At 67.5% G+C, this 46,269-nt stretch carries 53 protein-coding genes (1 of these 53 cut by a window edge); 24 read left to right on the plus strand and 29 right to left on the minus strand.

Annotation, left to right across the window (positions count from 1 at the left end; translation table 11 throughout):
- Positions 1 to 710 carry the 5' portion of a GGDEF domain-containing protein gene (locus tag ASG64_RS15020; protein ID WP_056074245.1) on the minus strand. Its footprint begins 355 nt before the window's first position, so only the first 710 of its 1,065 coding nucleotides appear in the window; its start codon is at positions 708 to 710; its stop codon lies beyond the left edge, outside the window.
- Positions 711 to 1,065: 355 nt separating this feature from the next.
- Between ASG64_RS15020 and ASG64_RS15025 the strand changes: the two genes are divergently transcribed.
- Both ASG64_RS15025 and ASG64_RS15030 read left to right on the plus strand, forming a co-directional pair.
- Positions 1,066 to 2,106: an NAD(P)H-dependent flavin oxidoreductase gene (locus tag ASG64_RS15025; RefSeq protein ID WP_235579596.1), complete on the plus strand. Its 1,041-nt coding sequence runs from the start codon at positions 1,066 to 1,068 to the stop codon at positions 2,104 to 2,106.
- A gap of 48 nt (positions 2,107 to 2,154) precedes the next feature.
- Positions 2,155 to 2,964 carry an IclR family transcriptional regulator gene (locus ASG64_RS15030; protein ID WP_156388386.1) on the plus strand — a complete coding sequence of 270 codons (810 nt, stop codon included), beginning with the start codon at positions 2,155 to 2,157 and terminating at the stop codon, positions 2,962 to 2,964.
- A gap of 9 nt (positions 2,965 to 2,973) precedes the next feature.
- Here ASG64_RS15030 and ASG64_RS15035 read toward each other — a convergent pair whose 3' ends face one another.
- The 3 genes from ASG64_RS15035 to lat all read right to left on the minus strand — a co-directional run bounded on the left by ASG64_RS15035 (position 2,974) and on the right by lat (position 6,048).
- The gene (locus ASG64_RS15035) at positions 2,974 to 3,759 is read right to left on the minus strand and encodes an SDR family oxidoreductase (RefSeq protein WP_056074435.1); all 786 of its coding nucleotides are present in this window, start codon (positions 3,757 to 3,759) and stop codon (positions 2,974 to 2,976) included.
- A gap of 120 nt (positions 3,760 to 3,879) precedes the next feature.
- Positions 3,880 to 4,692 carry an alpha/beta fold hydrolase gene (locus tag ASG64_RS15040; protein WP_056074246.1) on the minus strand — a complete coding sequence of 271 codons (813 nt, stop codon included), beginning with the start codon at positions 4,690 to 4,692 and terminating at the stop codon, positions 3,880 to 3,882.
- A 45-nt stretch (positions 4,693 to 4,737) separates the two neighbouring features.
- Positions 4,738 to 6,048, minus strand: a complete 1,311-nt coding sequence (lat, locus tag ASG64_RS15045) for an L-lysine 6-transaminase (protein ID WP_156388387.1) — start codon at positions 6,046 to 6,048, stop codon at positions 4,738 to 4,740.
- Positions 6,049 to 6,133: 85 nt separating this feature from the next.
- Between lat and amaB the strand changes: the two genes are divergently transcribed.
- Together amaB and ASG64_RS15055 are read left to right on the plus strand one after the other, a co-directional pair.
- Positions 6,134 to 7,636 carry an L-piperidine-6-carboxylate dehydrogenase gene (gene amaB, locus ASG64_RS15050; protein WP_056074440.1) on the plus strand — a complete coding sequence of 501 codons (1,503 nt, stop codon included), beginning with the start codon at positions 6,134 to 6,136 and terminating at the stop codon, positions 7,634 to 7,636.
- On the plus strand, positions 7,633 to 7,860 hold the full coding sequence (locus tag ASG64_RS15055) for an RNA-binding S4 domain-containing protein (RefSeq protein ID WP_056074247.1): 228 nt from the start codon (positions 7,633 to 7,635) through the stop codon (positions 7,858 to 7,860). The genes amaB and ASG64_RS15055 overlap by 4 nt, the downstream gene beginning before the upstream one ends.
- On the opposite strand, the gene rraA is transcribed toward ASG64_RS15055, so the two are convergent.
- Both rraA and ASG64_RS15065 read right to left on the minus strand, forming a co-directional pair.
- Positions 7,851 to 8,345, minus strand: a complete 495-nt coding sequence (gene rraA, locus ASG64_RS15060; RefSeq protein WP_042573517.1) for a ribonuclease E activity regulator RraA — start codon at positions 8,343 to 8,345, stop codon at positions 7,851 to 7,853. The genes ASG64_RS15055 and rraA overlap by 10 nt on opposite strands.
- A gap of 29 nt (positions 8,346 to 8,374) precedes the next feature.
- Entirely contained in the window at positions 8,375 to 8,761 is a 387-nt protein-coding gene (locus ASG64_RS15065) for a DUF5313 family protein (RefSeq protein WP_042573518.1), read from the minus strand.
- A 5-nt stretch (positions 8,762 to 8,766) separates the two neighbouring features.
- Here ASG64_RS15065 and ASG64_RS15070 point away from each other — a divergent pair, with 5 nt between their 5' ends.
- Positions 8,767 to 9,096, plus strand: a complete 330-nt coding sequence (locus tag ASG64_RS15070) for a DUF6480 family protein (protein WP_042573519.1) — start codon at positions 8,767 to 8,769, stop codon at positions 9,094 to 9,096.
- Here ASG64_RS15070 and ASG64_RS15075 read toward each other — a convergent pair.
- Positions 9,053 to 9,844 (minus strand): MerR family transcriptional regulator, encoded by a 792-nt coding sequence (locus tag ASG64_RS15075; RefSeq protein ID WP_042573572.1) that lies wholly within the window; start codon positions 9,842 to 9,844, stop codon positions 9,053 to 9,055. The genes ASG64_RS15070 and ASG64_RS15075 overlap by 44 nt on opposite strands.
- A 152-nt stretch (positions 9,845 to 9,996) precedes the next feature.
- On the opposite strand from ASG64_RS15075, the gene ASG64_RS15080 reads away from it, so the two are divergent.
- From ASG64_RS15080 to ASG64_RS15090, 3 genes are all read left to right on the plus strand, one after another.
- Positions 9,997 to 11,541: a succinic semialdehyde dehydrogenase gene (locus tag ASG64_RS15080; protein WP_042573520.1), complete on the plus strand. Its 1,545-nt coding sequence runs from the start codon at positions 9,997 to 9,999 to the stop codon at positions 11,539 to 11,541.
- Between the two features lie 137 nt (positions 11,542 to 11,678).
- Positions 11,679 to 13,073, plus strand: coding sequence for a hemolysin family protein (locus ASG64_RS15085; protein WP_056074248.1), 1,395 nt, complete (start codon positions 11,679 to 11,681; stop codon positions 13,071 to 13,073).
- Positions 13,070 to 14,098 (plus strand): hemolysin family protein, encoded by a 1,029-nt coding sequence (locus ASG64_RS15090; RefSeq protein WP_197074694.1) that lies wholly within the window; start codon positions 13,070 to 13,072, stop codon positions 14,096 to 14,098. Before ASG64_RS15085 ends, ASG64_RS15090 begins: the two co-directional genes overlap by 4 nt.
- Here the strand turns inward: ASG64_RS15090 and ASG64_RS15095 are convergent, their stop codons facing one another.
- From ASG64_RS15095 to ASG64_RS15115, 5 genes are read right to left on the minus strand one after another with little or no spacing between them, the layout of a single operon-like run.
- Positions 14,099 to 15,034: a copper resistance D family protein gene (locus ASG64_RS15095; protein WP_082518453.1), complete on the minus strand. Its 936-nt coding sequence runs from the start codon at positions 15,032 to 15,034 to the stop codon at positions 14,099 to 14,101. It lies immediately after the preceding gene.
- 3 nt (positions 15,035 to 15,037) lie between these two features.
- A complete protein-coding gene (locus ASG64_RS15100; protein ID WP_056074250.1) occupies positions 15,038 to 15,541 on the minus strand; it encodes a copper resistance CopC family protein in 504 nt (167 codons plus the stop codon).
- Positions 15,538 to 16,206: a YcnI family copper-binding membrane protein gene (locus tag ASG64_RS15105; protein WP_056074251.1), complete on the minus strand. Its 669-nt coding sequence runs from the start codon at positions 16,204 to 16,206 to the stop codon at positions 15,538 to 15,540. Before ASG64_RS15105 ends, ASG64_RS15100 begins: the two co-directional genes overlap by 4 nt.
- A gap of 57 nt (positions 16,207 to 16,263) precedes the next feature.
- Positions 16,264 to 16,773 carry a hypothetical protein gene (locus tag ASG64_RS15110; RefSeq protein ID WP_056074252.1) on the minus strand — a complete coding sequence of 170 codons (510 nt, stop codon included), beginning with the start codon at positions 16,771 to 16,773 and terminating at the stop codon, positions 16,264 to 16,266.
- Between the two features lie 19 nt (positions 16,774 to 16,792).
- Positions 16,793 to 17,431 (minus strand): DUF6474 family protein, encoded by a 639-nt coding sequence (locus ASG64_RS15115; protein ID WP_042573526.1) that lies wholly within the window; start codon positions 17,429 to 17,431, stop codon positions 16,793 to 16,795.
- 254 nt (positions 17,432 to 17,685) lie between these two features.
- Between ASG64_RS15115 and ASG64_RS15120 the strand changes: the two genes are divergently transcribed.
- Entirely contained in the window at positions 17,686 to 19,278 is a 1,593-nt protein-coding gene (locus tag ASG64_RS15120) for a TM0106 family RecB-like putative nuclease (protein ID WP_056074253.1), read from the plus strand.
- Positions 19,279 to 19,432: 154 nt separating this feature from the next.
- On the opposite strand, the gene ASG64_RS15125 is transcribed toward ASG64_RS15120, so the two are convergent.
- The gene (locus ASG64_RS15125) at positions 19,433 to 20,200 is read right to left on the minus strand and encodes an SDR family NAD(P)-dependent oxidoreductase (RefSeq protein ID WP_042573574.1); all 768 of its coding nucleotides are present in this window, start codon (positions 20,198 to 20,200) and stop codon (positions 19,433 to 19,435) included.
- Between the two features lie 84 nt (positions 20,201 to 20,284).
- On the opposite strand from ASG64_RS15125, the gene ASG64_RS15130 reads away from it, so the two are divergent.
- Positions 20,285 to 20,782, plus strand: a complete 498-nt coding sequence (locus ASG64_RS15130) for a nucleoside deaminase (RefSeq protein ID WP_042573528.1) — start codon at positions 20,285 to 20,287, stop codon at positions 20,780 to 20,782.
- Here ASG64_RS15130 and ASG64_RS15135 read toward each other — a convergent pair.
- The 3 genes from ASG64_RS15135 to ASG64_RS15145 form a co-directional block, all read right to left on the minus strand.
- A complete protein-coding gene (locus ASG64_RS15135; RefSeq protein WP_042573575.1) occupies positions 20,721 to 21,422 on the minus strand; it encodes a TMEM165/GDT1 family protein in 702 nt (233 codons plus the stop codon). The two genes, ASG64_RS15130 and ASG64_RS15135, sit on opposite strands and share 62 nt — an antisense overlap.
- A 312-nt stretch (positions 21,423 to 21,734) precedes the next feature.
- Positions 21,735 to 22,271: a hypothetical protein gene (locus ASG64_RS15140; RefSeq protein ID WP_056074442.1), complete on the minus strand. Its 537-nt coding sequence runs from the start codon at positions 22,269 to 22,271 to the stop codon at positions 21,735 to 21,737.
- A 294-nt stretch (positions 22,272 to 22,565) separates the two neighbouring features.
- The gene (locus ASG64_RS15145; protein WP_042573529.1) at positions 22,566 to 23,189 is read right to left on the minus strand and encodes a superoxide dismutase; all 624 of its coding nucleotides are present in this window, start codon (positions 23,187 to 23,189) and stop codon (positions 22,566 to 22,568) included.
- Between the two features lie 214 nt (positions 23,190 to 23,403).
- On the opposite strand from ASG64_RS15145, the gene ASG64_RS15150 reads away from it, so the two are divergent.
- Positions 23,404 to 24,555 (plus strand): acyltransferase family protein, encoded by a 1,152-nt coding sequence (locus tag ASG64_RS15150; RefSeq protein ID WP_056074254.1) that lies wholly within the window; start codon positions 23,404 to 23,406, stop codon positions 24,553 to 24,555.
- On the opposite strand, the gene ASG64_RS15155 is transcribed toward ASG64_RS15150, so the two are convergent.
- Positions 24,533 to 25,462 (minus strand): LLM class F420-dependent oxidoreductase, encoded by a 930-nt coding sequence (locus ASG64_RS15155; RefSeq protein WP_056074255.1) that lies wholly within the window; start codon positions 25,460 to 25,462, stop codon positions 24,533 to 24,535. The two genes, ASG64_RS15150 and ASG64_RS15155, sit on opposite strands and share 23 nt — an antisense overlap.
- Positions 25,463 to 25,610: 148 nt before the next feature.
- Here ASG64_RS15155 and ASG64_RS15160 point away from each other — a divergent pair, with 148 nt between their 5' ends.
- The 5 genes from ASG64_RS15160 to ASG64_RS15180 are packed head-to-tail and all read left to right on the plus strand — an operon-like array spanning position 25,611 to position 29,092.
- Positions 25,611 to 26,105, plus strand: a complete 495-nt coding sequence (locus ASG64_RS15160) for a hypothetical protein (protein ID WP_156388388.1) — start codon at positions 25,611 to 25,613, stop codon at positions 26,103 to 26,105.
- A gap of 12 nt (positions 26,106 to 26,117) precedes the next feature.
- Positions 26,118 to 26,459, plus strand: a complete 342-nt coding sequence (locus ASG64_RS15165; protein WP_200933477.1) for a rhodanese-like domain-containing protein — start codon at positions 26,118 to 26,120, stop codon at positions 26,457 to 26,459.
- Between the two features lie 13 nt (positions 26,460 to 26,472).
- Positions 26,473 to 27,405: a DUF4328 domain-containing protein gene (locus ASG64_RS15170; RefSeq protein ID WP_056074257.1), complete on the plus strand. Its 933-nt coding sequence runs from the start codon at positions 26,473 to 26,475 to the stop codon at positions 27,403 to 27,405.
- Positions 27,402 to 28,169 carry a glycerophosphodiester phosphodiesterase family protein gene (locus ASG64_RS15175; protein ID WP_042573578.1) on the plus strand — a complete coding sequence of 256 codons (768 nt, stop codon included), beginning with the start codon at positions 27,402 to 27,404 and terminating at the stop codon, positions 28,167 to 28,169. Before ASG64_RS15170 ends, ASG64_RS15175 begins: the two co-directional genes overlap by 4 nt.
- A gap of 11 nt (positions 28,170 to 28,180) precedes the next feature.
- Complete coding sequence (locus ASG64_RS15180) at positions 28,181 to 29,092, plus strand: DUF5926 family protein (RefSeq protein ID WP_042573534.1); 912 nt, start codon at positions 28,181 to 28,183, stop codon at positions 29,090 to 29,092.
- 3 nt (positions 29,093 to 29,095) lie between these two features.
- Here ASG64_RS15180 and ASG64_RS15185 read toward each other — a convergent pair whose 3' ends face one another.
- Complete coding sequence (locus tag ASG64_RS15185) at positions 29,096 to 29,641, minus strand: ferritin (protein ID WP_056074258.1); 546 nt, start codon at positions 29,639 to 29,641, stop codon at positions 29,096 to 29,098.
- A gap of 192 nt (positions 29,642 to 29,833) precedes the next feature.
- Here ASG64_RS15185 and ASG64_RS15190 point away from each other — a divergent pair, with 192 nt between their 5' ends.
- Positions 29,834 to 31,462 carry a GMC oxidoreductase gene (locus tag ASG64_RS15190; protein ID WP_200933478.1) on the plus strand — a complete coding sequence of 543 codons (1,629 nt, stop codon included), beginning with the start codon at positions 29,834 to 29,836 and terminating at the stop codon, positions 31,460 to 31,462.
- 25 nt (positions 31,463 to 31,487) lie between these two features.
- Here the strand turns inward: ASG64_RS15190 and ASG64_RS15195 are convergent, their stop codons facing one another.
- From ASG64_RS15195 to ASG64_RS15205, 3 genes are read right to left on the minus strand one after another with little or no spacing between them, the layout of a single operon-like run.
- Positions 31,488 to 32,747, minus strand: coding sequence for an LCP family protein (locus ASG64_RS15195; RefSeq protein ID WP_082518455.1), 1,260 nt, complete (start codon positions 32,745 to 32,747; stop codon positions 31,488 to 31,490).
- Positions 32,748 to 32,772: 25 nt separating this feature from the next.
- Positions 32,773 to 33,582, minus strand: coding sequence for a CPBP family intramembrane glutamic endopeptidase (locus ASG64_RS15200; RefSeq protein WP_442971156.1), 810 nt, complete (start codon positions 33,580 to 33,582; stop codon positions 32,773 to 32,775).
- A complete protein-coding gene (locus ASG64_RS15205) occupies positions 33,572 to 34,345 on the minus strand; it encodes a DUF2470 domain-containing protein (RefSeq protein ID WP_042573537.1) in 774 nt (257 codons plus the stop codon). Before ASG64_RS15205 ends, ASG64_RS15200 begins: the two co-directional genes overlap by 11 nt.
- 104 nt (positions 34,346 to 34,449) lie before the next feature.
- On the opposite strand from ASG64_RS15205, the gene ASG64_RS15210 reads away from it, so the two are divergent.
- Genes ASG64_RS15210 through ASG64_RS15220 form a run of 3 tightly spaced genes read left to right on the plus strand, consistent with a single transcriptional unit; the run spans position 34,450 to position 36,751 of the window.
- Entirely contained in the window at positions 34,450 to 35,121 is a 672-nt protein-coding gene (locus ASG64_RS15210) for a hypothetical protein (protein ID WP_056074260.1), read from the plus strand.
- A 59-nt stretch (positions 35,122 to 35,180) separates the two neighbouring features.
- A complete protein-coding gene (gene pheA / locus ASG64_RS15215) occupies positions 35,181 to 36,092 on the plus strand; it encodes a prephenate dehydratase (RefSeq protein WP_268793333.1) in 912 nt (303 codons plus the stop codon).
- On the plus strand, positions 36,089 to 36,751 hold the full coding sequence (locus ASG64_RS15220) for a histidine phosphatase family protein (RefSeq protein ID WP_056074261.1): 663 nt from the start codon (positions 36,089 to 36,091) through the stop codon (positions 36,749 to 36,751). Before pheA ends, ASG64_RS15220 begins: the two co-directional genes overlap by 4 nt.
- Here the strand turns inward: ASG64_RS15220 and ASG64_RS15225 are convergent.
- From ASG64_RS15225 to ASG64_RS15245, 5 genes are all read right to left on the minus strand, one after another.
- Positions 36,694 to 37,491: an ESX secretion-associated protein EspG gene (locus tag ASG64_RS15225; RefSeq protein ID WP_056074262.1), complete on the minus strand. Its 798-nt coding sequence runs from the start codon at positions 37,489 to 37,491 to the stop codon at positions 36,694 to 36,696. The two genes, ASG64_RS15220 and ASG64_RS15225, sit on opposite strands and share 58 nt — an antisense overlap.
- Entirely contained in the window at positions 37,488 to 38,645 is a 1,158-nt protein-coding gene (locus ASG64_RS15230; RefSeq protein ID WP_056074263.1) for a PPE domain-containing protein, read from the minus strand. Before ASG64_RS15230 ends, ASG64_RS15225 begins: the two co-directional genes overlap by 4 nt.
- Positions 38,642 to 38,956: a PE domain-containing protein gene (locus ASG64_RS15235; protein ID WP_056074264.1), complete on the minus strand. Its 315-nt coding sequence runs from the start codon at positions 38,954 to 38,956 to the stop codon at positions 38,642 to 38,644. The genes ASG64_RS15230 and ASG64_RS15235 overlap by 4 nt, the downstream gene beginning before the upstream one ends.
- Positions 38,957 to 39,037: 81 nt before the next feature.
- On the minus strand, positions 39,038 to 39,382 hold the full coding sequence (locus tag ASG64_RS15240; RefSeq protein WP_442970457.1) for a metallopeptidase family protein: 345 nt from the start codon (positions 39,380 to 39,382) through the stop codon (positions 39,038 to 39,040).
- Between the two features lies 1 nt (position 39,383).
- Complete coding sequence (locus ASG64_RS15245; RefSeq protein WP_442971143.1) at positions 39,384 to 40,532, minus strand: septum formation family protein; 1,149 nt, start codon at positions 40,530 to 40,532, stop codon at positions 39,384 to 39,386.
- Positions 40,533 to 40,594: 62 nt separating this feature from the next.
- Between ASG64_RS15245 and ASG64_RS15250 the strand changes: the two genes are divergently transcribed.
- Both ASG64_RS15250 and serS read left to right on the plus strand, forming a co-directional pair.
- The gene (locus ASG64_RS15250) at positions 40,595 to 41,005 is read left to right on the plus strand and encodes an ankyrin repeat domain-containing protein (RefSeq protein ID WP_056074265.1); all 411 of its coding nucleotides are present in this window, start codon (positions 40,595 to 40,597) and stop codon (positions 41,003 to 41,005) included.
- Positions 41,006 to 41,033: 28 nt separating this feature from the next.
- Entirely contained in the window at positions 41,034 to 42,296 is a 1,263-nt protein-coding gene (gene serS / locus ASG64_RS15255) for a serine--tRNA ligase (RefSeq protein ID WP_056074266.1), read from the plus strand.
- A gap of 114 nt (positions 42,297 to 42,410) precedes the next feature.
- On the opposite strand, the gene ASG64_RS15260 is transcribed toward serS, so the two are convergent.
- Both ASG64_RS15260 and ASG64_RS15265 read right to left on the minus strand, forming a co-directional pair.
- Complete coding sequence (locus tag ASG64_RS15260) at positions 42,411 to 42,806, minus strand: hypothetical protein (RefSeq protein WP_235579598.1); 396 nt, start codon at positions 42,804 to 42,806, stop codon at positions 42,411 to 42,413.
- 63 nt (positions 42,807 to 42,869) lie between these two features.
- Positions 42,870 to 43,433, minus strand: a complete 564-nt coding sequence (locus ASG64_RS15265) for a TetR/AcrR family transcriptional regulator (protein WP_056074268.1) — start codon at positions 43,431 to 43,433, stop codon at positions 42,870 to 42,872.
- A 62-nt stretch (positions 43,434 to 43,495) separates the two neighbouring features.
- On the opposite strand from ASG64_RS15265, the gene ASG64_RS15270 reads away from it, so the two are divergent.
- The gene (locus ASG64_RS15270; protein WP_156148808.1) at positions 43,496 to 44,515 is read left to right on the plus strand and encodes an NADP-dependent oxidoreductase; all 1,020 of its coding nucleotides are present in this window, start codon (positions 43,496 to 43,498) and stop codon (positions 44,513 to 44,515) included.
- A 22-nt stretch (positions 44,516 to 44,537) separates the two neighbouring features.
- Positions 44,538 to 45,296 carry a lysophospholipid acyltransferase family protein gene (locus tag ASG64_RS15275; RefSeq protein WP_056074269.1) on the plus strand — a complete coding sequence of 253 codons (759 nt, stop codon included), beginning with the start codon at positions 44,538 to 44,540 and terminating at the stop codon, positions 45,294 to 45,296.
- Here ASG64_RS15275 and ASG64_RS15280 read toward each other — a convergent pair whose 3' ends face one another.
- Complete coding sequence (locus tag ASG64_RS15280) at positions 45,297 to 45,725, minus strand: VOC family protein (protein WP_042573586.1); 429 nt, start codon at positions 45,723 to 45,725, stop codon at positions 45,297 to 45,299.
- Between the last annotated feature and the right edge of the window lie 544 nt (positions 45,726 to 46,269).

Below are 46,269 nucleotides of genomic sequence, written 5' to 3' on the forward strand. Positions count from 1 at the left end.
TCGTTGACGCTCTTGAAACGGTCGATGTCGACCATGACGACGACGAGAGGAACGGATCGGTCGATCGCGGAGAGCCACAGGTCCTCCACGGAGTTCTGCAGCCCTCGACGGTTCGCCACACCGGTCAGCGAATCGATGTCCGACGCCTTCGCATCGGTGGAGACCAACGACCACGCGACGGACGCGAAGATCGAGACGCCGCTCGACGCGCCGGCCGCCACCAGGACGGCGGCGATGGCGTCGTACGGCCCCCATAGATCCTGGTAGTACGCCATCGCGCCGATCAGGATGATCACCGAGTTGGTGAAGGCGATGTGCACGACCAGGACTCGCGGACTGAGGAAGAACGTGCACAGTGCACCGTTGATCGCGAACAGGAACGTGCCGATCAGGGCCGACGTCGGGGTGTCGAGAAGGATGACCGACGTGATGCCCACGTCCCCGAAGATCAGGAAGCCGAGGAACTGCGCTTTCGTGTCCGGAACGGGTCCCGTCAGAGCCCAGACGATCACGGCGATCTGCAGCACCAGCACGACGAGGACCCATGCGATCTGCCAGGTTCCGGACGGACCGTTCGGGGAGAACAGCATCAGAATCGACACGGCGGCGTTCAGTAGGACTCCCGCGGCGAACACGGCACGGATCATTCCGTGGATCGGGCGGGTCGAGTGGTGCGTGAAGATCCAGTCGAAGTCGTGCGGGGTGGTCAACCAGCGGTGGACGACCCGGAGGGCACTGTCCCTCGGACGGTGCGTGAGAGTCGATCGCGTCGATGTCCGTCGCCCGCGGGAGCCACTGTGACGACCCTGCACTCGCTGCTCCCGGTACGCCCGAGGAAGGGGCGTCCGAGGACGGTGGGTCGGATGAGGCATGAAGCTGGACTCCTTCGAGTCTCTCGTGCGGCCCCCGACGCGGTGAGTGCACACTTTCGACGCCGTGATGACGGTACGGGCAGTGTTATGTGCGACTCCAGTGTACGTGCAGTTTGTTTGTGTGGGCGTTAACCGGTACATGCTCGGATTCCCACCCTGGAATCCCGCGTGGTCCGGCCACTACGATCGGCGGGTGACCGCGTCGTTTCCCGCACGCCTGCCCGTCGTCCTCGCGCCCATGGCGGGAGGTCCGTCGACTCCGGCTCTCGCCGCTGCCGTCAGCAACGCCGGTGGACTGGGGTTCCTCGCCGGAGCTCTACTGACCCCCGAGCAGCTCGACGAGCGGCTCACCGAACTCGAGAGCCTGACGTCCGCGCCGTACGGCATCAACCTGTTCCTTCCCTCCGCGCACATCGCCGTGACGGACGAGATGGAGGCGTACCGCCAGTCCTTGACCGCGCTTGCCGCCGAACTGGGCGTCGAGCCAGGCCCGGCCACGCCCGGCGCCGACGACATCGACGATGTCGTGGACGTCGTCTGCGCGCACCGGCCGGCGGCCGTGTCCGTCACCTTCGGTCGTCCCGGGACCGAGCTGACCCGACGAGTTCACGACATCGGCGCCCTGATGGTCGGCACTGTCACCTCGGTAGCTGAAGCGCAGATGGCCGTCGAGGACGGCGCCGACATGCTCGTCGTGCAGGGCAGCGAGGCGGGAGGTCATCGCGGAGTATTCACCGACGACACCGCGTCGATGCGCGGCGGACCCGCCATGTCGCTGGCGTCGTTGCTCGTCGCCGTCGGGCTGTCCGTGGAGGTCCCGCTGATCGCTGCCGGCGGCATCATGGACGGGTCTGCCGTGGTCTCCGCCCTCGGACTGGGGGCGGTCGCGGCACAGATGGGCACCGCGTTCCTGTGCTCGGACGAAGCCGGTACCACCGACGTCCACCGTGCCGCGCTGCTCGACCGGCGCTATCGGCGCACCGTCGTCACGCGGGCATTCTCGGGTCGACCTGCCCGAGGGCTGGAGAACGAGTTCGCGCAGACGCACACAGGGACCGCACCCGCCGGATATCCCGACGTCAACGCCATCACCGGTCCCATCAGGACGGCCGCGACGGCCGCCGGCCGCGCGGACGTTCCGAACCTGTGGGCTGGGACCGGCTGGCGCGCCGTTACCGCCGCGCCCGCCGCCGAGATCGTGGCGCGCGTCGTCGCGGAGATGGAGTCGGCCTAGTTCCGCCGTCTCACTATCGCAGCGGCGGAAATACGCGAGAATGTAGTGGTGCTCGACGACATCACGACCGGCGCGACCGCCTCTCGACCCGGGCGTGCCGGTAACGCCGGGGTTGCCACGGTGCAGAAGACGCTCGCAGTGCTCGAAGTGGTCGCAGACCGCGGCGGCGCCAGCGCCAAGGAAGTATCCGAAGCTCTCGGGTTCCCCATCCCGACGACGTACCGACTGCTCCAGGTTCTCGTCGGGTGCGAGTACCTCGTACATCTCAAGGCAGCAAAGCGGTTCGAGCTGGGGTACAAGCTCGATCGACTGGGTGTGAGTCTGCACCGACAGGTCGGCGTACCGGCGTCGGTTCGCCGGCGCATAGCGAAGTTGCACGAGATGGTCGGCGCTGCGAGCTATTACGCCGTGTATCGCGGTGTCGACGTCGTCGTGGCACATGTGGTGGACTGCCCCACGCACCCGCGGATCACCCCGATGAACTTCGGTTTCCACGAGGCGGGTCATGCCACGGCATTCGGGAAGATCCTGCTGGCGGCCATGAGCCTCGAGGACGCTACCGAATACCTCGACAGCCACGGAACAGAGCGGCTCACCCCCACCACGATCACCGATCGCACCGAACTCGCACGCCATCTCGCCGAGGTGTCGCGTCGCGGAGTTGCCTGGGAGCGGCAGGAATTCGTGCCGTCGACGGCGTGTGCGGCGGTGGCCGTGCACGACGCGTCCGGGGCGGTCACCGGCGCAGTGGCGATCAGTACACCCGACCGGGAAGTGGACCGTAGGCGTGCGGCGGAGGTCGAGCGCGCACTACGGTCCACCGCGAACGAGATCAGCCGGTGGCTGCGCACCGGCTGATCCTGCGCATCAGGAGAACTGGATACCGCCGTCGACGAGCATCGTCTGACCCGTCACGTAGTCGGAATCCGGGGAGGCCATGAAACTGACGAGCTTGGCCACGTCGTCGGGTACGGACACCCGGCCCAGCAGGATCGACTGGGCATTCTCTGCCAATGCTTCGCCCTTCTGCTGCCCGTGCTTCGCTGCGAGCTTCTCGTCGATCAAGTCCCACATCGCGGTTCCGACGATGCCGGGTCCGTATGCGTTGACGGTGATCCCGTGCTCGGCCCATTCCATGGCCGCGGCCTGAGTCAGACCGCGAACGGCCCATTTCGTCGCCGAATAAGGACCGAGGAGCGCGAAGGGGCGGAACGCGACGATCGACGCGGCGCCGATGATCTTGCCCCCTCCGCCCTGTGCGATGAACTGGTTGGCGGCGGCGCGGTACGAGTTGAAGACGCCCTTGACGTTGACGTCGAAGATCTTGTCGAAGTCCGCGCTGTCGTACTTCAGGAGTTCTTCGACCTGTGCGATGCCGGCGTTGGCGACGAAGACGTCCAGCCTTCCACCCGCCTCGACCGCGGTGCGCACCAGAGCGTCGACCGACGACTCGTCCACGACGTCGACCTCTGCGCCTGTCGCGATACCTCCGGCCGCGGTGATCGTCTCGACTGTGTCGTCGATACCGGCCTTCGACCCGGACAGGTCCGCCACGACGACGTGAAGGCCGTCTCGGCCGAGGCGTTCGGCGATGCTCTTGCCGATTCCGCGGGCAGCTCCGGTGACGACGGCAACGCGTGGGTTCTCGCTCATGGAGTCCTCCTTGACTCGGTGAATGATTCCCACCCAGATCACACCTGCTCCGTGACCGTCGTCCAGGGTCGTTCTCGCAGTCTGAGAATGGCCCGGACTGCGAGAAGAGATGGAGTCGGCCTAGATCGCTCCGGCGTTCGACTCGGCAGCGTTCTCGCTCCCGGCGAGCAGGATCGAGGCGATCAGTTCGGGATTGTCCGTCATCGGCACATGGCCGACGCCGGGCACCGAGATCATGCGCGCGTGCGGGAAGACGCGTCGGACGTTGCGGCTCTGGTAGCGCGGGAGGATCAGATCGCGCGTACCCCAGGCGACCGTGACCGGCACCAAAGGCTCTGTCAGAGCAGGGAATTCGAAAGGTGCGTCGATTCCGGCGTCGATCATGGCGTTGGTGGTCAGGGAGTCGACGTCGGCGACGGCGGCCTCGTACGGGACCCGGCTGGGGCGTGCGAAGAACGGCAGCAACGACGGGTAGCGCACCGCGCGGGACTTCAGCGCGGTGGGCGCAGAAGCACCGAGAGTGCGGGCGATGGCGCGCATTCCGCGGAAGGTCGCCATCGTCCGCGCCTGATCGGCGGTGTTCAGGAAGAAGCCGGCGGGGGACAGCGCCGTCGCGGACGCCACCTCTCCCTGCGCCGCGAGGCACAGTGCCACGAAACCGCCGAGGGAGTTACCGGCGATGTGCACCTGCTGATCCGGTTCCTCGACCTCCCGGACGAATTCGGTGAGTTCGATCTGCAGTCTCACCAGAACGTTCTCACCGGACTCACGCAGTGGTGCCGACTCGCCGTGGCCCGGCAGGTCCACGGTGACGACGCGTCGATACGGAGTCAGCAGAGGCAGAACGGCGTCCCACGCTTGGCGGCGATGTACGACGCCGTGGACCAGGACAAGGGTGGGGCCGGTGCCCGCGACGTCGTACTTCAGAGTCATGCGGCGGATACTACGTCAGTGCCTGTCACCGGCGTGCACACACAGTTAGGTCCCGAGCACCGCGTCCAGCGCATCCACGGCCGCCGCGAGCGCCTCCTCGGTGACGGTCAGCGCGGGTCGGAACCGCACACTGCGGGATCCGCACCCGAGCATGACGACGTGCTCGTCGACGAGCAGCCGTTCGATCACGCGGTCGCGGGTGGCGCCGTCGGGTAGCGAGAACGCGCAGAACAGCCCACGGCCGCGGACATCGGACACCGCGGGATGCCGAGCGGCGAGATCGTCGAGTCGAGTTCGCAGGACCTCGCCCATCTGCGCCGCGCGAGCGATCAACCCGTCACGTTCGACGACCTCGAGGATGCGGCGAGCCCGCACCATGTCCGTCAAGCTGCCGCCCCAGGTCGAGTTGATGCGCGATCCGACCCGGAACACGTTGTCCTGCACGTCATCCACGCGGCGCCCGGCCATGATGCCGCACACCTGAGTCTTCTTGCCGAAGGCCAGGACGTCCGGCTCGATGCCCAGTTGCTGGTGAGCCCAGGGTGTTCCGGTGATACCCGCTCCGGTCTGTACCTCGTCGACGACGAAGAGCGCGTCGAACTCGTGGCACAGATCCTGCAGTGCGCGGAGGTAGCGGGGCCGGAAGTGGTGGTCGCCGCCTTCTCCCTGGATCGGTTCGACGACGATCGCCGCGATGTCGTGCGGGTAGGCCTCGAAGGCGGTGCGAGCGGCGGCGACGGACAGCGACTCGAGGGCGTCCATGTCGGCACCGTCGCGCACATACGGAGACGGAATGCGCGGCCAGTCGAACTTGGGGAACCGCGCCACCTTGACGGGGTCGGTGTTGGTCAGCGACATGGTGTAGCCGGAGCGGCCGTGGAACGCGTGCTCCAGGTGCATGATCCGGCTGCCGAGAGCGGGGTCCAGTCCGCGTGACTCGTTGAGTCGGCTCTTCCAGTCGAACGCGACCTTGAGAGCGTTCTCCACCGCGAGAGCCCCGCCCTCGACGAAGAACAGGTGCGGCATCTCCGCGATGCCCAGGACACGCGCGAACGTATCGACGAATCGGGCCATCGGCTCGGTGTAGATGTCGGAGTTGCTGGGCTTGTGCAGCGCAGCCGTCAGGAGATCGGCCCGGAACTCGGCGTCGTCGACGAGGGCGGGATGGTTCATGCCGAGGGCATTGCTGGCGAAGAACGTGAACATGTCCAGGTAGTGCTCGCCGGTGCGTTCGTCGACGAGAGTCGATCCTTGCGAGCGAGCCAGATCCAGCACCATGTCGAACCCGTCCGCGAGGATGTGACGGGACAGAACGTCGTGGACGGAGTCGGGGCGAGTTGGCAGTACCTGCGTCATGAATGGCAAACTACGCGATAAATTATCGTCCAACAACCGTAACGCCGGAAAATATCCGGTGACGACCATCGGAGACAATGGAGCCATGACATCGACCGCCGATCTGTCCACGCGCACGTCCGAGCTGCTCGCCGCGATGGGTGCCGCGCCGCTCGCACAGGACGGCGGCCTGCCGGCGACCAGTCCGATCACCGGTGACGTCCTCGGCCACGTCCCTGTCACCGAGGACATCGGAGCGGTCGTCGACGCAGCGTCCGACGCGTACTCGCAGTGGTCGTCTGTTCCTGCGCCGGTACGAGGTGGGCTCGTACGGGAGATCGGCGAACTGCTCCGCGAACACAAGGCCGCGCTGGGCGAGCTGGTCTCCATCGAGGCGGGCAAGATCGTCAGCGAGGGACTCGGCGAAGTGCAGGAGATGATCGACATCTGCGACTTCGGCGTCGGACTCTCCCGCCAGCTGTACGGCAACACCATCGCCACCGAACGGCCCGGCCATCGCATGATGGAACAGTGGCATCCGCTGGGAGTGGTCGCCGTCGTCACGGCCTTCAACTTCCCGGTGGCCGTGTGGTCCTGGAACACCGTCCTCGCGCTGGTCACCGGCAACACCGTGGTGTGGAAGCCGTCGGAGAAGACGCCCGTCACGGCCCTCGCCGTGCAGGCGATCTTCGAGGAGGCCGCCCGCCGAGCAGGTGTGTCGCCCCTGCTCGCACAACTCGTGATCGGTGAGCGCGCCGCCGGCGAAGCGCTCGTCGACGACGCCAGGGTCGCCCTGGTCTCCGCCACCGGGTCGACGCGGATGGGCCGCGAGGTGGCGCCCCGCGTCGCGGCCCGGTTCGGACGCGTCCTGCTGGAACTGGGCGGCAACAACGCCGCCATCGTCTGCCCGAGCGCAGATCTCGATCTGACGGTGCGCGGTCTGGTGTTCTCCGCAGCCGGAACCGCCGGTCAGCGGTGCACCTCGTTGCGACGCGTCATCGTGCACGAGTCGATCGCGGACGTTCTGGTCGAGCGGTTGTCCGCCGCCTATGCCTCGCTGCCCATCGGGTCACCCCTGGAGGCGTCGACGTTGGTGGGTCCGCTCATCGACGAGGCTGCCTACGACGGGTACGCGGCGGCGCTGAAGCAGGCGGTCGCCGAGGGCGGGACCGTCGTGGTCGGAGGCGAGCGCGTGAGCGGGCTGACCGGTGTCTACGTGCAGCCGACGATCGTCCGGATGCCGTCGCAGACCGAGGTGGTGCGTCGAGAGACGTTCGCCCCCATCATGTACGTCATGACGTACTCCGATCTGGACGACGCGATAGCCGTCCACAACGATGTTCCGCAGGGGTTGTCGTCGTCGATCTTCACGACGGATCTCCGGGAGGCCGAGCGCTTCCTGTCCGCGTCGGGATCCGATTGCGGTATCGCGAACGTGAACATCGGCCCGTCCGGTGCGGAGATCGGTGGCGCGTTCGGTGGGGAGAAGGAGACGGGCGGCGGCCGGGAGAGCGGCAGCGATTCCTGGAAGTCGTACATGCGGCGCGCCACGAACACCGTCAACTACAGCTCGGAGCTGCCGCTGGCACAGGGGGTGACGTTCCTGTGACCGAGAACATCGCCGTCGTTCCTATCCGCGACGAGGTGATCAGGTTGGGTCAGTTCCTGAAACTGGCCAACCTGATCGACTCGGGAGCCGAAGCCAAGGCCGTCATCGCCGACGGCCTGGTCGAGGTGAACGGCGAGACCGAACTACGGCGAGGCCGCCAACTCCGCGCCGACGATGTGGTCACCGTCGGCGGAGTGTCCGCGCGAGTGGGCGCTCAGGACTGATCGGGAAGCGGTTCGGAGACGACGACCACTCCGTCGTCGTCGCTGTAGACGAACTCGCCGGGCACGAAGGTGATGCCGCCGAACTCGACGGTGACGTTCTTCTCCCCGGACCCGGTCTGCGTGCTCTTGCGGGGGTTGGTGCCCAGCGCCTTGATGCCGATCGCGAGAGTCCGGAGGATCGCCGAATCGCGGACCGCGCCGTTGACGATGACGCCGGCCCAGCCGTTGTCGACGCCGCGACCGGCGATGATGTCGCCCACCAGAGCCGTATGGACGCCGGCGTCACCGTCGACGACGAGGACGCCGCCGTTGCCCGGCTCGGACAATGTCTGCTTGACCAGCAAGTTGTCCTGGAAGCACCGGATGGTGGTGATGGGTCCGCAGAACTCGGACACCGCGCCCAGCTGACGGAACTGCGTATCGCAGCTGCGAATGTCGGGTCCGATGGAGTCGGCGAGGTCCGCTGTCGCGATGAAGGTGCTCATGGCTGGACAGGCTAGCGGGGGTTCCGCCGTCAGGCGCGGCCGTGCCGACGTTCGTAGTCGTCCCGCACGTCGTCGACACGTTGCTGCGCCTTCGCGCCGATCAGTGCCGGGTCCAGACCGTGGCTGAGCAGACGATGCCGTCGGTAGACGTTCATCAGCGCGAACGCGAAGTAGACGAACGGGAGCAGAAGCAACGCGATCATCGCGAGCCGGATCCACAGTGGACCGGGTATCAGCAGGAACAGGGCGAGCAGCGGCACGGCCGGCACGAGGAACCGCACCATGTAGCGCGTCGTGGATCCCGGCCCGACCAGATCGCGCCTCACCCAGTCCTGCATGGACGGGGGAAGTGTGCGTCCGAACTGATAACCGACGTACTCGAGGCCGGTTGGACGTGTCGTGTCGGGGGAACCCATGAGCTATGAGTACCAGTCAGGGCGGCACCGCAGGTCGCAGAAGTGACGAATCCCCGAGCGAGACCACCCCGAAGAACGATGCTTCCGACAACAACTCTCCCGTTCCCGGCTACGACGACGGGCAGAACCCCGACCCGGCGGAGACCGCGGGCCTCGAGCCCGGCGGCGGAGTGCAGCCGGGCGACACGCCTCCCATGTCGACGTCCGCAGCCGGTCCCAACCACGAGCCGCCGCAGCGCACCAGGGCGCCCGCCATCGTGTTCCTGGTCGCTATCGGCGTGATCGTCGTCCTCATCGCTCTCGGGCTGGTGGCGCGGATCGCGGGACTTTTCTAGCGTTCGCCTCCACCACATCCACGAGCCACCGGGCCAGCCCGGTGGCTCGTTTCTCGTAGTGGCTACGGAACCGGTCGTCCGAGACGTACATGGATGCGACGCAGACGTGCATGTCGTGGTCGCAGTCGTAGAAGCGCTGGATGGACGCGCGGTGCCGTTCGGCGAGCGCGTCGGCCTCGGGGCTGCCCGGCAGCACTCCGCGGCTCATGGCCGCGGCGAGGTCGGCTTCGAGGGCGTCGGTGTCGCTCTTGATCGACCGCCAGTCGGTCTCGGTCATGGCTGACGTGCGTTCCTTGCTCTGCGCCCAGGCGTCGGTGTCGCCCCAGCGTTCCTGCGCCTCGTCCTCGTACTTCTCTCCAACCCAGTCGTCGCCCCAGATGGCGCGCTGCTGTTCCGGCGTCAAGTCTCGTCCCATCGTCTTCTCCTCGATCACGGTGTCCACGGCGCGAGCCATGGCTGTCAGGTGAGCGATGCGGTGGCCCAGGACGGCGCGCTGGCGCCGCAAGTGATGGACGGCGTCGGCGTCGGGTGCGTCGAGAAGCGTCCGGATCTCGTCGAGCGGGAAGCCGAGTTCGCGGTAGGCGAGCACGGCGTAGAGCCGTTCGACGTCGGCGGACGAGTAGACGCGGTACTGCGCCTCGGTCCGGCCGCCGGGAACCACCAGGCCCAGGGCGTCGTAGTGGTGCAGAGTGCGCACGCTGACGTTCGCCAACCGTGCGACCTGTCCGACCGTGAGTGCATCGTTCACACCGGACACTGTGATGCCTCCCGTTGCGTGAGGGTCAAGTCTCCATTCTCCGCGACGGGGTGTGAGCTCGCGCACGACTGGCGTACCGTGTCGATATCGACGGCACTACCCGTCAATCATCGTCACACTCATTTCGCGCCAGGGGGCCCAGAATGTCAGCGCCGACTGCAGACACCTTCACTCGTTTAGCAGCACTCGCGTCGGTGGCCCCTGGCCGCGACACCAAGCCGGTCATCGAAGTCTTCACCGGACGCGAAATGGCCACCATTCCCGTGGGCACCCGCGACGACGTCCTGGCCGCCAACGAGAAGGTCCGCGCCGCGCAGAAGAAGTGGGCCGCCACGTCGGCCGGCGAGCGCGCCCGGATCTTCCACAAGTACCGCGACCTGATCCTGAAGCACCGCGCCTCCTTGATCGACCTCGCCCAGGCCGAGACGGGCAAGTCCCGTTCCGCGGCTCAGGAGGAAGTGCTCGACATCGCCATGACGGCACGGCACTACGCCCGGGTCGCCGAGGGTCTGCTGAAGAGCAAGCGCGTCAAGGGCATGCTGCCGGTGCTCACCAAGACGCAGGTCAACTACCAGCCCAAGGGCATCATCGGCATCATCTCGCCGTGGAACTACCCGATGACCCTGGCCGTGTCCGACGCCATTCCCGCACTGCTCGCCGGCAACGGCGTCGTCCTCAAGCCGGACAGCCAGACCCCCTACTGCGCTCTGGCGTGCGTCGAACTGCTCTACCGCGCCGGTCTTCCCCGCGACCTGTTCGCCGTCGTGCCGGGCCCGGGCTCCGTCGTCGGCACCGCGATCGTCGACACCGCGGACTACCTGATGTTCACCGGATCCACGGCCACGGGGCAGCTGCTCGCGGAGCAGTCCGGACGCCGTCTCATCGGGTTCTCGGCCGAGCTCGGCGGCAAGAACGCCATGATCGTCGCCGCCGGCGCCAAGATCCCCGAGGTGGTCGACGCCGCGGTGCGTGCCTGCTTCTCCAACTCCGGCCAGCTCTGCATCTCGATCGAGCGCATCTACGTCGAGAAGTCGATCGCCGACAAGTTCACGGCCGCGTTCGGTGAGCGCGTCCGCCGCATGAGCCTTGCCGCCACCTACGAGTTCGGTGTCGAGATGGGCAGCCTCATCTCCGAGGACCAGGTCAAGGCCATCTCCAACCACGTCGACGACGCCAAGGTGAAGGGCGCCACCGTCGTGGCGGGTGGCAAGGCTCGACCCGACATCGGCCCGCTCTTCTACGAGCCGACCGTCCTGACGGGGGTCACCGACGACATGGAGTGCTACGGCACCGAGACCTTCGGTCCGCTGGTGTCCATCTACCCCGTCGCGAACGTCGACGAGGCCGTGTCCCGCGCGAACGCGACGGACTACGGCCTGAACGCCAGCGTGTGGGCCAAGACCAAGTCGCAGGGCGAGGCCATCGCCGCGCGTCTGCATGCGGGAACCGTCAACGTCGACGAGGGATACGCCCCGACCTGGGGAAGCACCGGCGCACCGATGGGCGGAATGGGTGTCTCCGGCGTCGGCCGTCGTCACGGACCGGACGGCATCCTGAAGTACACCGAGTCCCAGACCGTCTCGACCACGCGGCTCATCAACCTCGGTGGTCGACGTCTGCCGCCGAAGCTCTGGGCCAAGACGCTCCCGATCTTCATCCGCGCGCTGAAGTACGTCCCCGGACGCTAGTGACGTTCCTGTCGCTGCGGGTGCCGTAGAATCGGGCGAAACACCCGCAGCGACAGAGGACGAATGGACAGCGACAGACCCGGGCCGGTCATGGCTCCCCACGTAGTGTTCGACACGACACGGGCGGTGACCGGCAAGTGAGCGCAGTGCTGACACTTCTGCTCGGCCTCGTCGTGGTTATCGGCATCACTGCTGCGACAGGCTATTTCGTCGCTCAAGAGTTCGCCTACATGACGGTGGACCGCTCCCGCCTGGAAGCTCGGGCCAAGGACGGTGACACTGTCGCCGAGCGCACTCTCGCGGTGACCCGGCGGACGTCGTTCATGCTGTCCGGTGCCCAGCTCGGCATCACCGTCACCGGGCTGCTCGTCGGTAACTTCGCCGAGCCGCTGATCGGGCAGTCACTCGGCACGATTCTGGGCGGCGTCGGTATCCCCAGCGGAATCGGCCTCGCCGTCGGAGCGATCACGGCGCTGGTCGTGTCGACGTTCGTGCAGATGCTCTTCGGTGAGCTGTTCCCCAAGAACTTCGCCATCGCTCGGCCGGAACCCGTCGCACGATGGCTCTCCTTGTCGACGACGATCTACCTCAAGCTGTTCGGATGGCTCATCCGTATCTTCGATGCGTCGTCGAATCTGCTGTTGAAGGCACTGAAGATCGAACCGGTGCACGACGTGGAGCATTCGGCCACCCCGCGCGACCTCGAGCACATCGTCGCCGAGAGCCGCGGCAGCGGTGACCTCCCCGAGGAACTGTCGACGCTCCTCGACCGCATCCTCGACTTCCCCACCCGCACAGCGGGACACGCCATGATTCCGCGGTCGAAGGTGGCCGTCGTACGCGTCGACTCCACCATCGCCGAAGTTCGTGCGCTGATGAGCGTCGAGCACTCGCGGTACCCGGTGCTGACCGTCGACGACGACATCGAGGGCGTGGTCCACCTTCGCGACATCCTCGCCACGGACCTGCCGGGTCACACCGCGGTATCGGTGCTGTCCCGCGACGCGCTGATCGTGCCGGAGAGTCAGATGCTCCCCGATGCGATGGACGAGCTGCGCGCCTCGAAGAACCAATTGGCCTGTGTGATCGACGAATACGGCTCGTTCGCCGGAGTCGTCACCCTCGAGGATCTCGCGGAGGAACTGATCGGCGAGATCACCGACGAGCACGACGACATGGACGGCTCCGAGCCCGTGCAGGGCGACGACGGTGTCTGGACCGTGGCCGGCGACGTCCATCTCGACGAGATCGAGCGTGCGCTGGGGCGCGACCTGCCCGAGGGAGATTTCGAGACCATCGCCGGTCTCGCGATCAGCACGCACGGTTCACTGCCCGAGGTCGGCGACATCATCGAGCTCGACCTGCCGCTCGACCACGGCGATCTCGCCGCGGACGCCGAACCGCCGCGCCGGTTCCTGACCATCGAGGTACGCGAGATCGACAATCACGTTCCGTCCGAACTCACCCTCGAGGTGGGCGAGCGCGACAGTGACGACGCTGCGACGACGTCCGAGACGGAGGCCGCACGATGAGCAACATCTGGGTGTTCCTGGTGGTCACCGTCGGACTGATCGCCGCCAGCGCGTTCTTCGTCGCCGTGGAGTTCGCGCTCCTGGCTGCGAAGCGTCACCGGCTCGAAGATGCTGCGGCGACGTCTCGTTCGGCTCGTGCGGCGTTGCGAAGCTCGACCGAGCTCACCGTGCTCCTCGCCGGGTCCCAACTCGGAATCACGCTGTGCACATTGGCTCTCGGTGCCTTCACCAAGCCGGCGGTCCACTACTGGCTGCGGCCGCTGTTCGAATCGATCGGACTGCCCTACTGGGCGTCCGACGTCCTGGGCTTCGTGCTGGCCCTCATCGTCGTGACGTTCCTGCACCTCGTCGTCGGCGAGATGGCTCCGAAGTCGTGGGCCATCGCCCATCCCGAGAAGTCGGCGACGCTGCTGGCACTGCCGATGCGCGCGTTCATGTGGTTCACGCGGCCGATCCTGATCTCCCTCAACGGGATGGCCAACTGGTGCCTGCGCAAGGCGGGCGTCGAGCCGGCCGACCAGGTGGTGTCGGGTCAGGATCCGGACGGGCTCGAGCAACTCGTCGCGCACTCGGTCAGCGTCGGATCGCTGGACAAGGGGTACTCCGACCAGATCGTCGGGGCACTCGAACTGCAGAAGTTGACCGTCGCCGACCTCGTCGACGACACCTCCGTACCCACGGTGGTGAACGACACGGCATCGGTGTCCGACGTGCGCGACGCGTCGTTGAGGACGGGGCACCTTCGCATTCTCGTCGGCCGACAGGGCGACTCCGGTCGCGACGTGGCCGGCGTGGTGCACGTTCGGGACACGCTGCAAGCGGACCCGGCACGGTCGATCGCCGAGTTCGTACGACCCGCGTTCGAGCTCGCGGCAGCGACTCCGGTGTACGTGGCGTTGGCCGAGATGCGTGAGACCCGTAACCATCTGGCCGTGGTGCGTGACGGATCGCGCGTCCTCGGTGTGATCACGATGTCGGACGTCCTGGTCAGACTGCTTCCGAGCGCGGACCCGCAACCCGCGTGATCACGCGGTCGTCGCGAGTGCGGCGGCTACTCCGAAAGCGACTGCCATGGCGGCGGTCTCGGTCACGGCGCGCCTGATCGAGACCGCCGCATCGGTTCGGTGCGAACCGATCTCGCGTACCCATGTCCGTCGTTGCCACCCACCGGCAGCGACGAGCAGGACCACCAGCGCAGTCTTCGCGAGAACCAGTCGGCCGTAATCGGTTCCGGTCAGTGCGTCGAGGGATCCCAGGCGCACCGCCGCGTCGACGGCACCCGTGATCGTCACCACGACGACGCACCACAGCGCGATCGTCGAATAGCGCGGCAGGAGTTCGGCCCACGCCGTTCGCGTGCGGAGGGCGACGGCCATCGCCAGCAGAAGACCCAGCCAGATCGACGCGGCGAGAACGTGGAGAGCCACGAGTAGCGCTCCGGCGGGCTGTTGGGACATGTGTCCCGTCATCGGTCGGACGATGAGGGCTATCGAGGTCGGGACGACGACGACGATGCCGGAGACGTCGAGATCGAGTCGGACGGTCGTGGTGGCCAGGATCGTCATCGCCACGGACACCACCACGACAGCGGTGCCGATCCGTCCCCCGGCGATGTTCTGCAGATAGTCGGCGAACATCGCGAGCGACATGTCGGTGGCAGGAACCGCTCCCGAGCGTGCGGCGCCGAAGACCAGCAACGCTGCCTCGCACACCGCCCAGCATCCCGCTGTGACAGCGGCGACACGCCAGACTCTCGAGGTGTCGACGTGGCGTGAATGCTGCGCGAGCAGAGTCAGCAGCCCGATGCCCAGCAGCACCGCACCCGCGACATCGGCGACACTCCGGATGCCGGTGTCGACCAGGACCGGGTCGACGGCGAGCACCCATGCCAGAAGGACGCCACCGAGAGCGGCCGGAACGACCACGGCCGGCCACCAGGGCCGCGCAGTCGTCCCGGCCATCCGTCAGTCCTTCTTCCGCAGTGCGAACGCCAGTCCGCCGAGGAACACCACCGCTGCCGCGACGAGGAACGGCCACAGTGGAACGCCTCCTCCCGATGCACCGGACGCATCGGAATCGGCTGCTGCGCCCGGTGTTCCGTTGCCGGCCGTCGTCAGCTCGAAGGTGCGGGTACCGCTGACCGGGTGCCCGTCCGCCGAGGTGACGCGGTACGCGATCGTGTACGTCCCGGTCGGCCCGAGCTCGCGGACATCGATGGCGACCGTGGAACCGGACACCCGAGGGTCACCTTCCGACCACAGGTTGCCGTCCGGCCCGACCACTGTCAGCGAGGCGAAGTCCGACTGCACGGCTTCGTTGAACGTGACGGTCGCTTCCGCGGGGCCCGCATCCACCGACGAATCGTTCTCCGGTGAACTGCCGACTACGACCGAGTGCGCGGACGCCGATGACGTTCCGAGGATCAACGCGACGAACACCGTGAGCAGCACTGCGACACAACGTCTCACGAGCGTCGACTCCGAACGGTCGCCCCGATTCCCAGAGCCGCACCGAGGGCGCCGAGGACCAGGCCGACGCCGCCCAACCACCGCGCGGTGGTGTCCGACGATGCCGCCGTCGCCGTCGAGGTCTCGGAGGACGCGGCGGTCACCGACGGGGCTCCGTGGTGATCGTCGGATCCCTCGGCGAGAGTCAGTGTGGGCGCGGGCAGCTCGGGCTCGGTGCCGTCCTCGGGAGTGGGCTGGTCCCAGCGGACCACCTCACCGTCGCTGTAGGTCTGGGCCGCCGGGAAGGACACGCTCTCCTCCTCGGGCAGGGGCCCTGCCGAGAGCAGGAACTGCTGGAACTGTCCCGGCCCGACTCCCGGATTCCCGGGATCGGCGGTCCAGGTGACCGAGGTGGCCTTCTCGTCGGCGCCCTTCTGGACGACGGACGTCCAGCCGGGCATGGGCTGCGTCCGGGCGGACGTCAGGGCGGGAAGCTCGACCGTGACCGCGGTGGTCGACGCCGTGTCGGACTCGGTGGGAACGCGGAAGGACAGGACGGTGTACCCGCCCTGCGCTGCGTCGGGAGCGGAGACGACGACGTGCGCCGACGCGATGCCGGCCGTTGCCATCAGGGTTGCCGCGGAGAGGGCGCCCGTTCCGAGGGCGCGCGTGGAGAAACTACTCATGTGGTTGTGTCCTAGAGAAGAGAGGTGAACCGGCGCCGAGCACCGGCTGAATCGACGTCAGGGTGTGGACACCGACGGCGGGCCTCGTCTCGATACGGCAGTCAGGGCGGGGACGGGTGTGGGCATCCCCAGCGGCGCGGTGGCGGAGATCGTCGCCCGACGCGGTAGGGGAGTGAACGATCGGGTGGGTGTGCGGAGGACCGATGTGATGGCTCGCAGCAGCCGTTCGGCCGCGCCCAGCAGCAGAGCGCACACACCGACCGCGACGGCGTGGGCAGTCAGCATCGACGGGCCCACCGGGTGCGAGTGGTCGGCAGCCAGTGCAAGTGCCTGGTGCGCGACGACCTGTCCTCCGGCGAGCCAGGGCAGCAACGCGAGACGGCCGGAGCGTCCCGTGCCGACACTGCCGGCGAGAACGCCGACCCCGAGGGACGCGACGACGAGGAAGGTCAGCGAGTCGGATCCCGGAATCTCACCGCCGCCGGCCCCGTGAGCTGCGACAGCGAGGGCCGCGGTGAGTGCGCCCACAGCTCCGCCGCGGAAACCACTCCCGCGGCCGGTGCTCATTCCTTCGACGCCGGTCGGGTCAGCGGACGCCGAGGCGCGCGAGGATGTCGGCCTCGATGCCGTCCAGCTCGTCCGCGATCGCACCGTGAGCGAGCTTGCGACGCGACGGCGGCATCTGCTCGGCGGCATGAACCGCCGTGGTGAGCTGCGTCAGACGTCCGCGGATCGCGTCGGCGAACGCCGCGGTCTCGCTGTCCTTGTTCGCCGCCGACACCTCGGCCACGGACTTCTCCGCGCCGACGATCCGGGCGCTGAGCTTCGCACCGTGCCCGGTGTACTGGCCCAGTTCCTGGACCGGCACGCCGATACGACCGGCGCGGTACTGATCCAGCTGCCCACGCAGGAGCGTGGCCGCGCGGTAGGCGATCGGAACCAGAACCGGCGCCAGAACGCGGCCGATACCGATGTACTTGCGCACCTTCGCCGCGTTGACCTTGCCCTCGCGCGCCGCCTTCTCGCGAGCCGCCAGAGTCTTGATGTGGGCCTGATCGACCTTCTGCTGGCTGGCGAGCGCCTTCGCATCGTTCTTCGCCAGCTTCTTCAGGTGCTTACGGTCGTTGCGAGCGCCGTACTTCGCCTCGAGACCCGCCTTGTGGCGGAGTGCCTTGGCCTCGGCCTTCCGGGTCGCACGGCGAGAACGCTTCTTGCGCAGAGCCATGGTGAACGTGCCCCTTCGTGTCCGAGAAGGACGCCCCGTTCGATCGAACAACAGGCGTCGCGATACTTGCTGCCAGCCTATCGGTCCCACTCGGGATGTCTGCATCCGCGTGAGGTGTCACCCCCTGGATCTACGCTGCAAATATGTCCACGCCTGGCTCACCCGGTCCCACTCGACCGGCCTCCGGCCTTCCCGGTGAATCCCGACCGGCCTCCGGCCTTCCCGGTGAATCCCGACCGGCCCTCGGCCGCTCGATGGTCGACGCGTCGTCGCTCACGCGGTGCCGCCATCGGGTGTACCTGGACACGGCCTACCGGTCGCTGCTCACGGGCACCGCGGAGAACGCGGGCGTCCAGATGCGTCGGGAAGCGGCCACTGTCTACCGAGCCGCAGTTCGCGAGTCCCTGGTCTCCGCCGACCCCGACGCCTGGGTTGTGGTGTCGCCGTCCATGCCGCGCCACCTGCAGGTCCGTGCGACTCGGCGCGCGTGCGACGAGGGAGCCGAGCGCATCTGGAACGCAGTGTTCGCGGACGACGAGGACGCAGGACGGCGTGGTCGCTGCGACATGCTCGTCAAAGACCCGGCCGGTGGGTACATCCCTGTCCTCGTCGTCAACCACAAGGTGACGGATCCGGGTAGCGGGGCCGTGACCACGCCGTTCGACACGTGGGCTCCCGCCGTCGACGCCACTCGGAAGGTCCGTGCCCAGCTGCGTGACCAGCTCGGCGGTGTGCACATCCACCGGCTGCTCGCACGTATCGGGCACGCGGGCGCGTCCGCCACGGCAGGGGTCATCGGCTTCGGCGCCGAGGTCGTGCTGGTGCACGATCTGGCGGCCGTGTCGCGCGAGTACGACACTCGTTTCGCCGATCGCGCCGCCATCGCCGCGGGCGAGGCGGTCACGGTGCCGTCCAAGGTGTCCGAGTGCCGCTCCTGTCCCTGGTGGGACGAGTGCGGGGAAGCACTCCGCCAGAGCCACGACGTCAGTCTGGTGGCGACCGGGTCTCGAGCCGACGCCCTGCGCTCGGCCGGGATCCGAACCATCGACGACCTCGCGACCTGGACCGCCGGACCGCCCGAGGAGTGGCCGCACGGGGACTTCGCCGACACCGTCGTCATCGCGGAGGCGTGGCTGTCCGATCTCCCGCTGGTCCGGCGCCACGACGAGGTCACCGTCCATCGCGCCGACGTCGAGGTCGATGTCGACATGGAGAGTTACCAGGAACACGGTGCCTACATGTGGGGCACGCTCCTGGACAGGCGGGACGGCACCGACCCGGAGTACCGGGCCTTCGTCACCTGGGAGCCCGTGCCGACCATGGACGAGGGTCGCTCGTTCGCCGAGTTCTGGACATGGCTGCAGGCCGTGCGTGACGACGCCCATGCCCGGGGCCTGACTTTTGCCGCGTACTGCTACTCGCGTGCGGCCGAGGACAAGTGGCTGCTGAACTCGGCACGCAGGTTCGTCGGCATGCCGGGTGTACCCACGGAAGCGGAGGTCCGGGCGTTCATCGACGGCCCGGACTGGGTGGACATGTACATCGCGGTGTCCGACAACTTCGTGTGTCCGTCGGGCAAGGGGCTCAAGAAGGTTGCTCCCGTAGCCGGGTTCACGTGGCGCGACGACGAGGCCGGCGGCGAAGCGTCGATGGTCTGGTACCGGCAGGCGGTCGGGTACGAAGGACCTGTGGACGACACGCAGCGCACCCGATTGCTCGAGTACAACGAGGACGATGTCCAGGCGACGCGCGCCTTGCGGGTGTGGATGAACGACGGCGCGGCGGATGAGATTCCGACGGTCGATGCCCTGCGTCGGTCCCGTGAGGCCATGACCTCCACGAAGTGAAACGCTCGCCCACCGTGTAACGAAGTGAAACGCTCGCCGTCGCTACCAGTCGGGGGTTGGCAGCGACGACGAGCGTCTCGAGATGTGATTCGTCCCAGTACCGGTGACGGATGGGTCGAGTCGGAGAAGATTTTCTCCGCGGTTGTCGCGGAGGTCAGCGCGGCGCCATCCGGAGCGCGCCGTCCATGCGGATGGTCTCGCCGTTGAGGTAGTCGTGCTCGACGATCATCTGTGCGAGCTGCGCGTATTCGGTGGGCTGAGCCAGGCGCGACGGGAACGGGACGCCCGCCTCGAGGCCGGCGCGGTATTCCGGGGTGACGCCGGCGAGCATCGGGGTGTCGACGATTCCGGGGGCGATGGTGTTGACGCGGATGCCGAACTGCGCGAGGTCGCGCGCCGCGGGAACGGTCATGCCGTGCACGCCACCCTTGGATGCCGAGTACGCGATCTGACCGATCTGTCCTTCGAAGGCCGCGACGGAGGCGGTGTTGATGATGACGCCGCGCTGGCCGGCCTCGTCGACGGTGGGCAGCGACTGCATGTGGTCCGCTGCCAGACGCATGACGTTGAAGGTGCCGAGCAGGTTGATGGTGATGACGGTGCGGAAGAGCTCGAGGTCGTGGACGCCCTTCTTCGACAGGATGCGACCCGCCCAACCGACACCGGCGCAGTTGACCACGATGCGCAGGGGAACGCCTGCCTCACCGATCTGGCTCAGCGCTGCGCGGACTTCCTCGTCGCTGGTGACGTCGGCGGCGATCAGGGTGACGCCGTCGGGAACGGAGTCGCCGGCCTTGTCGATGGATTGCTGCAGGTCGAGGCCGAATACGGTGACGCCGTTGTCGGCGAGGCGCTTCGCTGTAGCTGCGCCGAGGCCCGAGGCGCCTCCGGTGACCAATGCTGCTGTTCCTGCGATCTCCACTGCCGTGTCCTCTCGTTCGACGACCATGTCGGTTACCGGCCGCTCACTGAAAAGGAACCCTAGTCGGTGGTCCACACTGGACACATGTCGTCTCTCGGTTCGATCGATCTGCACCATGTCCGCCGCTGCGTCGAACTCGCGCGCGAAGCCCTCGAGGCCGGTGACGAGCCGTTCGGGTCGGTGCTGGTCGACTCGGACGGTCGTGTGTTGTTCGAGGACCGCAACCGAACGGGTGGCGGCGACGCGACTCGGCATCCGGAGTTCACCATCGTGGAGTGGGCCGTCCGCAACCTCGATGCGCAGGCTCGATCGTCGGCGACGGTCTACACGTCGGGGGAGCACTGCCCGATGTGCTCGGCGGCGCACGCGTGGGTGGGGCTCGGCGACATCGTCGTCGCGGTGACGGGCGCGCAGTTGACGGCGTGGCGGGAGGAATGGTCGTTGGACGCGGGCCCGGTGGCGGCGCTACCGATCCAGCAGGTCGCGCCGTCGATCCGAGTCCACGGCCCGGTAAACGAGGTCAGCGCGGAGATGCGATCGCTTCATCGTCGGAACGCCGGTCTTCCTGCGGAGAGCGCCTGAGCCGCCAGGTCGTCAATGCGATGCCGGCGACGAGCACGACGGCCGCAGCGATCAGGCCGACCGGTGAGCCGGGAAAGACGCCTTCGAGGATCAGCCAGACGCCGAACACGAAGAACAGAGTCGCCGCGCCCAGGGTGATGAGGCGCTCGGGGAGGTGCTTGCCCAGCGTCGCGCCGACGATGATGGCCAGGGCGTCTGCGGCGACCATGCCCAACGTCGATCCGATCCAGACGCCCACCCAGTCGTTGTCCGACGCCAGCGTCACGGTCGCGAGCATCGTCTTGTCGCCCAGTTCGGCGAGGAAGAACGCGGAGGCGACGGCGATGAAGGCGGACTTGGTGACGCGGTCGGCCTTGGAGGCCTCGTCGTCGTCGAGGCTGTCGCCGCGCAGCGTCCACAGTCCGAAGACGAGGAACGCGATGCCGCCGACGATGCCGATCAGATGGGTGGGCAGGGCGACACCCAGGTAGTGACCGACGGCGACGGACACCAGGTGCACCAGCGTCGTGGCGACGGTGATGCCACCGATGACGACCCACCAGCGATATTTCAAGGCGAACGTCATGGCCATCAGCTGTGACTTGTCACCGAGCTCGGCGACGAAGATGACACCGAAGCTGAGCAGCAGCGCGGCGAACACGGGAAACCTCCAGGGCAGGGCGCGCAGACCGTTGCGAGGGGAGTTCACGGCCGGCGCTCGGCGCACTCGGAAGTACGCCGTGCGGTCATCGGACCGAAGGTCTCGCCCACCGATTCGCGGTCTCACTCGAGACGGCTGTCGGTTCACCGGGCCGGGAACGGATCCATGTGCGATCCGCGCCAGTATGTCGACTCGGCGATTGGGGGCTACTCCCCTTCGCTGTTCTCCACGCTAAACCGCAGGTCAGGCTTCTGCAACCTCGACTTTCCTGTTAGGTCGACCGAACTTTGGACTTCCGCGTGCCGTCCATTGTCATGCGGCGAGCAGCATTGCCAGCACCGCGGTGTCGGGGTCGCTGATGGGGTCGAGACCCACGCGACTGACCATCGACGTCACGGTCCCGTCTGCCTCGGCTTCGACCCATGCCGCGCGGTGATCGAGTCCGAGATGGGGCAGGCCGGGCAGCAGGACGCAACCGGACGCGGCGCCCGCGCACTCCGGCAAGGTCGGCATGGTTTCCGACGGCGGGTGCAGCATCATCAGCGCAGCGGGCTGATGGAGGGCGAACCGTTCCGGGGTCACCGCGTGGTCACCGATCACGGGACCCTCGGACAACACGATCCCGACGGTGCCTTCGTGTGGATCGTCCGGAAGTTCCTCTCGCACACCGAAGACGGTGGAGGTGACAAGCAGGCCGGGTGTCGACGCGACGTGGACGGTGAAGGCCAGGAGTTGCGCCCACTCCTTCGTCGTATCGGGCCAACGGCCGGAGATGACGAAGCCGCGCAGCGTGCCTCCGGAGTGGAACGGTGCGACTCCGATGACACGACGATCGGGATGAAAGCTCACGGCGTTCTCCTCGCACTGGCCGGCAGATGCATTCCCCTGGAGGGGAGACGGCCGCGCGGAACGTGCGCGGACCATCGGCACACATCGTCGGGTGAATGAAGGAAACACCAGCGCCCACCTGGCACACAAGTGGCTGCGAGTGCCAGATGTTGCCTGCCGTGACAGTCGAGGTGCCGCACGGCGCACCCGTCGCAGGCCAGGCCAGCGCGCACCGACCCACCCGCCGCACACGAAAGCGGGCGCACCCGCTGGGGTGCGCCCGCTGTCCGGCGGCGCTCGACGTGTTGGCGAGAACTACGGGAAGATCAGACCCGAGGTCTGCGACGTGGCGGCGGCGAAGCGCTGCTGCACGTCGGCCCAGTTGACGACGTTCCAGAATGCCTTGACGTAGTCGGCCTTGACGTTCTTGTACTGCAGGTAGAAGGCGTGCTCCCACATGTCGACCTGTAGCAGCGGGATGATGCCGAGGGGCACGTTCGCCTGCTGGTCGTACAGCTGGAAGGTAAGCAGCTTCTTGCCCAGCGTGTCGTAGCCGAGGACGGCCCAGCCGGATCCCTGCAGGCCGTTGGCCGCGGCGGTGAACTGCGCGCGGAACTTGTCGAACGATCCGAACTGATCGTCCAGAGCTGCGGCAAGCTCGCCTTCGGGCTTGTCGCCACCGTTGGGGGAGAGGTTCTTCCACCAGATGGAGTGGTTCACGTGACCACCGAGGTGGAACGCGAGGTTCTTCTCCTGCAGGAAGATCGAGCCGTGATCGTCCTTGTCACGGGCGTCGGCCAGCTTCTCCAGCGCGGTGTTCACGCCGGCCACGTAGGTGGCGTGGTGCTTGGAGTGGTGCAACTCGTTGATCTCACCGGAGATGTGGGGCTCGAGAGCTGCGTAATCGTAGTCGAGGTCGGGCAGTGTGTACTCGGACACGTGTTTCCCTTCTCTTGCGTCAGTGTTGTCTGACGTGTCATAGCTGACGGCTGGCTCTACCCAGCCAATATCATTCGTACACCTCGCGCAACAGTTCGGCGCACGCGGAGTGCAGCGGTGGAGGCGCTTCCGGACTGCGGTCCTCTTGGCGACGATTGTTGTTTACACCGGCGAACTCGACCTCCGGGTGAACGGAACCTTAAGATCTGGGGTGATGACACACCCGACGCCGAACCCGGACAACGGGGTGGTCTCGGTCGCGGCGCCGTCCGAACCGCCGCGAATCAGGTTCGGTGGCGTCGACATTCTCCGCGCGCTGGCCGTGCTCACCGTCGTGTACTCGCACATCTCGTACTTCCTCGTCGACGACCTCGGCACCTCGTGGTGGTTGATCGACGTGGTCACGGTGGTCCTGGTCGAGCACGGTGGACTCAACCACCACCTGTCCTTCGTGGGCGTCGCCTTCTTCATGATGCTGACCGGGTTGGTCGCGACGGCGTCGGCCGTCCGGCATTCACCCCGGAAGTTCCTGGTGGGGCGGGCCGCGCGACTCCTCCCTGTCTTCTGGCTGTCCGTGCTCGCAGCGATCGTCCTGGTGCGCCTGGGCGTGAACGGGATGTTCTCGCAGACGGTCGGCATCAGCAACGCCGAGGCTGCCATGAGCTTCGTGCTGGGCGGATTTTTCGTCCGTCCCGAAGTGGTCGTGCTCGGTGTCACCTGGACCCTCATCGTCCAGGGCGTCTTCTACGTCTATGCCGTGTCCATGCGCCGTGTCCTCGCAACCCGGCCGGTACTGGTCCCGGTCATCGGTGCTGCGCTCTGCTGGGCGGTACTTCTCTACACCGACCTGGTCCCGTACTCCTGGACCGTGCCGATGGTGGACAAGGTCGCGGCGACCCTCCCGACGGTATTCCTGGGGCAGCTGGCCTACATGGGCTTCGCGCGGCTGGCGTCGTGGCGTGCACTCACCGCTGCCGCCCTGGCGCAGTTCGCGGTGATCCAGTACGCGATCACCGTCGACGCCTTCCACGTCGGCCAGCAGGGGCATCTGTGGACGGTGCTGGTGTTGATCGTGGCGGTGGTCCTGGTTGCACCGACGGACACAGCCTTCGGTCGTTCACGCGTCGTCCACTGGTTGGCGACTCGGAGTTACACCATCTACCTGGTGCACACGTTGGTGCTGTACCGCATCTACTCGCTCGTCGAACCTCATCTCGGGCCGACGATGGCCGTGCTGGTGTTCGCACTCGCCACCGGAGCGCTGTCCGACGTCGTCTATCGCTACGTGGAGACACCGGCGGCACGGTGGATCGCGCGCCACTGGTCGGGGCGCGCGACACCCGCTACCGACTCAGCTGCCGCATGACCTCGCTCGCGACCAACTCGAGGTGGTCGATATCCGTCAGGTCGAGGGTCTGCAGGTAGAACCGGGTCGCGCCCAACTCGGCAAACGTTCCCAGCTTGTCGACGATCTCGGCGGGTGTACCCGCGGCTCCGTTCGCGCGGAGTTCGTCCACCTCGCGTCCGATGACGCCGGCACGGCGGGCCAGTTCCGCGTCGTCACGCCCGCAGCAGAGCACCAGCGCGTTGGAGAAGATCATCGAGTCGGCGTCGCGCCCGGCGTCCGCGCACGCACTGCGAACTCGCTCGAATTGTGTTGCGGTGGAATCGGTGTCGGCAAAGGGGAGGTTGAATTCCTGCGCGTATCGCGCCGCCAGTTCGGGGGTCCGCTTCTTGCCCATTCCGCCGATGATGATCGGAGGCGGGCTCTGCACCGGCTTCGGCAGAGCCGGTGAGTCGGTCACGCTGAAGTGCCGACCCTCGTACGAGAAGGACTCGCCTTCCGGCGTGCCCCACATGCCGGTCACGATGGCGAGGGTGTCCTCGAACCGGTCGAATCGTTCGCCCACCGGCGGGAACGGAATGGCATTGGCGGCATGCTCCTCCGCGTACCACCCCGCACCCAGACCCAGTTCGACTCTGCCGGAACTCATCGCGTCGACCTGCGCGACGGAGATGGCGAGCGGCCCGGGGTACCGGAAGGTGGCGGAGGTGACCAGCGTGCCGAGCCGGATGGTCGACGTCTCCCGCGCCAGTCCGGCGAGGGTGATCCACGCATCCGTCGGTCCGGGTGACCCGTCGACGTTCATCGCCAGGTAGTGGTCCGAGCGGAAGAACGCGTCGTAACCGAAGTCCTCGGCGGCACGAGCCACGCGAAGCAGGTCGTCGTAGGTGGCACCCTGCTGCGGTTCGGTGAAGATTCTGAGATCCATGACTCGACCTTAGAGCGCACCGGCCCGCTCACGCCGGAAACGGGATCGAGTTCGGTTTCTGTGGATGTTTCTGTGGATGGTGGGGAGTAAACTTGCTGATCGACAAGTAGTGGACGCACAGAAGTTGTCGATCAGCAATACTCGGCGCATGGAATTCACGGCCGAGGCCGAGATCGACCGCCGCGTCGACCAGCTCACGGAGGACGAGTTGGACGACATGTCCGACGCCGTCACCCCCTACCGCGGGCGCGTGACCCGCAGCCTGCTCGGCCGCGCCAGGTTGGTGGTGACGGTGCAGGCCGACGACCTGACGCAGGCGACGGCGGTCGCCGGTGCGGTGTTGCGGTCGTCCGCACCCGGTCGAGAACTGGTGTCTCTGGCGATCCATCGCTCCCGTGACTTCGACCTGGTGTCCGGTCTGCCGCCGACGGAGGGCTGGGCGTCGGTGTCCGAGGTCGCGGCCGGTACCTCCGTGTCACGTCAAGCGGTGCTGCAACAGATCGCATCGGGCTCGTTGGCAGCGACGAAGGTCGGGTCGACATGGATCGTGGCGCGAGCGCCCCGGCGTCCATCGGCGGAATGGCGGAACGACGACGAACCGGTCGACGGAGAGCGGATGGTGGCACCGTCTCGCACGCCGTGACAGGATCGAGCCGTGACTTCCGGATCCGTCCCGTCCGTGTCCGTGGCCGACGTGCCCGCACAGAGTTCGGAGGCCGTCCTCCTGGACGTTCGTGAGCAGGACGAGTGGGAGCAGGGCCATGCTCCCGGCGCGATCCACATTCCGATGGGTGATGTGCCCGCCCGGATCGGTGAGGTCGAGGTCTCGGGACCCCTCTACGTCGTCTGCCGGGTGGGGGGACGTTCGGCGCGTGTCGTCGAATACTTGCAGCACGCGGGCGTCGAGGCGGTCAATGTCGACGGCGGCATGGTCGCGTGGCAACAAGCAGGCCTCCCCGTCGTCGACGACGCCGGCAGACCCGCCACCGTCTACTGAGCCGGCAGCGCGAATGAACTATTTCCAGATCTGTGCGCGCTGCGCGACGCGGATCGACGTCGGACCGCGTCCGCAGCAGTGGTGTCCGGTCTGCCGAGGGGTGTTGCTCTCGCCCGTGCCCGTGGGCCAGGTTCCTACCGGGGTGCGTCGCAACTTCCGCTGGGTCGCCTCGAGTCCCGTGCGCGCACGCCGCACGCGGGTCGTCCGGGCACCGTCGCCCACACCCCGCTACGACACGATGCCGACGTGGGGCCTGCCGGTCGTCGGCCGAGCGACGGTCGAACCTACCGAGAGCGCTGGGGACCGACTCGCGGGCCGCGTCACGTCGATGGTGAGCGTGGCGTTCTTCCTGTTCGTGGCCGCGGCGCTCGCGGAGTTCGCCCGGTACGCCGTGTTGTTGGTCAGCCGTGACTCGCTGATTCCGGCCGCCGTCCTCGCTCTGTCGGACGCCGCTGTCTGGTGCCTGTCCTTCCTGTCCGTGGGCGTGGGTCTGGTGGCCGCCGTCGCAAGCGTGGCGTGGCTCGTCCGTGCCCGGCGCAGCGCGTACGCAGATCGGGGCGAGGTGGATCCTCGACGACCACGCACCCTGTTCGCCGGATCGCTGATACCGCTGGTCAATCTCGTCGCCCCCGGTGTCTTCCTCACCGAACTGGCACGCGTGAGCTCGCAGCGATGGTCGCTCGAACGGGTGCTTCCCTGGTGGTGGACCGCGTGGATCGTCAACTGGCTCATGCTGGCGGCGACGCTCGCCTTCCGCGTCGCGGACGGTATCCAGGCCCGTGCCAACGGTGTGCTGGCAACTGCGCTCACCGACCTGGTCGCCGCCGGACTCGCGGCTCTGACACTGGTGCTGATCCGCCGATCCGACGGCCGCACCGTGCGCGGTGACGACAGAACGCTCACACGGTGGACGATCGCACCGGATCCGGTGGAGCTCACGCGATGAGCGTCCTGCCGCTCGTCGTCGCACACCGGGGAGCGTCGGGTGCACGGCCGGAGCACACCCTGGTCGCGTACGAGCAAGCTCTGCGGGAGGGTGCCGACGGCGTCGAGTGCGACGTGCGGTTGACCCGCGACGGCCGAGTCGTCTGCGTGCACGACCGGCGGATCGACCGGACGTCGTCGGGGTCGGGGATCGTCAGCACGCTGACCTACGACGCCCTGGCCGGGCACGACTACGGAACGGCCGACGACCCGGCGCAGGTGCTGCTGCTGTCGGATCTCATCGACGTCGTCATGTCGTGGAAGGCCAAACCCGCCAAGATCTTCATCGAGACCAAACACCCCGTCCGCTACGGCGGGTTGATCGAGAACGCCGTGCTGGCGGAACTCCACAGGTTCGGAATCGGGCGTCCGGGCTCGGCCTCGATGTCGCGAGCCGTCGTCATGTCCTTCGCTCCGACGGCGGTGTGGCGTGTCCGGCGCTCGGCCCCGATGTTGCCGACCGTGCTGTTGGGCACTGCGTCCCGGTACATCGGCGGCGGAGCCGCGACGACGGTCGGAGCCACCGCGGTGGGGCCGTCCATCAAGACGCTGCGCGAGCGACCGGCGATGGTCGATCACGCTGCGGCAGCCGGTCGCGCGACGTACTGCTGGACGGTGAACACCGAGGAGGACGTGCATCTGTGCCACGACCTCGGGGTCCGGTGGATCGCCACCGACCACCCCGGTCAGGCTCTTGCATGGTTGGACGACAGCCTCACCCGGTAGGTTCGACCATCGTGGGTAAGAAGAGCAAGAGAAACAGTGGTCCGAAGCCCGACAGCCGACGCGCCGAGCTGCTCGAACAGCGCCGCGTCGAGCGTGAGGCGTTGTCCTCCGCTCCCGTTCGGCCGTTCGAAGGCCTGGCGTTCGAATGCGACATGGTCGCCATGCGGGAGTTCGTAGCCTCCGCGACGGCAACGCTGCCCGTGACGGGGAGCGAGCGGCCGGTCACCCTGGCCACCGTTCTCCCGGGTGCCGTGGCCGCCTTGGTGCGTGACGACGAGAAGCAGGATGCCTTCGTCGCGATGCAGGTGCAGACGTTCTCCGAGGACCTGTCGGCCGATCTCGCCGCGGCCGTCGAATGGACCGCCGGTGCGACACCGGGAACGTCGTTGGCAGCGTCCGCGCCGTCGGAGACCACCGCGCGCCTGGTCGACCTGGTCGATGCCGGGTCGCCGCTGGAGATCACGGTGCACAAGGACTTCTCGTGGTGGATCCCCGAGGGGGCGAGCCCCGATCCCGAGGTCGACGCGACCATCGAGCGCGCGAACGGTGCGATTCTCCCGTCGGCACGGATCACCGCGGACGGTGTGTCCGCAGCATGGTGGGTCGACGCCGGGGACAAGGCGCACATCCGCTGGGTCCGTCCCGAGGACGAGGACCAGCTGATGATCGCCCTCGCACGCCTGCAGTCCGAGGGCGCGCTCCACGTGGGCGAGGGCTCGCGCTTCGCCGGGTCGTTCCGCACCCACGGGCTGCTGGTTCCGGTGTTCGACCTCGACCCGGAGGTCCACCCGGACGAATGGGCAACGGGCACAGCAGAACTGGGTAAGCGACTGGACGAGACACTGGCCGACACGTCGGAGCTCTCCTCCGAGCAGCGACGCGCCCGGGACGGCTTGCGCAGCCGTCAGGTCACTCTGCGCTGACCGTCAGGCGAGTCCCCCGGCGATCTTCGGCGCGTTGCCGCCGCCGCGGGACTCGCTGGTCATCTCTCTGGCGACGAAGTCCTCGATGTGGAAGAGGTTCTGCGCCGCGCGATCGACGATGGTCAGCAGTGTCGTCATCGCCGCCACTTCTTCGATCTGTTCGCCGAGGAACCACTGCATGAACTGCTCGCCGAGGTAGTCCCCGGTGTCGCGGGCGGTGCGGGCCAGCGTCGTGATCTGGTCGGTGACCTTCTTCTCCTGCTGCAAGGCGAGTTCCACCGGTTCGCGCACCGTGGCGAAGGTCGTGACGACGTCGTCCACTCCGGGAACCTGAACCTCGAGGTCGTTGTCGAGCAGGTACTGGATCATCATCATCGCGTGGCCGCGCTCTTCGTCCGCCTGCGCGTAGAACCTGGCCGCGAGCTGCGGTAGATCAGCACCGTCGAAGTACACCGCGATCGCGATGTACTGCTGCGACGCCGTGAACTCGTGGCGCACCTGTCGGCGCAGAAGTTCGTGGAATTCGCTGGTCCCTCGGTCGCGGCTCATGACGACACACGGTACTGGGTCGGGTGCCGGACGTGGGTCGCGTGTCGTGCGGCACCCTCGGCCCCGGTCCGCGATCTGCTCTCACCCAGCCCCGGCAGGTGGACAACTTACCGGCGAGTAAGAAAGTCTCTCCCCAACCCCGCTGCCCGACGCGAATTCCGCGTGACCTGCGCCGGGGCGGGGAGAGATGTCATGGAGCTGGACCGCAGGCAGTTTCTCCGCGCGATGGGTGTGGCAGGTCTCGTGGGGGCCGCCGGGATCGCGGCGCAGGGTTCGTCGGCGGCCGCGCCCGCACTCGACGGTGTCTACCGCACATTCGTTCCCGAGCTCTTCGCGCCGGTCGATCCCGCTCCCGAACATTCCGAGGCGCTGGTGGTGGGGTCCGGATTCGGCGCCGCCATCACCGCCGCACGTCTCGCGCGCGCCGGGGTGCAGGTGACCGTTCTCGAGCGGGGATCCCAGTGGCCGACCGACCCACGGCGGCAGATCTTCGCCAACGACTTCGCTCCGGACGGCCGAGCGTTCTGGCGGCGCGGCGGTCTCGCGCCACTGACCGGCCTGCCCATGGTGCCGACGGATCAGTTCGGTGGAGTCTTCGACGTCACCGAACACGGCACGATCGACGTCTGGTGCGGGGCCGTCGTCGGCGGCGGGTCGATGGTGTTCACCGGGGTGATGATCGAACCGGAGCGACGGTTCTTCGAGGAGATCTTCGGTGGCATCGTGTCGTACGACGAGATGAACTCGGTGTACTACCCGCGCGTCCGATCGGAACTGCGACTGTCCTCCATGCCGGACGACATCTACGAGTCGACACCGTTCACGCATTCGAGAGTGTGGGACCGCCAGGTGCGGCGCGCCGGCTACACCCCGGAGCGCATCGACGGCATCTGGGATTGGGACGTCGTCCGAGCCGAACTGTCGGGGCGCTCGCGGCCGTCCGCGGTGATCGGGGAATCCAACCTCGGTAACTCCAACGGTGCCAAATTCGACCTGAACCGCAACTATCTGGCCGCGGCGCGGGCCACGGGCCGCTGCACCGTCCACGCTCGCCACGAGGTGACCGCGATCGAGCGCGACTCCGGGGGAGAGTACGTGCTGACCGTGGATGTGCTCGATCCGTCGGCGCAGGTGATGTCGACGAGGACCCTCACGTGCGACGACCTCTTCCTCGGTGCCGGGTCCATGGGCACATCCAAGCTTCTGGTCCACGCACGGGACACCGGCCGCCTGCCCGATCTCAACGAACACGTCGGACAGGGATGGGGGACCAACGGTGACGCCGCGTTGGTGCGCGGCATGACCCCGGACGGGATCGGCTTCGTCCAGGCCTCACCGTCCGCATCGCGCATCTCCGACGATTCCGGCGCGCCCGTGACCCTGGAGAACTGGTACGTCCCCGGCTCGCCCGTGGACCTGACGCTGATCGGGTCGCTCGGCATGGTCATGGACTCGACGCGCGGATCGTTCGCCTGGGACGAGGCGACCCGTTCGGTGCGGCTCGACTGGCCCGAGAGCGGCAATCGAGCCGTCGAGGACGCACTGCGCCCGGTGCACGACAGGATCGCGCAGACTTCGGGTATCGGTGTCGGCTATCCGCTGTTGCGGGTACCGGACGTGAACACCTCGTTCACCGCACACCCGCTGGGCGGCGCGGTCATCGGACGTGCAACCGACGATCACGGCCGCGTCGTCGGCTACGACGGTCTCCACGTCGTCGACGGTGCGTTGGTCCCGGGCAGCACCGGCCGCGTGAACCCGTCGTTGACCATCAGCGCGCTCGCCGAGCGCAACATCGAGAGGATCATCTCCGATCGCTGAACTTCGGCCTATCGGTGACCTGCGGTCAGCCGCCGCCGATCAGATCCGGAGGCAACTGCTGATCGTTCGCCAGGAGGTCGAAGAACCGCGACGCCTTCTCGCGATCGGACAGCAGGACGTTGCCGGAGCCGTCGACGTCCTCGAAACCCGAGACCGGGATGGTCGTGGTCACCATCTCTCCGCGCAGAGCCCAGCCGAGGGACGCGAGGTTCCAGATGTGGTCGCCGTCGTCGACCTGCAGGGACCGCACGACACCGCGAACCAGGGGCACGGCGCGGAACGGGTTCAGGAACGTCGACGGGCCGGTCGCCTTCGACAGCAGCGACGACAGGAACAGTCGCTGGTTGTTCATCCGGTCGATGTCGGCCAGCGCCGTGGCCCGGCTCCGAACGAATCCGAGAGCCTGCGGTCCCGACAATTCCTGGCACCCCGGCCTGAGATCGATTCCCGCCAGCGGGTCGACGATGTCGTACGGGACGCAGATGTCGACGCCGCCGATCGCATCGACCATGTCCGCGAATCCGCCGAACCCGACCTCGGCGTAGTGGTCGATGTGCAGCCCGGTGACACCTTCCACCGTCTGCACCAGTAGTGGCGCACCGCCGAGGGAGAACGACGCGTTCAGCTTGTCCTCGCCGTTCCCGGGAATGGGTACGTACCAGTCACGCGGAAGGCTGACCATCGTCGTGGGCCCGCTGGACGGGATGTGGATGAGCAGGATCGTGTCCGTGCGGCCGGCGCCGATGTCGCCGCCGGTAGCGAGGGCCGCTTCCTGTTCCGGCGTCAGGCCCGTACGGCTGTCCGATCCGACGAGAAGCCAGTTCGTCCCTGGTGTGTCGCCGGGGCGTCCGTCGTAGTTCGCCAACGCGTCGACACGCGAGAGAGAGGTGTCCGCCCATACGGCTCCGCCCACGAGGAGAAGAAGGACGACCAGGAGCCCGATACCGATGCGTCGACCCCACCGTGGACGACGTCTGCGCTGCTGCGGTGGAGTGGGTGGAGGCGCGGGTGGACCGGTCCGCCGGGGCGGCGGCGGTGCGTATGCCCGCGGGTCCTGGCGGGGAGCGTCAGTCCGTCCCTGCTGCGGGACGGCCGACCAGGCGCGCGGATCCTGCTGGGGCGGATGGTGCCGGTCCGGTCGTTGCTGGCGGGTGTTGTCCGCCCAGGAAGGGGGCGTGCCGGCACGACGTCGGACGACGGGAGGCTGTTCCGGGCCCGGACGTCCCTGCCCCGTACGACTCGGTGGCGGCCGCCGCCGGGGGTCGTACGGAGGTTGCTGGCTCATCCGGCGACTCTAACCGGCCGGTCCGTCATCCCGGCAGCCATGAAACGTGGTCGCGCAGCGCGGCGAACCCCACGAAGGCGACGACATCGATCAGTGCGTGCGCGACGACGAGCGGCCACAGTCGGCCCGTGCGCTGGAAGTACTTGCCGAAGATCAGTCCCATGACGAGGTTGCCGACGCCGGCGCCGAAGCCCTGGTACAGGTGATAACTGCCCCGCAGCAGAGCCGATGCGATGAGCGACCTGTTCTCTCCCCAGCCCAGCGCGCGGAGCCGTGAGATGAGCCAGGCTACGACCAGGACCTCCTCGGCGACGGAATTCGCCACCGCCGACAGCGTCAGGGTGATCGGACGCCACCAGACGTCGTCGATGGTGCTGGGCAGGACGGTCACGTTCAGGTTCAGTGCGACGGCGGCGAGGTAGAACAGCAGTCCGGGGATGCCGATCAGGGCGGCGAGTCCGACGCCGTGCAGGATATGGGGCCGTAGCCGTGGTCGAGCGAATCCGATGGCCCGCGGCCCGATTCCGCTGCGCCACAACAGGTACAGGCCCAACGCGCCCCACGCGAACAGCCGGACGGCGCCGAGGATCTGCCGGAGGAAGTCGATCGGCCCCAGTGTCGACTGTGGAACGTTGATCGCCACGGTCTGCTGGGACAGAGCGCCCTGTTCCATCGCGCTCTCGATCAGCGACAGGATGCTGGACAGGCCGCTGAGTCCGAACGTGAACAGCAGGACGACGACGATCTCGATCCGGATCGACCGGGGCGACTCGGTGACAGGTGGCTTCTCCGGATTCACTCCGTCGATTGTGCCCGTCGATCGGTCAGTGGTGATCGCGCGCGCGGAGCCCGTTCATGAACGGGCAGCCTGCGAGCACGCGTAGCGCCTTGCTCAACTCGGTGACGTCGTCGACGGGGGAGGCGAAGGGGATGCGGACGTCGTGGTCGTCGGACGGACCTTCGACTCGGATGCCGACGCCGTAGCGGTCGATGCTGAGGGGGCGGGGCCGGCCCGTGCGCAGTGACGGCGGGAGGCGTCGCGCGATCTGGTGCACCATGTCGGAGTGGTCGCTGTCCAGATGCTGCAGCCATCCGCCTTCCACCTCCCAGAACGGGTCGGGCTCGGCTGCCATCAGGTCTCGGACGGACAGCGGTTCGGCGCCCGTGGCGTCAGCGACGACGACCGATTCCAGGATCAGGCGCAGCAGGACACCGCTGTGTCCGACGTCGAGAAGCCCCGCGTGCGGGTACTGCGACGCGACGGCTGCTGCCACGGCGCGCTCGGCGTTGTCGGGGACACGGCGCAGCTCGCCACTGAGCCAGACCAGCGAACGCACGGGTTCTCGCAGGTCGAGGGGCGCGTGGTCGGTGAGCTCGAGGACGGCCGGAACCCCGGCCGAACCCGCCTGGAATGTCACGGCGCCGACGGTGCTGTCCGCGGGCACGACCATGACGATCTCGCCGGGCGAGCGCAGGAAGTGCATCGTGGTGGCGACCGGGGCGCTTCCCTCCACTGCGAGCACCGTGTGTTCGGCGCGCAGGCACACGCTTCGGACGCGCTCGGCAGTGGACGGGACGGTGGTGACGACACCGTTCATGACGGCCCCCTCGGTCTGTGCGGTCGAACTCGGATGTACTTAGGTAAGGGTTAGCTAAGCAGCCGCGGCGCGAGTGCGCAAGACGAAGAAACTAGACTGACCGCGTGCCCACGATGCTGACCCTGGGTGTCCGCCCACGCCGAGACCCCGAGGCTCTGTTCGCCGGGCTCCTCGTCGCCACCGCCCCGAACGTCCCGGCCGAGCCGCATTCCATGATCGGGTCGACCTGCATCGCGGCCAGTGCGGTCGGCGCATCGGACGACGTCTCGGACAAGGTCGTCACTCTCGACATCGCTCCGTCGCTCTCACCCCCGCCCGCCCGTGCGTACCTGGTGCATGCGACCGGCGAGCAACTCGACGACGCGATCGCGCTGGACACCGGGTCACCCCTCGTCGTGTTCTGCTCGGGCGGTGACGTCGTGGAGACGACGGCGACAATCGATCGCGCGGGTCATCACACGGGTATCGACTTCGGCGCCGACGAGGACGTGGTCGCAGATTCGCTGGCTGTCGTCGCCCATGCCGAGCACGGGTTCTTCGCCGCAGCATCCGACGCGGCCGGAGTGCTCGCCGTTCTCGCAGGCACGGTCGCCGCTCTGCGCGGCGACGACGTCCGCGCCGCGTTGCGCGCACCGGACCTGCAGAAACTCGTCTCACTCCATCCCGATGCCGCCGCGGCGACCCGCGGTGTCCTGCTCGGCATCCTGGTCCCCGACGCACCGGGTATCGCCGCCACTCTCACCGAGCGCGTCGCCGACGCCCGGCACGAAGGCTAGACACGTGCGGAGTGTCGAGAACGGGCCTCCCACCACACGGAACGCGTAGCGTGGCGCACGTGCGTATCGCCTATTTCGGACCGTCGGGAACGTTCACGGAGATGGCCCTGGCCAAGCTCGAGGGGGACGGCGTGTTGGGCGACGACGTCGAACGCGTCAGTGCGTCCAGTCCGCCCGCGACCCTGGACCTCGTGCGGTCGGGCGATGTCGACGGTGCCGTCGTGCCCATCGAGAACTCGGTACAGGGGTCCGTTCCACCCACCCTCGACGCGCTGGCGACGGGTGACCGCCTGCAGATCATGGCGGAGACCGAACTCGACGTGTCCTTCACCATCGTCGCTCGCGCGGGAACGTCGCTGGCCGACGTGCGGACCGTCCGGGCCTACCCGCACGCGGCCGCCCAGGTGCAGCACTGGATCGCCTCGGCGATGCCCGACGCACAGGTCGAGTTCGCCTCGTCGAATGCCGCTGCGGCCGAGGATGTCTCACTGGGATTGGCGGACGCCGCCGTGTCCACCGGTCTGGCCGGCATACGGTTCGGTCTCGAGGTGCTGGCCGCGGACGTCGCCGATGTGCAGAACGCGCGCACGCGCTTCGTCTACGTCACTCGTCCCTGCCCGCCGCCGGCGCCGACGGGTGCCGACCGCACCGCCGTCGTGCTCACTCCGCCGGACCGACCGGGCACCCTGGTGTCGGCGCTCGCCGAGTTCAGCACCCGTGACATCGACCTGACGTTCATCGAATCACGGCCGCTGCGAACACATCTGGGTACCTACCGCTTCTACATCGACTGTGTCGGACACATCGACGATGTGGCGGTCGCGGACGCCCTGCGCGTACTCCACACCAAGGCCGATGCGCGCTTCCTGGGATCGTGGCCGAGCGCACACGTCGCTGCTGCCGCGAACCGTCATACCGACGACGTGGGTGGTCACGACTGGGTCGACGCACTGCGACGGGGAGACCGGTGAGCGGGCGACTCGTTCTCGTTCGGCACGGCCAGACGCACTCGAACGTCGCGCGCAGGCTCGACACACGCCCGCCCGGTGCGGATCTGACGGAACTGGGTCACCGGCAAGCCCGCGAGTTCGCGAGCACTCTCGACGTGGAGCCCGCAGCCGTCGTCTCCTCGATCGCACTCCGAGCGCGACAGACCGCGCAGTACATCGCCGACGCGGCAGATGTGTCGCTGACGGTGCGTGACGGTCTGCAGGAAACGTTCGTCGGCGAGCTCGAGGACCGGAGCGCCGAGGAAGACCACGCGCGCTTCACCGAGGTCTACCGTTCCTGGCTGGACGGGGATCTCGACTCCCGGATCCCCGGTGGTGAGTCCGGCGCCGAGGTGCTCGCGCGGTACGTTCCGGTGCTCGACGAACTTCGGGCGACTCATCTGACGTCGGACTCGTCGACCGTGTTCGTGGTCAGCCACGGCGCGGCCATCCGGCTCGTCGCGGCGGTTCTCGCCGACATCGATCGCGATTTCGCGTCGGACAATCATCTGGACAACACGGGAACCGTCGAACTGGTTCCTGTCGAAGGTGATTCGCGCTGGGAGTGCGTTCGCTGGGGTACCTACACCCCGCCGTTCGAGACGAAGGGCAGCCGGACCCCCGACGACCCCATGGGCTGATGCCTCGGTGCGACCAGGTGATCCGGGGGAGACGACTCAGCTGTCGCAGCGCTGATCACTCCCCGCACTGCACTGGTCAACCGTGGCAGCGTGCCCGACGACAGCGTGGTCCAGGAGTGTCCGTCCGCGTCGGACGACGTGCTCGCCAGGATGCGGCCGGAGGGGCTGTCGTACACCGCCACGACAGGCCCCACTCGGACGGCCGGTCCCGAACCGTGCGTGAGTCCCACGATCTCGACGTGGCGGGTGCACTGCGGAACGAGCACCGAAAGCCGTTCCGCGACAAGATCGGTCGAGTCGTGCACCGTGTCGAGCAGTTCGCCCTGCAGCGTGCCCAGCGCGGAGACGAGCGTCCTCGCCGAGTCGCCGTGCCCGGCATCGAAGGTCATCGAACCGCCGGAGCTGGTTACCCACACGGACACGCCGGTGTGGTTGCCGCACAGGCTGTATCGCGGCTCCGCACCGTTGCCGGGATGCGAGACGACGCGTACCTCGACCGACCATGAGGGCGACGTGACGGTCGTGAGCACGCCGAGCAGGCGACGCTGCACTGCACCGGTCGGTGTCAGCAGTCCGCGCACAGCGAGGCCGGCTCCGTCCCCGACGCCCGGAGGGGTCGGGCCGAGAACGGTAGGAAGCGGGCCCAGACGGGCGTGGCCGAGGACGTAGTCCAGCTCGGCGATATCGAGGGTGATCGGTCCGTCGACATCGGGCCGACCACCGAGAACAGGTGCAGTCACGACCGCGCTCCGATGACCGCCGGGACGACCGGTACGCCGTCGTCGATCTCGACCACCGTCGTGGCGGATCGGCGGCTGGTCACCGTGTCCTCGTCGTGTCGGACACCGCCCGTCGGCAGTCCTGCGCCGAGACCCGCGCGGGACGACGATTCGCCGAGCACCGCGCTTTGGCCGCCGTCGCCGATGACCTCGTTCCCGATGACGCTCGACGTCGCGAACGCTGTGCGACCGGGGGACATTGCTCCCGCCGACACACCGGACATTCCCCCGGCGGACGACCACCCGGCCGGGCCGGTCGATGCCCCGTTGGGTGAGGGCATCGACGACATCCAGGATCCCGCCGTCGTCGACGGGCCGGGTGACGAACCCGAGGTCACCGCAGACACGAGGTGCGACGGAACCTGCTGAGCGATCGACGCCGCGTGCGTCGTGGCGGGCTCCCGCAGACCCTCGACGGTAGTCGCGAACACGTCGGGAGTTCGCTCCGACGTCACCGGGTCGGACCCGCGAGGCGCGAGGGAGTCGTCGCGTTCGCCTTCTTCCGGCCGTGCCGAGACGTCCTTGTCGGCGTGCGCGAGGACCGGCGTCACGGTCGGGCCGACGGGTGCTGTCACGGCTGTGACGATCTGCGGTGGAGCGTCGAACGCGGCGGGAAGTGCGAGGTGGGCCGAGGCCGCTTCGTACGACTCCATGACGAGTGCCGCGCGCACATCGAGGGCGGCATCGGCGGCGTCCGCGGCCTGCGCTGCACCGGTGAGCGCGCCGCCGACGGCGTAGGCGGTGGTACGGCCGGCTTTCACGGCGGCGATTTCCGGAATCGACGGCATGATCGCGAGTGCGGTGGTGACGGCGGCGGCCTGCGCTGTGGCCTGCGCCGAGACCGATGCGGCGTGCTCCGCCGCTGCCGTACTCCAAGCTACGAATGACGTGAGTCCGGCCGATGCCGCGCCGGCCGCATCCCCGCTCCAGGTGACGGCGAGTTCGGCGGTGACACGGGCGACCGTCGCGGCAGCATCGGCCACCGCGGCGGCGGCGCCGCCCCAGGCAGTACCGGCCGCCAGTAGTGGCACCGGACCGGCGCCGAGGGCCAACGCGGCGGAGTTGACGGTGGCAGTCCTGGGCAGCCAGAACACGCCGGTGGGTCCGGCGGTCATGCCGTGCCGCCGGCCGACAGTGCGGACGAGAAGGTGGAATCCACGATGTCGTATCCGGCCGCTTGAGCCCGCAACGCGGCGGCGGCCTCGTGCAGTTCCGCGACGGACGCCGCGACGGCGGTGTCGAAGGACTGCGCCGACAACAGGAAATATCGGGCAGCGAGCAGTGACACCTCGTCACTTCCCGACGGTGGGGGCCGCATCCCCACAGCCGCAGCGGTGACCGCCGCCGCCAGGCGCGCCGCCGCCGCATCGAGTTCGGCAGCGCCCGACAGCAGCGCCTCGGGATCGACGAACACATGGCCCGGCATGGAGGTCTCCGTTCACATCGCTTCTGATCTCGATGCTTGGACGCACGGACCGCCGGTTCGGTTCCGGGCCCGCCGAACGGTCTAGCCGAACCCCAGTTCGTGGAGCCGGTCGTCGTCGATACCGAAGTGATGCCCGATCTCGTGCGCCACCGTCACGGCGATCTCCCGGCGTGCATCGTCCTCGTCGGCGGCGATGTCGAGTATCGGGAGCCGGTAGATGGTGATGACGTCGGGAAGGTGACCGCTGTAGTCGAACCGCTCGGTCAACGCGACACCCTCGTACAGCCCCAGCAGGTCTTCCGTCGGATGCTCGTCCTCGACGAGAACCACGACGTTGGACATGAACGACGCCAGCTCGTCGGGGAGGGAGTCCAACGCGTCGCCGACGGCGTTGTCGAACTCGGCCTCGGTCATGGTGACGGGCACGTCACGCTCCGGGCAGAGGCGATGCTCCGGGCAGGGGAACGGGGAGGCTGCGGCCGTCGGGAACTGCAGGCGGAGGAACCGGAGCGGCACCGTCGATGGTGATGTCGCCCTTGGCCGACCCGACGATCGACGCGAAGCCGCCCGACTCGACCTCCTTGCCGATGGAGCAGCTGACCTTCTTGCTGCCCGCGAGCCAGCTCGATGCGTCGACGTTGTCCCAGAACAGGGTCAACGTCTTGTTGCGCAGCGCATCGGGGCTGCCGAGATAGGCATCGGAGGCCTGCGTACAGGTGGGTTCGAGGTACTTGTCCTGCTCTTCCACCGAGGGAAGCCCACCGGGGAACTGCGCGGCGAGGTCCACGACGGACACCACCTCGAAGGCGTGCGGCGCACTGCAGTCGATCGGATCGGTCGGAACACCGGCCTCGACCCCGACGCAGCTGCCGGTCTCCCAGACCATCGACTGGTCCTGGTCGGCGACACTCCCGGTCATGACCTGCAGGGCGCTGGTCGCGCCCGTCTGCTGGATGCCGCAGCGGATCGCACGCTCGCCGGCCGCCCAACCGGCCTGACTCGGGAACATCAGGCCCACCGAGTATTTGCCGGTGGGGTCGAAGCGACCGCCGGTGTAGTCCTGCACGGCGGTCTCGCAGTGCTCGTCGCGCAACGACGCGAACCTGGCGGCATCCGGGTAGGGCGCCCCCGTCGCGAACTCCGCGACCGGATAGACGCCGAGGTCGATCGTCTCCGCGACTTCGAAGCGGTGCGGTTGCGCGCACGTCACCTCGGCCAGATCCTGTCGGTCGGTGTCCGGGTCGTCCGTCGGGGTCCACTGCAGGCAATCTCCGGCGTCGGACGAGCCGAACGACGTCGTCGACGCCGTGCCGACCGTGCCCTGCGCGGACGGCGTCACCAGCTTCTCGCTGCGATCGAAGCCTCCCGAGACGCCGATCGTGATGGCTGCTGCTCCGATGGCGCCGATGGCGACCAGCGCGAGCAGGCGTCGAGCTTTCGATGCCTGGACGGTGCGCGGCTGGTCGGAAGTCTCGCCCGACGGCTCGGAAGTGTCGTCCGACGGCTCGGGGGCGGGCGCATCGGTCGTCGCCGGGACCGGGGTGGTCTCGGCGTCGTCCGTATCGGACGCGCTCACGGTGGGGTCATCGGGCGTGGAAGACATCGACTCCATCATGCCTGCCGGTAGGTTCGGACGGTATGAGTGGTGCGATTCCTGACGACGCGGGCCTCGAAGCAGGCATCGAGGAGCTCGCGACGCGCGTGTTCGACATGGCCCGCGGTGGTGACGCCGCGGCGCTGGCCGCCTACGTCGACGCCGGCGTTCCGGTGAACCTCACGAACGATTCCGGCGACACGCTGGTCATGTTGTCGGCCTATCACGGGCACGCCGATGCGGTGATCGCTCTGGCCCACCGCGGCGCCGATGTGAACCGACCCAACGACAAGGGCCAGACACCGATCGCGGGGGCCGTCTTCAAGGGCGAGGACGACGTCGTCCGTGCGCTCGTCGACGCCGGCGCCGATCCGCACGCGGGCCACCCGACCGCCGTCGACGCCGCCCGGATGTTCGGTCGCGAGGACTACCTGGTCATCCTCGGAGTCGGCTGAGCGTCCGACCCCAGTAGGCTCACTCCCCGTGATCGACCTCAGAGTTGTCCGCGAGGACCCCGACGCCGTCCGCCAGTCGCAGCGCACCCGGGGCGAAGACCCGTCCCTGGTCGACGCGCTTCTCGACGCCGACGCCTCCCGCCGCGCCGCGGTGCTGGCCGCGGACAACCTGCGTGCCGAGCAGAAGGCGCTGGGCAAGAAGGTGGGCAAGGCCTCGCCCGAGGAGCGGCAGGAACTGCTGAAGGGCGCATCGGAGCTGTCGGCACGAGTCAAGGACGCCGAAGCCGCGCAGAACGCTGCCGACGCCGATCTCGACGCGGCGCACCGTGCGATCTCGAACATCGTGCAGGACGGAGCTCCCGCCGGTGGCGAGGACGACTTCGTGACCCTCGAGACCATCGGGGATATCCCCACCATCGAGAACCCGAAGGACCACCTCGAGCTCGGTGAGTCACTCGGCATCATCGACATGGAGCGCGGCGCGAAGGTGTCCGGCGCCCGGTTCTACTTCCTGACCGGGTACGGCGCGCTGCTGCAGCTCGGACTGTTGCAGTTGGCCGCGCAGCGGGCCGTCGCCAACGGTTTCACCATGGTCATCCCGCCCGTCCTGGTCCGTCCGGAGATCATGGCCGGAACCGGTTTCCTGGGCGCGCACTCGTCGGAGATCTATCACCTGGACGACGACGACCTCTACCTCGTCGGTACCTCGGAAGTACCGCTGGCCGGCTACCACTCGGGCGAGATCATCGATCTGAACTCGGGACCCAAGCGCTACGCGGGATGGTCGTCCTGCTTCCGTCGTGAAGCGGGGAGCTACGGCAAGGACACCCGCGGCATCATCCGCGTCCACCAGTTCGACAAGGTCGAGATGTTCGTCTACACCCGTCCCGAGGACGCGGATGCCGAGCACCAGCGACTGCTCGGCTGGGAGAAGGAAATGCTCGCCGCGGTGGAGCTTCCGTACCGCGTGATCGACACTGCCGGCGGTGACCTCGGTTCGTCGGCCGCGCGCAAGTTCGACTGCGAGGCATGGCTTCCCACCCAGAACACCTACCGCGAGCTCACGTCCACCTCGAACTGCACCACGTTCCAGGCGCGTCGACTCGGTGTGCGGTACCGGGACGAGAACGGCAAGCCGCAGACGGCCGCGACGCTCAACGGCACCCTGGCGACGACTCGGTGGATCTCCGCGATTCTCGAGAACCACCAGCAGCCCGACGGCAGCGTCAAGATCCCGGCTGCGCTCGTACCGTTCGTCGGCACCGACGTCCTGCGTCCGCCGACTTCATAGCCGTACCGCACGTGAACGCACCCGATCGTGACTGGATCTGCCATTTTGCAGGTTTCCGATCGATCGGGTGCGCTGACGTGCATCATGAGGCCGAGAATCAGCAGTGCGGGTTCGCTACTCGTCGCGTGTCGGTGGTTCGGTGACCAGGACGTCGTCCGCCGGTAGCGGGACGGCGAGTTCCACCATCCGCTCCGGATACGACGGGTAGGCGGGACGGATCCAGACCTTGGTGTCGTCCAATTGCGTCATGACCATCCGACGCCACTGCCATTCCGGTGTCGCACGCCGGAGATCCAGCTCGCTGACCAGCGGTAACGGCGCACGCGCCCAGTAGGGTACGGACAGCGAACTCAGCCCGCGCGCTTCGAGAACGTCGATTGCCGCCTCGAGCTGCACGTCTTCGGCGATCACGTGGCCGACAGGGTTGACGGCGTCCACGAGTTCGCCGTCGTCGCGAGCCATGTCGGAGACGGTCCACCCCACGAGCTCCCCGTCCGATGCTCTGGTCACGGGGAGTCGGCTACGCCACCGGTCGATATCCACTTCCTCGACGGTACCGATGTCCGCGTCGGCTCACGATTCCCAGGACCGCGCCAACTTCCGTGCCGAGGCGACGATCGCGCGTGCCTCGTTCCGGTCGACGCGTGCCTGCAGAAGTGCGCCCGAGCTCATCGTCACCAGGATGCGAGCTCGATTCTCGGGATCGTCGTCACCCCGGTTCACCAGGGCGTCGGTGACGGCATCGGTCAGTCGCCGACGGTAGGCGTCGACGACGGCGGCGAGGGTGTCGTCGTGCGCGGCGGATCCCGCAGCAGTGTTGACCAGAAGGCAGCCGCGACGTGGTGCGTCGGCATCGAGGACGTCGAGTTCCGAGTCGATCGACGCGAAGTAGGCGTCCAGACCGTCGTCGGTCCGCAACAGGTCGAGTCGCGGCGCCACCACCGTGTCCAGATAATCCTGCACCGCTGCGTCGAACATGCCGCGCTTGCTGGTGAACGCGTGATAGATGCTGGACCGGGACAGGCCGGTCGCTGCCTCGAGTTCGGGTAGGGACGCGCCTTCGAAGCCTCTGTGCCAGAACACGTCTCGCGCAGCAGTGATCACCCGCTCGGCGTCGAACGTCGCTCTCCTACCCATCTGTCACCCTTCGTCGGTGAGGCGTACGGTATTTAGTGTACCGAACGATCCACAAAAGGAGCATCGACGTGAAAAGCACCCAGATCCAGCTCGTGTCCCGCCCCACCGGGTGGCCTACTGCCGACAACTTCCGGTCGGTCACAGTCGACCTTCCAGACCTCGAGCCGGGCCAGGTGCGGGTCGCGAACGACTTCATGTCGGTCGATCCGTACATGCGCGGTCGCATGAACGACGTCAAGTCGTACGTACCGCCCTTCGCTCTCCACGAGACGATGACCGGTGGCGCCGTCGGCCGAGTCCTCGAGAGCCGGTCGGACGACGTCGCTGTGGGGAGTGTCGTGGTGCATCAGCTGGGATGGCGTGACATCGCGCAGGGAGAAGCCTCGAATTTCCGTACGGTCCGTGAGATCGACGGCGTTCCCACCTCGGCCTACCTGGGAATCCTCGGTATGACGGCCCTGACCGCGTACGTCGGATTGCAGGACATCGCCCAGATGAAGCAGGGCGACACGGTGTTCGTGTCGGGCGCTGCCGGAGCAGTGGGAAGCGCGGTGGGCCAGATCGCCCGCATTCTCGGCGCCGGACGGGTCATCGGTTCTGCGGGATCGGCGGAGAAGGTCGACCTTCTGACCGGCAAGTACGGCTTCGACGCGGCGTTCGACTACAAGCGGGCCCCGGTTCGCGACCAGCTGCGCACAGCAGCTCCGGACGGCATCGACGTCTACTTCGACAACGTGGGTGGCGACCACCTCGAGGCCGCCTTGGATTCGTTCAAGGACGGCGGACGCGCTGCACTGTGCGGCGCGATCTCTGCCTACAACACCGTGGGGGCCACTCCCGGACCGGACAACATGTCGAACATCGTGACCCGAGGCCTCACGCTGCGCGGCTTCACGGTGGGCAACTTCTTCGACAGGTTCCCCGCCTTCGCCGAGGACATGACCGCATGGCTCACCGACGGCCGGATCAGCTACGACGAGACGGTCGTCGACGGGATCGAGCGTTCGGTCGACGCCTTCCTCGGCATGCTCCGAGGAGAGAACACCGGAAAGATGGTCGTACGGATCTCCGCTGCGCGGTAGCGCTACCGCTACGCTGCTGTTTGTGGAACCTGTCTATCGCACCATCATCGGCATCGCTCGCACGGTCTTCGCTGCTCAGGGCTTGAAGTTCGACGTGACCGGCGCGGAGAACATTCCCGCGCAGGGCGGTGCGGTGATAGCGGTGAACCACACCGGATATCTGGACTTCACCTACGCCGGCCTTCCCGCTCGTAAGCACAAGCGGTACATCCGGTTCATGGCGAAGAAAGAGGTCTTCGACAACTCGAAGTCGGGCCCGATCATGCGGGCGCTCAAGCACATTCCCGTGGATCGCGGCGCCGGCGCCGAGTCGTACAGGTCGGCAGTGGACGCACTCGCGCGCGGTGAACTGGTCGGCGTGTACCCGGAGGCGACCATCAGTCGAAGCTTCGAGATCAAGGACTTCAAGTCCGGAGCAGCTCGGATGGCGATCGAAGCCGGGGTCCCGATCATTCCCATGGTCATCTGGGGAGCTCAGCGTGTGTGGACCAAGGGGTTCCCGAAGCGTCTCGGCCGCACGAACACCCCGATCACCATCAGGGTGGGTGAGCCGATCGCAGCAGATACGTCCGCCGGCGAGCTGACCACACACCTGCGCACGACGATGCAGTCGATGCTCGCCGAGATCCAGAAGAACTACGAGCACCCCGCCGGTGAGTACTGGGTACCTGCCCGTCTCGGGGGGACAGCCCCGACCCTCGAGGAAGCCGACAAGTTGGATGCCGTCGACCTCGAGGCTCGGATGGCAGCGCGAGACGAGCGCAAGCGCGCCTCGGACTGACTAGCTGTTGGGGCCGGCGATCTCGAGCGCGATGTTGTCGGGATCCCGGAACTCGAGGATCGCCATGCCGGCGTCACCGAGATCCTTGACCGGCTCGTGAGCGATGCCGAGCTGGTCCAGGAGCGCAGCGGCGTCGTGCAGATCCTGCATGGAGGCGACGCTGAAGCTCAGATGATCGAGACCGGCGCGATCCTCGCCGAAGGTGTCGTCGCTCGGCGCGGTGGGACGAAGTCCGAGTAGACCGCCGGCGAACTTGTAGATGACACCGCCGAAGAGGAAGCCGAGGGCTTCCTTCGTCTCCGCGTCCGGGTTCGGCGGCAGCTCGAACGCCACCTCGAAGCCGAAGACATCGTCGTAGAACTTCTTCGATACCGCGATGTCACTGACCGTCAGGCGTACGTGGTTGTAGTCGACTGCTGCGATAGGCATGTGTTGCTCCGATTCCGATGCACCTGTCGACGCGACCGTCGAGCCGACGTGGGCGCACACACGGGGTATTCGTGGCCACGCATGGAAGCGATGTCCAGAGGATGTCGCAGAAGAATCGCCGCTGACCTGGCGATTTGCATCTCATGAATCACTCGCGTAACTTTCTTCGAGTCAGAGCGACACGGACACCGACCGAAGGCCTTCAGGGGCTGGGCGAACGAGGTGGGACGGAGTCGCATGGCCGATCGGACAGNGCGTAACTTTCTTCGAGTCAGAGCGACACGGACACCGACCGAAGGCCTTCAGGGGCTGGGCGAACGAGGTGGGACGGAGTCGCATGGCCGATCGGACAGAAAAGGTTCGTCTGCATCTCGTGTAGGCTGAGCGTACAGTCCAACTTCCTGATCCATGTGGTGCCTGGTGTTTGACTCGGGTGTCGCGGTGTGGTTAGGCTGGAACGGTTGCCCCGGATCCTCCCGCTGTGTGTGGGTGGTGGTGGTGTGTGCGTGTTCTTTGAGAACTCAACAGTGTGTCGATGAATGTC

It is taken from the genome of Rhodococcus sp. Leaf247, from assembly GCF_001426185.1.
Lineage (GTDB): Bacteria > Actinomycetota > Actinomycetes > Mycobacteriales > Mycobacteriaceae > Rhodococcoides.

Bases quoted from the DNA above. Each gene is read 5' to 3' on its own strand.
- ASG64_RS15250 (WP_056074265.1), top strand. From the start codon at position 40,595: ATGAGTGGTGCGATTCCTGACGACGCGGGCCTCGAAGCAGGCATCGAG.
- ASG64_RS15175 (WP_042573578.1), top strand. From the start codon at position 27,402: ATGAGCGTCCTGCCGCTCGTCGTCGCACACCGGGGAGCGTCGGGTGCA.
- ASG64_RS15130 (WP_042573528.1), top strand. From the start codon at position 20,285: ATGTCGTCTCTCGGTTCGATCGATCTGCACCATGTCCGCCGCTGCGTC.
- ASG64_RS15115 (WP_042573526.1), bottom strand. From the start codon at position 17,431: ATGGCTCTGCGCAAGAAGCGTTCTCGCCGTGCGACCCGGAAGGCCGAG.
- ASG64_RS15070 (WP_042573519.1), top strand. From the start codon at position 8,767: ATGAGTACCAGTCAGGGCGGCACCGCAGGTCGCAGAAGTGACGAATCC.
- ASG64_RS15170 (WP_056074257.1), top strand. From the start codon at position 26,473: ATGAACTATTTCCAGATCTGTGCGCGCTGCGCGACGCGGATCGACGTC.
- lat (WP_156388387.1), bottom strand. From the start codon at position 6,048: ATGACGCAGGTACTGCCAACTCGCCCCGACTCCGTCCACGACGTTCTG.
- ASG64_RS15105 (WP_056074251.1), bottom strand. From the start codon at position 16,206: ATGAGTAGTTTCTCCACGCGCGCCCTCGGAACGGGCGCCCTCTCCGCG.
- ASG64_RS15095 (WP_082518453.1), bottom strand. From the start codon at position 15,034: ATGGCCGGGACGACTGCGCGGCCCTGGTGGCCGGCCGTGGTCGTTCCG.
- ASG64_RS15155 (WP_056074255.1), bottom strand. From the start codon at position 25,462: ATGGATCTCAGAATCTTCACCGAACCGCAGCAGGGTGCCACCTACGAC.
- ASG64_RS15195 (WP_082518455.1), bottom strand. From the start codon at position 32,747: ATGAGCCAGCAACCTCCGTACGACCCCCGGCGGCGGCCGCCACCGAGT.
- ASG64_RS15205 (WP_042573537.1), bottom strand. From the start codon at position 34,345: ATGAACGGTGTCGTCACCACCGTCCCGTCCACTGCCGAGCGCGTCCGA.
- ASG64_RS15235 (WP_056074264.1), bottom strand. From the start codon at position 38,956: ATGCCGGGCCATGTGTTCGTCGATCCCGAGGCGCTGCTGTCGGGCGCT.
- ASG64_RS15150 (WP_056074254.1), top strand. From the start codon at position 23,404: ATGACACACCCGACGCCGAACCCGGACAACGGGGTGGTCTCGGTCGCG.
- ASG64_RS15040 (WP_056074246.1), bottom strand. From the start codon at position 4,692: ATGACTCTGAAGTACGACGTCGCGGGCACCGGCCCCACCCTTGTCCTG.
- ASG64_RS15265 (WP_056074268.1), bottom strand. From the start codon at position 43,433: ATGGGTAGGAGAGCGACGTTCGACGCCGAGCGGGTGATCACTGCTGCG.
- ASG64_RS15160 (WP_156388388.1), top strand. From the start codon at position 25,611: ATGGAATTCACGGCCGAGGCCGAGATCGACCGCCGCGTCGACCAGCTC.
- ASG64_RS15190 (WP_200933478.1), top strand. From the start codon at position 29,834: ATGGAGCTGGACCGCAGGCAGTTTCTCCGCGCGATGGGTGTGGCAGGT.
- ASG64_RS15110 (WP_056074252.1), bottom strand. From the start codon at position 16,773: ATGAGCACCGGCCGCGGGAGTGGTTTCCGCGGCGGAGCTGTGGGCGCA.
- ASG64_RS15120 (WP_056074253.1), top strand. From the start codon at position 17,686: ATGGTCGACGCGTCGTCGCTCACGCGGTGCCGCCATCGGGTGTACCTG.
- ASG64_RS15185 (WP_056074258.1), bottom strand. From the start codon at position 29,641: ATGAGCCGCGACCGAGGGACCAGCGAATTCCACGAACTTCTGCGCCGA.
- ASG64_RS15230 (WP_056074263.1), bottom strand. From the start codon at position 38,645: ATGACCGCCGGACCCACCGGCGTGTTCTGGCTGCCCAGGACTGCCACC.
- ASG64_RS15080 (WP_042573520.1), top strand. From the start codon at position 9,997: ATGTCAGCGCCGACTGCAGACACCTTCACTCGTTTAGCAGCACTCGCG.
- ASG64_RS15090 (WP_197074694.1), top strand. From the start codon at position 13,070: ATGAGCAACATCTGGGTGTTCCTGGTGGTCACCGTCGGACTGATCGCC.
- rraA (WP_042573517.1), bottom strand. From the start codon at position 8,345: ATGAGCACCTTCATCGCGACAGCGGACCTCGCCGACTCCATCGGACCC.
- ASG64_RS15035 (WP_056074435.1), bottom strand. From the start codon at position 3,759: ATGAGCGAGAACCCACGCGTTGCCGTCGTCACCGGAGCTGCCCGCGGA.
- ASG64_RS15280 (WP_042573586.1), bottom strand. From the start codon at position 45,725: ATGCCTATCGCAGCAGTCGACTACAACCACGTACGCCTGACGGTCAGT.
- amaB (WP_056074440.1), top strand. From the start codon at position 6,134: ATGACATCGACCGCCGATCTGTCCACGCGCACGTCCGAGCTGCTCGCC.
- ASG64_RS15065 (WP_042573518.1), bottom strand. From the start codon at position 8,761: ATGGGTTCCCCCGACACGACACGTCCAACCGGCCTCGAGTACGTCGGT.